General features: G+C 61.1%; 54 protein-coding genes and 1 tRNA gene (1 of these 55 cut by a window edge). 29 read left to right on the top strand and 26 right to left on the bottom strand.

What is annotated here, in order from left to right; translation table 11 throughout:
- The first annotated feature begins 230 nt into the window (after nt 1-230).
- Entirely contained in the window at nt 231-917 is a 687-nt protein-coding gene (locus tag BW978_RS20330) for a TetR/AcrR family transcriptional regulator (protein ID WP_076397644.1), read from the top strand.
- Nucleotides 918-940: 23 nt separating this feature from the next.
- A complete protein-coding gene (gene ilvC / locus BW978_RS20325) occupies nt 941-1,960 on the top strand; it encodes a ketol-acid reductoisomerase (RefSeq protein ID WP_054151077.1) in 1,020 nt (339 codons plus the stop codon).
- Nucleotides 1,961-2,036: 76 nt separating this feature from the next.
- On the opposite strand, the gene BW978_RS20320 is transcribed toward ilvC, so the two are convergent.
- Entirely contained in the window at nt 2,037-3,224 is a 1,188-nt protein-coding gene (locus BW978_RS20320; protein WP_076397643.1) for a GGDEF domain-containing protein, read from the bottom strand.
- Between the two features lie 201 nt (nt 3,225-3,425).
- On the opposite strand from BW978_RS20320, the gene BW978_RS20315 reads away from it, so the two are divergent.
- The 5 genes from BW978_RS20315 to BW978_RS20295 all read left to right on the top strand — a co-directional run bounded on the left by BW978_RS20315 (nt 3,426) and on the right by BW978_RS20295 (nt 7,811).
- Entirely contained in the window at nt 3,426-4,649 is a 1,224-nt protein-coding gene (locus BW978_RS20315; RefSeq protein ID WP_076397642.1) for an aminotransferase-like domain-containing protein, read from the top strand.
- Nucleotides 4,650-4,748: 99 nt separating this feature from the next.
- Complete coding sequence (locus BW978_RS20310) at nt 4,749-5,858, top strand: endonuclease/exonuclease/phosphatase family protein (RefSeq protein WP_076397665.1); 1,110 nt, start codon at nt 4,749-4,751, stop codon at nt 5,856-5,858.
- Between the two features lie 8 nt (nt 5,859-5,866).
- Nucleotides 5,867-6,589, top strand: coding sequence for an NUDIX hydrolase (locus BW978_RS20305; protein WP_348529169.1), 723 nt, complete (start codon nt 5,867-5,869; stop codon nt 6,587-6,589).
- 79 nt (nt 6,590-6,668) lie between these two features.
- Entirely contained in the window at nt 6,669-7,586 is a 918-nt protein-coding gene (locus BW978_RS20300) for a PhzF family phenazine biosynthesis protein (protein WP_076397640.1), read from the top strand.
- 149 nt (nt 7,587-7,735) lie between these two features.
- A tRNA-Lys gene (locus BW978_RS20295) sits at nt 7,736-7,811 on the top strand.
- A gap of 320 nt (nt 7,812-8,131) precedes the next feature.
- Here BW978_RS20295 and BW978_RS20290 read toward each other — a convergent pair.
- The 3 genes from BW978_RS20290 to BW978_RS20280 are packed head-to-tail and all read right to left on the bottom strand — an operon-like array spanning nt 8,132 to nt 10,892.
- Entirely contained in the window at nt 8,132-8,923 is a 792-nt protein-coding gene (locus tag BW978_RS20290) for a heme ABC transporter ATP-binding protein (protein WP_076397639.1), read from the bottom strand.
- Nucleotides 8,923-10,011 carry a FecCD family ABC transporter permease gene (locus BW978_RS20285; protein ID WP_076397638.1) on the bottom strand — a complete coding sequence of 363 codons (1,089 nt, stop codon included), beginning with the start codon at nt 10,009-10,011 and terminating at the stop codon, nt 8,923-8,925. Before BW978_RS20285 ends, BW978_RS20290 begins: the two co-directional genes overlap by 1 nt.
- Before the next feature lie 2 nt (nt 10,012-10,013).
- On the bottom strand, nt 10,014-10,892 hold the full coding sequence (locus BW978_RS20280) for a heme/hemin ABC transporter substrate-binding protein (RefSeq protein ID WP_076397637.1): 879 nt from the start codon (nt 10,890-10,892) through the stop codon (nt 10,014-10,016).
- 249 nt (nt 10,893-11,141) lie between these two features.
- Between BW978_RS20280 and BW978_RS20275 the strand changes: the two genes are divergently transcribed.
- From BW978_RS20275 to BW978_RS20240, 8 genes are all read left to right on the top strand, one after another.
- A complete protein-coding gene (locus tag BW978_RS20275) occupies nt 11,142-11,486 on the top strand; it encodes a heme-degrading protein HmuQ (RefSeq protein WP_054151069.1) in 345 nt (114 codons plus the stop codon).
- 7 nt (nt 11,487-11,493) lie between these two features.
- On the top strand, nt 11,494-12,012 hold the full coding sequence (gene hutX, locus BW978_RS20270) for a heme utilization cystosolic carrier protein HutX (RefSeq protein ID WP_076397636.1): 519 nt from the start codon (nt 11,494-11,496) through the stop codon (nt 12,010-12,012).
- A 120-nt stretch (nt 12,013-12,132) separates the two neighbouring features.
- Nucleotides 12,133-14,721, top strand: a complete 2,589-nt coding sequence (locus tag BW978_RS20265) for a mechanosensitive ion channel family protein (RefSeq protein WP_076397635.1) — start codon at nt 12,133-12,135, stop codon at nt 14,719-14,721.
- A 110-nt stretch (nt 14,722-14,831) separates the two neighbouring features.
- Nucleotides 14,832-15,104, top strand: coding sequence for a hypothetical protein (locus tag BW978_RS20260; RefSeq protein ID WP_076397634.1), 273 nt, complete (start codon nt 14,832-14,834; stop codon nt 15,102-15,104).
- Nucleotides 15,105-15,255: 151 nt separating this feature from the next.
- On the top strand, nt 15,256-16,080 hold the full coding sequence (locus BW978_RS20255; protein ID WP_076397633.1) for a response regulator: 825 nt from the start codon (nt 15,256-15,258) through the stop codon (nt 16,078-16,080).
- An 85-nt stretch (nt 16,081-16,165) separates the two neighbouring features.
- On the top strand, nt 16,166-17,488 hold the full coding sequence (locus BW978_RS20250) for a response regulator (protein WP_076397632.1): 1,323 nt from the start codon (nt 16,166-16,168) through the stop codon (nt 17,486-17,488).
- A 78-nt stretch (nt 17,489-17,566) separates the two neighbouring features.
- The gene (locus BW978_RS20245; RefSeq protein WP_076397631.1) at nt 17,567-18,493 is read left to right on the top strand and encodes an ABC transporter ATP-binding protein; all 927 of its coding nucleotides are present in this window, start codon (nt 17,567-17,569) and stop codon (nt 18,491-18,493) included.
- Nucleotides 18,490-19,251, top strand: a complete 762-nt coding sequence (locus BW978_RS20240) for an ABC transporter permease (RefSeq protein ID WP_076397630.1) — start codon at nt 18,490-18,492, stop codon at nt 19,249-19,251. Before BW978_RS20245 ends, BW978_RS20240 begins: the two co-directional genes overlap by 4 nt.
- A gap of 10 nt (nt 19,252-19,261) precedes the next feature.
- Here the strand turns inward: BW978_RS20240 and BW978_RS20235 are convergent, their stop codons facing one another.
- Genes BW978_RS20235 through BW978_RS20225 form a run of 3 tightly spaced genes read right to left on the bottom strand, consistent with a single transcriptional unit; the run spans nt 19,262 to nt 21,002 of the window.
- Nucleotides 19,262-19,963, bottom strand: coding sequence for a TIGR02281 family clan AA aspartic protease (locus tag BW978_RS20235; protein WP_076397629.1), 702 nt, complete (start codon nt 19,961-19,963; stop codon nt 19,262-19,264).
- The gene (locus BW978_RS20230; protein ID WP_076397628.1) at nt 19,960-20,181 is read right to left on the bottom strand and encodes a DUF1289 domain-containing protein; all 222 of its coding nucleotides are present in this window, start codon (nt 20,179-20,181) and stop codon (nt 19,960-19,962) included. The genes BW978_RS20235 and BW978_RS20230 overlap by 4 nt, the downstream gene beginning before the upstream one ends.
- A gap of 35 nt (nt 20,182-20,216) precedes the next feature.
- Nucleotides 20,217-21,002, bottom strand: a complete 786-nt coding sequence (locus BW978_RS20225; protein WP_076397627.1) for an adenosylcobinamide-GDP ribazoletransferase — start codon at nt 21,000-21,002, stop codon at nt 20,217-20,219.
- Nucleotides 21,003-21,126: 124 nt separating this feature from the next.
- Between BW978_RS20225 and cobT the strand changes: the two genes are divergently transcribed.
- Together cobT and BW978_RS20215 are read left to right on the top strand one after the other, a co-directional pair.
- Entirely contained in the window at nt 21,127-22,149 is a 1,023-nt protein-coding gene (gene cobT, locus BW978_RS20220; protein ID WP_069041187.1) for a nicotinate-nucleotide--dimethylbenzimidazole phosphoribosyltransferase, read from the top strand.
- The gene (locus BW978_RS20215; RefSeq protein WP_076397626.1) at nt 22,142-22,564 is read left to right on the top strand and encodes a diacylglycerol kinase; all 423 of its coding nucleotides are present in this window, start codon (nt 22,142-22,144) and stop codon (nt 22,562-22,564) included. Before cobT ends, BW978_RS20215 begins: the two co-directional genes overlap by 8 nt.
- Here BW978_RS20215 and BW978_RS20210 read toward each other — a convergent pair whose 3' ends face one another.
- On the bottom strand, nt 22,565-24,100 hold the full coding sequence (locus BW978_RS20210) for a sensor histidine kinase (RefSeq protein WP_076397625.1): 1,536 nt from the start codon (nt 24,098-24,100) through the stop codon (nt 22,565-22,567).
- Nucleotides 24,101-24,221: 121 nt separating this feature from the next.
- Here BW978_RS20210 and BW978_RS20205 point away from each other — a divergent pair, with 121 nt between their 5' ends.
- From BW978_RS20205 to BW978_RS20195, 3 genes are all read left to right on the top strand, one after another.
- A complete protein-coding gene (locus BW978_RS20205) occupies nt 24,222-24,785 on the top strand; it encodes a thermonuclease family protein (RefSeq protein ID WP_076397624.1) in 564 nt (187 codons plus the stop codon).
- Nucleotides 24,786-24,829: 44 nt separating this feature from the next.
- The gene (locus BW978_RS20200) at nt 24,830-25,474 is read left to right on the top strand and encodes a uracil-DNA glycosylase family protein (RefSeq protein WP_076397664.1); all 645 of its coding nucleotides are present in this window, start codon (nt 24,830-24,832) and stop codon (nt 25,472-25,474) included.
- 66 nt (nt 25,475-25,540) lie between these two features.
- Nucleotides 25,541-26,029: an Lrp/AsnC family transcriptional regulator gene (locus BW978_RS20195; protein ID WP_054151055.1), complete on the top strand. Its 489-nt coding sequence runs from the start codon at nt 25,541-25,543 to the stop codon at nt 26,027-26,029.
- A gap of 13 nt (nt 26,030-26,042) precedes the next feature.
- On the opposite strand, the gene BW978_RS20190 is transcribed toward BW978_RS20195, so the two are convergent.
- From BW978_RS20190 to BW978_RS20175, 4 genes are all read right to left on the bottom strand, one after another.
- On the bottom strand, nt 26,043-26,729 hold the full coding sequence (locus BW978_RS20190) for a DNA alkylation repair protein (protein ID WP_076397623.1): 687 nt from the start codon (nt 26,727-26,729) through the stop codon (nt 26,043-26,045).
- Nucleotides 26,726-27,598, bottom strand: a complete 873-nt coding sequence (locus tag BW978_RS20185; protein WP_076397622.1) for an NAD(P)-dependent oxidoreductase — start codon at nt 27,596-27,598, stop codon at nt 26,726-26,728. Before BW978_RS20185 ends, BW978_RS20190 begins: the two co-directional genes overlap by 4 nt.
- Nucleotides 27,599-27,669: 71 nt before the next feature.
- Entirely contained in the window at nt 27,670-29,235 is a 1,566-nt protein-coding gene (locus tag BW978_RS20180) for a hypothetical protein (RefSeq protein ID WP_076397621.1), read from the bottom strand.
- Nucleotides 29,236-29,327: 92 nt separating this feature from the next.
- The gene (locus BW978_RS20175; RefSeq protein ID WP_076397620.1) at nt 29,328-30,146 is read right to left on the bottom strand and encodes a class I SAM-dependent methyltransferase; all 819 of its coding nucleotides are present in this window, start codon (nt 30,144-30,146) and stop codon (nt 29,328-29,330) included.
- Nucleotides 30,147-30,377: 231 nt separating this feature from the next.
- On the opposite strand from BW978_RS20175, the gene BW978_RS20170 reads away from it, so the two are divergent.
- Nucleotides 30,378-31,010 carry a DUF2270 domain-containing protein gene (locus BW978_RS20170; RefSeq protein WP_244552019.1) on the top strand — a complete coding sequence of 211 codons (633 nt, stop codon included), beginning with the start codon at nt 30,378-30,380 and terminating at the stop codon, nt 31,008-31,010.
- Nucleotides 31,011-31,012: 2 nt separating this feature from the next.
- Here the strand turns inward: BW978_RS20170 and BW978_RS20165 are convergent, their stop codons facing one another.
- From BW978_RS20165 to BW978_RS20150, 4 genes are all read right to left on the bottom strand, one after another.
- On the bottom strand, nt 31,013-31,279 hold the full coding sequence (locus tag BW978_RS20165; protein ID WP_006726048.1) for an usg protein: 267 nt from the start codon (nt 31,277-31,279) through the stop codon (nt 31,013-31,015).
- Between the two features lie 174 nt (nt 31,280-31,453).
- Complete coding sequence (locus BW978_RS20160) at nt 31,454-32,284, bottom strand: ABC transporter permease (protein ID WP_076397618.1); 831 nt, start codon at nt 32,282-32,284, stop codon at nt 31,454-31,456.
- Nucleotides 32,281-33,084, bottom strand: a complete 804-nt coding sequence (locus BW978_RS20155; protein WP_076397617.1) for an ABC transporter permease — start codon at nt 33,082-33,084, stop codon at nt 32,281-32,283. Before BW978_RS20155 ends, BW978_RS20160 begins: the two co-directional genes overlap by 4 nt.
- Before the next feature lie 111 nt (nt 33,085-33,195).
- Nucleotides 33,196-33,969: an ABC transporter substrate-binding protein gene (locus BW978_RS20150; protein ID WP_076397616.1), complete on the bottom strand. Its 774-nt coding sequence runs from the start codon at nt 33,967-33,969 to the stop codon at nt 33,196-33,198.
- A 360-nt stretch (nt 33,970-34,329) separates the two neighbouring features.
- Between BW978_RS20150 and BW978_RS20145 the strand changes: the two genes are divergently transcribed.
- Complete coding sequence (locus tag BW978_RS20145; RefSeq protein WP_076397615.1) at nt 34,330-36,720, top strand: OmpA family protein; 2,391 nt, start codon at nt 34,330-34,332, stop codon at nt 36,718-36,720.
- A gap of 66 nt (nt 36,721-36,786) precedes the next feature.
- Here the strand turns inward: BW978_RS20145 and mobB are convergent, their stop codons facing one another.
- Genes mobB through BW978_RS20125 form a run of 4 tightly spaced genes read right to left on the bottom strand, consistent with a single transcriptional unit; the run spans nt 36,787 to nt 40,082 of the window.
- Nucleotides 36,787-37,308 (bottom strand): molybdopterin-guanine dinucleotide biosynthesis protein B, encoded by a 522-nt coding sequence (mobB, locus tag BW978_RS20140; protein ID WP_076397614.1) that lies wholly within the window; start codon nt 37,306-37,308, stop codon nt 36,787-36,789.
- Between the two features lie 2 nt (nt 37,309-37,310).
- A complete protein-coding gene (gene mobA / locus BW978_RS20135) occupies nt 37,311-37,937 on the bottom strand; it encodes a molybdenum cofactor guanylyltransferase MobA (RefSeq protein ID WP_076397613.1) in 627 nt (208 codons plus the stop codon).
- 4 nt (nt 37,938-37,941) lie between these two features.
- Nucleotides 37,942-39,147, bottom strand: a complete 1,206-nt coding sequence (locus BW978_RS20130; protein WP_076397612.1) for a multidrug effflux MFS transporter — start codon at nt 39,145-39,147, stop codon at nt 37,942-37,944.
- Between the two features lie 29 nt (nt 39,148-39,176).
- On the bottom strand, nt 39,177-40,082 hold the full coding sequence (locus tag BW978_RS20125) for a DMT family transporter (protein ID WP_076397611.1): 906 nt from the start codon (nt 40,080-40,082) through the stop codon (nt 39,177-39,179).
- 229 nt (nt 40,083-40,311) lie between these two features.
- Here BW978_RS20125 and BW978_RS20120 point away from each other — a divergent pair, with 229 nt between their 5' ends.
- Nucleotides 40,312-42,846 (top strand): methyl-accepting chemotaxis protein, encoded by a 2,535-nt coding sequence (locus tag BW978_RS20120; protein WP_076397663.1) that lies wholly within the window; start codon nt 40,312-40,314, stop codon nt 42,844-42,846.
- 24 nt (nt 42,847-42,870) lie between these two features.
- Here BW978_RS20120 and moaA read toward each other — a convergent pair whose 3' ends face one another.
- Nucleotides 42,871-43,857, bottom strand: a complete 987-nt coding sequence (gene moaA / locus BW978_RS20115) for a GTP 3',8-cyclase MoaA (protein WP_244552018.1) — start codon at nt 43,855-43,857, stop codon at nt 42,871-42,873.
- Between the two features lie 205 nt (nt 43,858-44,062).
- Here moaA and BW978_RS20110 point away from each other — a divergent pair, with 205 nt between their 5' ends.
- Complete coding sequence (locus BW978_RS20110; protein WP_076397609.1) at nt 44,063-44,425, top strand: gamma-butyrobetaine hydroxylase family protein; 363 nt, start codon at nt 44,063-44,065, stop codon at nt 44,423-44,425.
- Here the strand turns inward: BW978_RS20110 and BW978_RS20105 are convergent.
- Nucleotides 44,406-44,897: a MarR family winged helix-turn-helix transcriptional regulator gene (locus BW978_RS20105; RefSeq protein ID WP_076397608.1), complete on the bottom strand. Its 492-nt coding sequence runs from the start codon at nt 44,895-44,897 to the stop codon at nt 44,406-44,408. The genes BW978_RS20110 and BW978_RS20105 overlap by 20 nt on opposite strands.
- A 48-nt stretch (nt 44,898-44,945) precedes the next feature.
- On the opposite strand from BW978_RS20105, the gene BW978_RS20100 reads away from it, so the two are divergent.
- Nucleotides 44,946-45,872, top strand: coding sequence for an alpha/beta hydrolase (locus BW978_RS20100; RefSeq protein ID WP_083697659.1), 927 nt, complete (start codon nt 44,946-44,948; stop codon nt 45,870-45,872).
- A gap of 67 nt (nt 45,873-45,939) precedes the next feature.
- Nucleotides 45,940-46,548, top strand: a complete 609-nt coding sequence (locus tag BW978_RS20095; protein ID WP_076397607.1) for a pyridoxamine 5'-phosphate oxidase family protein — start codon at nt 45,940-45,942, stop codon at nt 46,546-46,548.
- 13 nt (nt 46,549-46,561) lie between these two features.
- Here BW978_RS20095 and BW978_RS20090 read toward each other — a convergent pair whose 3' ends face one another.
- Nucleotides 46,562-47,626: a GGDEF domain-containing protein gene (locus BW978_RS20090; protein WP_076397606.1), complete on the bottom strand. Its 1,065-nt coding sequence runs from the start codon at nt 47,624-47,626 to the stop codon at nt 46,562-46,564.
- A gap of 217 nt (nt 47,627-47,843) precedes the next feature.
- The gene (locus BW978_RS20085) at nt 47,844-49,451 is read right to left on the bottom strand and encodes a fumarate hydratase (protein WP_076397605.1); all 1,608 of its coding nucleotides are present in this window, start codon (nt 49,449-49,451) and stop codon (nt 47,844-47,846) included.
- 167 nt (nt 49,452-49,618) lie between these two features.
- Between BW978_RS20085 and BW978_RS20080 the strand changes: the two genes are divergently transcribed.
- The gene (locus BW978_RS20080; RefSeq protein WP_175616921.1) at nt 49,619-50,491 is read left to right on the top strand and encodes a GGDEF domain-containing protein; all 873 of its coding nucleotides are present in this window, start codon (nt 49,619-49,621) and stop codon (nt 50,489-50,491) included.
- A 50-nt stretch (nt 50,492-50,541) separates the two neighbouring features.
- On the opposite strand, the gene fumC is transcribed toward BW978_RS20080, so the two are convergent.
- The gene (fumC, locus tag BW978_RS20075) at nt 50,542-51,930 is read right to left on the bottom strand and encodes a class II fumarate hydratase (protein WP_076397603.1); all 1,389 of its coding nucleotides are present in this window, start codon (nt 51,928-51,930) and stop codon (nt 50,542-50,544) included.
- 448 nt (nt 51,931-52,378) lie between these two features.
- Between fumC and BW978_RS20070 the strand changes: the two genes are divergently transcribed.
- The gene (locus tag BW978_RS20070) at nt 52,379-54,250 is read left to right on the top strand and encodes a L,D-transpeptidase family protein (RefSeq protein ID WP_076397602.1); all 1,872 of its coding nucleotides are present in this window, start codon (nt 52,379-52,381) and stop codon (nt 54,248-54,250) included.
- 67 nt (nt 54,251-54,317) lie between these two features.
- On the opposite strand, the gene BW978_RS20065 is transcribed toward BW978_RS20070, so the two are convergent.
- Entirely contained in the window at nt 54,318-54,989 is a 672-nt protein-coding gene (locus tag BW978_RS20065) for an HAD family hydrolase (protein ID WP_076397601.1), read from the bottom strand.
- 146 nt (nt 54,990-55,135) lie between these two features.
- Here BW978_RS20065 and rpiA point away from each other — a divergent pair, with 146 nt between their 5' ends.
- Nucleotides 55,136-55,405: the beginning of a ribose-5-phosphate isomerase RpiA gene (rpiA, locus tag BW978_RS20060; RefSeq protein ID WP_076397600.1), read on the top strand. Its footprint extends 432 nt past the window's final position; 270 of the gene's 702 nt are visible here — the first part of the coding sequence; it begins with the start codon at nt 55,136-55,138; the stop codon falls past the right edge of the window.

Genomic DNA, 55,405 nt, shown 5'->3' with positions numbered 1-55,405 from the left:
GGTTAGTCTGGAAATACACCGTCATTTAACTATGACATACAACGATTATTTTTTGTCATCATCACCCTTTTGTGACAGTTTTGTGGGGTGAAAGGTGAGGGAGTGATGCTCAAAACAAGATCTCCTTCCCCAGGCATCTGCATTCTTTTTTCGCAAATTCATTCTTGACCTGCGCACTCCCTCAGGACATAAAGCCTGCGAACCGTACCGTACGGTACCAGGAGGCGCCTATGTCCATCGACAATCAGACATCGGAATTCACGCCGCGTCAGAACGCCGTTCTGGCGGAGGCGCTGCGTCTTCTCGTCGAGGGCGGCGACAAGGCGGTCACCACGGCCGGTCTGGCGCGGGCTGCCAACTGTTCGAAGGAAAGCCTCTACAAGTGGTTCGGCGACCGTGACGGTCTTCTGTCGGCGATGATTTCTTATCAGGCGAGCAAGGTTCGCACATTTGAGCGACCGGGCGAGCGCCTGACGGTCGCGACCCTGACCGATCATCTCGAGGTCTTTGCTCGCGATCTGCTCGAGGTTCTCGCCGGCGATGTTTCCCTCGCCCTCAACCGGCTCGCCATCGGCCAGTCGAGCCGTGACGGTTCGAAGCTCGGTACGTTGCTTCTGGAGCGTGGTCGGCGCCAGATCGATCGCCGGGCACGGGCGCTGCTCGATGCCGGCCAGCGCGACGGCCTGTTGCGTTTCGGCGATGGTGAGGACGCGTACCGTACCCTTTACGGCCTGATCGTCAGCGATCTGCATGTACGCATGCTGCTCGGCGAAGCACCGCAGACCCACAAATTTGGCGCCCGGGCGACGAAGGCGGTTGCCGCCTTTCTCGCTCTCTACGGCACCGACCGCGTACTGGCGGGCCTGGATGGGGCATCCCGTTCCGGCTCGCCGATTAACAACATCCACCACAACTGAAAAGCATAGGGAAGGACACTACAATGCGCGTCTATTACGATCGTGATGCCGACTTGAACCTGATCAAGTCGAAGAAGGTTGCCATCATCGGCTACGGTTCGCAGGGCCGCGCCCATGCGCTGAACCTGAAGGATTCCGGCGCCCAGAACCTGGTTGTTGCCCTGAAGGCCGGTTCTCCGACCATCAAGAAGGCAGAGGCCGATGGCCTGAAGGTCATGACGGTTGCCGAAGCTGCCGCCTGGGCCGATCTGATGATGATGGCGACCCCGGACGAACTCCAGGCCGACATCTACAAGGCCGACATCGCACCGAACATCCGTGACGGCGCTGCGATCGCATTCGCCCACGGCCTGAACGTGCATTTCGGCCTGATCGAGCCGAAGTCGACCGTTGACGTCGTCATGATCGCTCCGAAGGGCCCCGGCCACACGGTTCGTGGCGAATATCAGAAGGGCGGCGGCGTTCCCTGCCTCGTTGCCATCCACCACAACGGTTCTGGCAACGCCCTTGAACTCGCTCTCTCCTACGCCTGTGGCGTTGGTGGCGGCCGTTCGGGCATCATTGAAACCTCGTTCAAGGAAGAGTGCGAAACCGACCTCTTCGGCGAACAGGTCGTTCTCTGCGGCGGTCTGGTCGAACTGATCCGCGCCGGCTTCGAGACGCTAGTCGAAGGCGGCTATGCGCCTGAAATGGCCTATTTCGAGTGCCTGCACGAAGTGAAGCTGATCGTCGACCTGATCTATGAAGGCGGCATCGCCAACATGAACTACTCGATCTCGAACACGGCCGAGTGGGGCGAATACGTCACGGGCCCGCGCATCATCACCGCTGAAACCAAGGCTGAAATGAAGCGCGTCCTGCACGACATCCAGACCGGCAAGTTCACCTCGGACTGGATGCAGGAATACCGTGCCGGTGCTGCCCGCTTCAAGGGCATCCGCCGCATGAACGACAGCCACCAGATCGAAGAAGTCGGCGCGAAGCTGCGTGGCATGATGCCGTGGATCGCCAAGAACCAGCTGGTCGACAAGGCCCGCAACTGATCTTCATCTCCAGGGATGAACAACAGGCCGGAGAGGGAAACTTCTCCGGCTTTTTCTTGTCCGTGTGGCGCTGGGGTCAGGCGGAACTGACCAGCCGTTTCGCGTGATCGGTGTCGCAGACCCGGTCTCGCCCGAGGCCCTTGGCAGCGTAGAGCCTGCGATCGGCAAGGGCGATCAGGCTGCGCTCATCGTCTTCAGGGCCCGCTTTTGCCACGCCGATGCTGACAGTCAGGTTTGCCGATCCACCATCGGCCGTCGGCAGGAACACGGAAGCGACGCGTTTGCGTAGATCCTCCGCGAAGACAGCCGGCTGCAGGGCACGATTGCCCTGCAGAACCATGGCGAATTCTTCGCCGCCATAGCGTGCAGCCGTGCCATCAACGTCCCGCATGCATGCAGCGATCACTTCCGCCACCACCTGGAGCGCTGCATCCCCGGCCTGGTGGCCATGGGTGTCGTTGAAGAGCTTGAAGTGGTCGATGTCGATCAGGAGCAGCGCCAGAGGTTCGCGGTCATTGCGGTATCGACCGAGACGATGGCTTAACTGCGCGTCAAAGCCACGCCTGTTGCCAAGGCCCGTCAGCGCGTCGGTCTCGGCATGACGGCGCAATTGCTCGTTGGCATCAGTGAGTTTCTCGTTGCTTTCGGCCAGGGCGGCCACCAGCGTTCGGGTCTTCGTCTCTGCCGCCAGGCGTCTCTCGTCCATGGCGATCAGCCGGATCATGTAGCTGGCGAGAAAGCCGACATAGGCGAGGCAGATCGGAACCATGATCCAGTTGCCCTCACGCACCGCGACTAGGTTGACCGAGGCCGTCATCACGACGATGACCAGGAGGGTGGAGCGAGGCGCCATATAGGCGCGTGCCGCACTCGACTGGAGGATGCCGCAGCCAACAGCGAGGATCACCACCTGCGCGTCAGGGCTGCCGCCGCTGTAGAGGATGGCAAGCGACGCACCCCAAGCGACCCCTGAGAGGACAGATACGAGCGTGAAGCGCTTCAGCCATTGCTGTGCCGTGTCAGTTGCCCCCCGCCGACGGAAACGGAAGTCCGCGACACCGCGCATGATCACCTGCAGCGACAGGATCGCCATCACGATCAGTACCTCAACCGTCCGCCCCTCCATATAGGGAAGGATGGCGGCGGACAGGATCGCGATGGCTGCGACGATGTGGGGGAAGATGTGGAAGAGAGTGCTCAGATGCTCCCAGGGCGGATCCGCTTCATTGTCGACGCCGACCATCGGCAGGGTGAGCTTTCGCATCGGCAAGTGGCGGGTCCTTTCACTGTTACCGAGACTATAGAGCGAATCGTCTTGCGTTTTAGGTTTGCCTGAACAAACAGCGACAACATGGTTGCCAAACGGTAAAACGCACAAGTTCGCCTCGATAGGTCAGTATTGTTGACCTATCGAGATTTTCATGGTCTGCTGCCTAAGATAACAACAAGACTTGAGGAAACGCCGATGCTGAACTGGGATCATGTCTTTGCCACGCGGTCGTCGCGCATGCGCGCGTCTGAAATTCGGGAGCTCCTGAAGCTCCTCGACAAGCCTGACATCATCTCGTTTGCGGGCGGTATTCCCGATTCGGCGCTGTTTCCCGAAAAGGAGTTTGCCGAGGCTTACGCCGGCCTGTTTGCCGATGGGAAAGCTGGCGGCGCGCTGCAGTATTCGGTCTCGGAGGGGTATCTGCCGCTGCGTGCCTGGTTGAAGGAGGAAATGGGGCGGCTCGGCATTGCCTGCGAGCTCGACAACATCTTCATCACGTCAGGCTCGCAACAGGCGCTCGACTATCTAGGCAAGCTCTTTCTGTCGCCCGGCGACACGGCGCTTGTGACCTGGCCGACCTATCTCGGCGCGTTGCAGGCCTTCAATGCCTATGAGCCTGCCTATGATCAGCTGTCGATCGGAAACCGGACGCCCGAGAGCTACAGGGCGGAGGTAGCGACGCAGGGGCGTGCCGTGAAGTTTGCCTATCTCTCAACCGATTTCGCCAATCCGACGGGTCAGACCGTGAGCCTTGAGGAACGGCACCAGATCCTGGCATTGGCCGACGAGCTCGACATTCCGGTGATCGAAGACGCGGCCTATCAGCATCTGCGCTATGACGGCGAGGCCATTGCGCCGATCCTTTCGCTCGACATTGCCCGCAGTGGCGGCATCGACGCCTGCCGGACTATCTATTGCGGCAGCTTTTCCAAGACGCTGGCACCCGGTCTGCGCGTCGGCTATGTCGTGGCGGCCAAGCCGGTCATCCGCAAGCTCGTGTTGATGAAACAGGCCGCAGATCTGCATTCCTCGACGATCAACCAGATGGTCGTGGCCGAGGTGGCCGCACAGCATTTTCCGGCACAGATTGCCAAGATCCGGGCAGCCTATGCGGCGCGGCGCGATGCCATGCTGGCGGCGCTGGAAAGATACATGCCTGATGGAACCGAATGGACACGTCCGGAGGGCGGGATGTTTGTCTGGGTCACGCTACCGGAGGGTATGGACGGCGCGGAGTTGCTGGCGCGATCCGTCGAGACGGAAAAGGTGGCTTTCGTGCCGGGCCAAGCCTTCTTTGCCGATCGTTCCGGTGCCAATACGATCCGGCTTTCCTATTCCTGCGCCAACGAGGCGATGATTGAGGAAGGCATCCGTCGCCTCGGCAGGCTCGTCGGGCATGCGCTGGCCCAGGCGGCCTGACAGCTTTAGGCACGCCTGCTTTGGGTTGCGGATACGGAAGGGGCGTGGTTGAGTGCAGTCGATCCGCCGCCTTCGCAACCGATCCCCCGTCAGGTGTTCATGTCCATTCGCATCGCGACCTTCAACATCGAAAACCTGATCGCGCGCTTCGATTTCACCGGTTATCGCAACCAGCTGAAATCCGACCGGGTGTTGAAGCTGTTCGACATCAAGTCGGAAGCCGACTACGAGCGGCTCGAGGCGGCGCGGGTCGTATCTTCCACCGACGACACCCGACAGCTCTCGGGGCTGGCGATTGCCGACACCAATGCCGATATCCTGTGCCTGCAGGAGGTCGACAACATGGAGGCGCTCAAGGCATTCGAATACGGCTATCTCTTCCGCATGATCGGCTCGGGCTATCGGCAGAAATATCTGGTCGAGGGTAATGACAGCCGCGGCATCGACGTTGCCGTGCTGATGCGAGAGAAGACCCGCGACGGTCAGCCGATCGAGCTGCGCGACGTCACCAGCCATGCAGCGCTCACCTATCACGATCTTGGCCTCTATCATCCGGGGCTCGGGGAGCGGATCCGGCCGGATGACCGGATCTTCAAACGCGACTGCCTGGAACTCGACCTGCGCGTCGGAGGTCGGCCACTGACGGTCTACGTGGTGCATTTCAAGTCGATGACCAATGGCCGTGATGGAATGGACGGGCGTACCTCGACCATGCCGATCCGCGAGGCCGAGGCAAAGGCGGTACGGCACATCATCGAGAATCGTTTCGGGCCAGAGAATGCTTCGCGGCGCAACTTCGTGATCTGCGGCGACATGAACGACTATCAGGAGCGCATCGACGTGATCGGCGATCGGCGCTCGGGCTATGACTACGTCCACCGGCCGGATCTGCCGAGTGCCCTTGATGCGTTCTCACATGACGGTTTTGCCGAAAACCCCATGCTTAGGCGAGACCCGCTCGATCGCTGGACGCTCTATCATGCGCGCGGTCCCGAAGAACAGCATTTGTGTCAGCTCGACTATATCTGGCTTTCCAAAGGGCTCGCACAGGCCAATCCTCAGACGTTACCAGAGGTCATCCGCAACGGTCAGCCATTCCGCACCCCCTTTCCGCCGGGGCAGGAGGTCGAGCGCTATCCGCGTACCGGATGGGACCGGCCCAAGGCATCGGACCACTGCCCGATTGCCATCACCTTGCATCTGCCATGAGCGATCTCTTGACTGACGAGGTTGGCCTGCCGACCGATGGTAGCCTGCATCCGGTTCGCTCGCTAGCGCTGAGGGTGGCAGCCGATCCGCATCCGCTGGACCTTGCTCAGAGCACTGCCATCTCTGCCAACTGGGAGCGTGAGGTGACGGCGAACCCGGCCCTCTTCAACGGCCGGATGATCCTGCAGCGTCAGATCCGCTATCGCGATGGGCATCTTGAGGCACTCGGCCATGTGTCGAACTTTGCCACCTTCCTCTGGTGGCGGCGCCAGCCGGAGCTTGCCGGTGCCTGTCACCTGTTCGGCTATCCCGTCATCGTCTCATCCGACGGGGCGCTGGTCGCGGTCGAGATGGCGCCGCACACCGCCAATCCAGGACAGGTCTATTTTGCGGCGGGTTCGCTCGACTTGTCCGACGTCGTGGATGGGGCTTGTGACATTGAGGGCAACATGCGGCGCGAGGTGATGGAGGAGACAGGGCTTGATCTCAACCTGGCGCATGCCGATCCTGTGCTTTACGCCAGCTATCGCTCGCGACGTCTGACCTTGGCACGAATCTTCACCTTCTCGGAGACGGCGGAGGCTCTTGCCGCTCGGATCGACGCCTTTGCCCGCGATTGTCTGGAGCCGGAAATCTCCAGGGCGGTCGTGATCCGCTCTGGGGATCCGGCAGCGCAGCGTTACGGGGCCGCGATGCTGCCGATTCTCGGCTGGTATTTTCAGGGTCGATGATGATCGGGGCTCGGCTTGCCTTGCCGTTTCGCCTCGGGCAGTGTGTGCCGCGAGCGTGACCTTCAACGGAGATAGGCCCGTGGCGAGACAGTATGCCATCTATGACGTGTTCACCGACCGCAAACTGGCGGGCAATCCGCTCGCTGTCATCTTCGACGGCGCCGGCCTGTCCGACGCGATGATGCAAACGATTGCCGGAGAGATGAACCTCTCGGAGACCGTTTTCGTCCAGCCCGCCGATCACGCATCGCACACCGCCCGGATCCGGATCTTTACCCCTGGCCGAGAACTGCCCTTTGCCGGGCACCCGACGGTGGGTACTGCGGTTGCGCTGGCAGAGCGCGCCTACAGTGGAGAGACCGCCAACATGGATCTCGTTTCCGTGCTGGAGGAGACGATTGGTCCGGTGCGCTGTGCCGTCCGGGTCAGGCCGGGGGAGGCGAGCTTCGCCGAATTCGACCTGCCGCGGCTGTCGAGCCGCCATGAGTTGCAACTGGATCGCCAAGGGCTTGCCGATGCACTGTCCGTCAAGGCCAGCGCCATAGGGTTTGAAAACCATATGCCGACGGTGTGGAGTGCCGGCGTCCCGTTTCTTCTCGTGCCTCTGCACGATGTGGCGACGATCGAGAGCGTCGAATTCGAGCCACAACTGTGGGAACGCGTGGCGCCGATGAGCGAAGGACGGCTGACGTCGGCTTACCTCTATTGTCGCGGCGGTGTTCATCATGCCGCAAAGTTCCATGCGCGGATGTTTTCGCCCGATATGGGCATTCACGAGGATCCCGCGACTGGGTCTGCGGTGGCAGCGCTTTCAGGCGCCATCCATCATTTCGACGCGCTGCCGGACGGTCATCACCCGATGATGATCGAGCAGGGGGTTGAGATGGGCCGCCCTTCCTACATTCACCTGCATGTCGATGTGAAAGACGGCGCCGTCTCGCGTGCGCGGATCGGCGGTCAGGCCGTCCGCCTGGCCACGGGAATGCTGGATCTCTGAAAACATTGGGCATTTCCAGGTTTTTGAAATTTTTTTGACCAAACGGCCAAGAATTTTTGCAGCGGCGCTAGACAAGGTCGCAGATCCTGTTTATACGCCCGGTCACGCCACCAGAAACGGGGCGGACGAGACCGGAAACGGTGTCAGGCGGGTGATTAGCTCAGTTGGTAGAGCAGCTGACTCTTAATCAGCGGGTCGTAGGTTCGAGCCCTACATCACCCACCATTTTCTTATTCAAAACAATATGGTGGCTTTTGGCGCAGTGCTGCGCACCTTGGGTTGGTCGGTGTGTTCAGGTCGTACCTGGATGGCGATAATCGACCCCATTGGTCGTTCGGCAAGCCCTTCCTGACCGAGGCACAAATCGGCTTAGCCGGCTATCAAAATGTCGCTGGAAGAAGTGGGCGGATATCTGTCGCTCTGGTCGCCGATGTTCGCTAGGCGTTCTCAAGTCTGGTCGCGTGTGTTCCTGGTTCGTTGCGGATTTTTGTGCGCGTTCGTTGGTTTTGCCCTGTGGATAACTGTGGACAACTGAGGTAGCCGGCTCAGCGTGTTGCGCTGAACCGGGCCTGGGGCAAGACATAGGGTATCGCCGCGCTCGGCAGCCGTCCGACACTGCCAGCAATGCCGTAGACATGCGCAATGGTCCCATCGTCGATGGTTTCCTTTGGATGCCCTTCACGGATCAGTTTGCCGTGGTGAAGGACGGCCAAATGATCTGCAAACTCGGCGGCGAGGTTAAGGTCGTGCAAGATGGCCAGGACGACACCGCCGCGTCGGGCAAAGTCACGGGCGAGCTCAAGAACCGAGATCTGGTGACCGATATCGAGGCTTGCCGTCGGCTCGTCGAGGAAGATCGCGCGGGGACGACCGTCAAGAACAGGCTCGGGCATCTGTGCCAGAACACGGGCTAGCTGCACGCGCTGTTGCTCGCCGCCTGATAGCGCGTTGTAGCTGCGCCCCTCAAAGCCACTCAGCCCCACACGGACGAGCGCCTGGCGGCCCGCAAGATTCGGATCGCGGCTGCCATGCGCAACGGCGCCCATGCGCACCACCTCAAGCGCCGTGAAGGGGAAGGAGAGTGCTGTGGATTGTGGCAGCACTGCCCGCTCTTGGGCGAGTTCTACGGGGCTCAGCGAGGCGATACGCCGGTCCTGGTAAAGGACGTCGCCGTGGTCGGGGCGCATCTCGCCCGAAAGGGTCTTCAAGAGGGTGGACTTGCCCGCCCCGTTGGGGCCGATGATCACGGTGACCTTGCCCGCTTCCAGATGGAGGCTGACCTTGTCGACGAGAACGCGTCCACCGCGGCTGATCGTGATGTCGTGTGCGCGGATCATTACAGGCCCTCCATGGCCTGGCGGCCCTGTTTGCCGAGTAGAAGCATCAGGAAGACGGGCGCGCCGAGGATCGCGGTGATGATGCCGATCGGCAGTTCTGCCGGTGCGGCGATGGTGCGGGCGACCGTATCAGCGAGAAGCAGCAAGGCTGCCCCGCCGAGCGCTGAAGCCGGCAGCAGGAAGCGATGTGACGGACCGATCGCGAGACGCAGCAGATGGGGCACGACGATGCCGATGAAGCCAATCGAGCCGGCAGCCGCAACCGTGGCACCACAGGCGGCTGCCACGGCGAGGATCGTCATGCGCTTCAGCCGCTGCACGGGTACGCCCATATGAAAGGCTGCGGCGTCACCGAGGATCAGTGCGTCCAAGCCGCGTGCGACGAAGGGGATGATCGCCAGCACAAAGACAACGAAGGGCAGGATGGCGATGATCTTGTCCGTCGTCGCGCCGCTCAATGAGCCGAGAGACCAGAAAGTGATGTCGCGCAGCGCCCGGTCATCGGCGATGAAGATCAGGAGGCCGGTGGCAGCGCCGGTCATGGCGGCAATCGCAATCCCCGAGAGGATCAGGGCTGTCGTCGATGTCTGGCCGTTGCGGGTGGCGATGACGTAGAGCAGGAAAGTGTTGCCGAGGCCACCGAGGAAGGCCATCAGCGGCAGAAACTGTTCGCCGAATACGAACTGCAACGGAAAGAGCAGTGTGGGCCCAAGCACGATGGCGATGACGGCGGCAAGTGCTGCCCCGGAGGTGACCCCGACGATGCCGGGGTCGGCCAGCGGGTTGCGGAAGAGGCCCTGCATCATCGCGCCGGAGACACCCAATGCTGCACCGATCAGAAGGCCCATGCCGGTGCGTGGCAGACGCACGGCTTCCAGGATGATCAGGTTCTGCTGGTCCATGCTCGCATGATCGCCGGTCAGATAGGCGATCAGATGCGGCAGGCCGACGCCGGTTGGACCGATCACGATCGAAATGAAGACCGCGATCGCCAGCAACACAGCGAGCAGGGCAAGAACGATAAACCCGAGAGCGGCGCGATCTCCGTCACGCCTGCCGAGGGTCGACATCAGGGCCAGCGTGTTCACGGTTACTGCCCTTCCGGATAGAGCATGGCGTTCAGGTCACGGGCGGCGTCGGCAGCACGCGGTCCAAGACCGAGGAGATAGAGGCCGTCCATGGTGAGGAAGGCCTTGTTCGCGCCGGCCGGGGTTGCTGCAAGGGCGGGGAGCTCAAATGCCTTTTCTGCCGTCAGATGCTGGGCGCCGCCGCTCATCACCAGGATGACGTCGGGAGCAGAAGCGATTACCGCTTCATCGGTCAGTGGCTTGTAGCCGGAGATCGTCGATACGGCGTTTTCGCCACCGGCGAGGCGGATCATCGCATCGGCAGAGCTGTCGCTACCGGCGGCCATGACGCGTCCATTGGCAAGAGAGAGAGCGAACAGCACCTTCTTTTTCGGGCCTGTTGCGGCCTTCACCTTGTCTTCAACGGCTTTCAGGCTTGCCTCGACTGTTTTCGCCAGTTCTTCTGCCTTTTCCGCCCGTCCGATCGCTTGGCCGACAGCGCGGATCTTTTCCGGAATTGCCGATGTGTCGGGCGGCGAGGGGATGCTGGCGAAGCTGAGGCCGCTGGCCTTCAGGATGTTGATGGAGTCGACCGGTCCTGCACCGGCTTCCGCGATAATCAGATCGGGTCTCTGCGAGAGAACGCCTTCTGCGGAGATCTGGCGGACATAGCCGATATCAGGCTTGGAGCTTGCCTCCGGCGGATATAGGCTCGTCGTGTCGACAGCGACCACCCTGTCACCCTCGCCGAGCGCATAGATGATCTCCGTCACGGTGCCGCCGATCGCCACGATCCGCTCGGCATCCTTTGCCCCTGCCGTCTGAGGCAGAACGAGCGGCAAGGAAAGGGCGAAGGCGAGAGTGGAGAGGAGCTTGCGGCGGGATGGGCGAAGGGACAACATTGATGTGCTCGAACCTATGATCCGGGCGTCCGGATGTAGGCACAAAGCCGTCTCCGGATCGCCGATAAATGAGAATGTGCATGTGCGGGAAGCCCCCGACATTTAACTTGACTGTGCTACACAAGTTTAAATAGGAAGGCAACAGAGCGCGGTCGTTCCAGAACGCAGGTTTTCGAGGTAAACTCGCCAGCCGAGCGCATGCCCAACCGCGACGATCAGATCTTGTCTTGCAAAGAGGGAAGCAGACCCATGTACATCGCCATGAACCGTTTTCGCGTCGTCCCGGGCTTCGAGGAAGCCTTCGAGAACCAGTGGAAGGCCCGCGAAGGCCGACTGGCCGAAATGCCGGGTTACATCGAATTCCACATGCTGAAGGGTCCGAAGGCGGAAGACCACACGCTGTATGCCTCGCACACGGTGTGGGAGACCCATGGCCATTTCGTCGCCTGGACCAAGTCTGAGCAGTTCCGCGCCGCCCATGCACGCGCCGGCGAAAGCAAGGTTCAGTATCTCTCGGGCCCGCATTTCGAGGGCTTCGACGTCATCATCCACGAAGACCGCTCGGGCAAGCGCTCGGCTTCGGAAGCCGCGTGAGGCTTAGATGGACACGTTGACGCAAAGCCACGGCGAAAGACGCGAGCGGGCGCTGGCGGCGCTCGCCGAAAAGCCTGACGGTGTGATCGAACAGATCGCCGCCAAGGCCGAAGTCACGCCTGCCGACGTGCTGGCCATCCTCCCGGAAGGGGCCGCTGTGTTGGTGCCCTCCGAGAAGTGGGAGCCGATCTGGAAGGACCTTACATCCTGGGGCGAGATCCTGATGATCGTCCACACCGAAGACATCGTGCTCGAAGTCGAGGGCAGTCTGCCCGAAGGCAGCGAGGGGCATGGCTGGTTCAACATCCATGGCGATAGTCCGATCGGCGGTCACATCCGGAAGGAACGTTGTGTCTCGATCGCTTTCGTCGATCGCGGCTTCCATGGGCGCCGGTCTTGTTCCGTCTGGTTCATGAATGCCGACGGAAAGGCCATGTTCAAGGTCTTCGTCCGTCGCGACAAGGAGCGCAATCTCCTGGAAGATCAGGTCGCGCGCTTCGAAGCTTTGCGACAGGCCGCCGTCTGACGCATGAATTTTGCCCGCCGGTCCATCAGGGGCGGCGGGTTCTTCCATTAAGCCCTTCTTTCTTTTGCCTTTAACTGGATCTATTGTCCTGCGGCTTTCATCCACGCACTGGACCACGTTTTGATCCGATTCCGTTCGATTTCTTTCGCCCTCGCGCTCAGCCTGCTGGCGGCGGGTTTTTCTTTCCTGCTTACGCCAAGCGTTAGCCTGGCACAGGACACCGATGCCACCCCGGCGGTGACTGAGCCGGCCCCGTCCGAAGCGCCCGAGGGGCCGCAGCTGCAACCGGAGACAGTGGCCCCGGCTGGGGCCCCGGTCGCGCCGCCGCCGCAACGTGACGAGCAGATCGTCGCCGCCGAGAAGCGCGTCGAGGAAGCGCGCACGCGCCTGACCGGGCTGCGCGATCAGGTCGAGCAAAACCTCCAGGAAGACGGCGTTCTTGCTGACCTCAAGGTGCAGTCCGATGCTCTCGGGCGGGAAGCACTGGCGATTACCGTCGATTTGCGTCCGCGAATCGATGCCATTCAGGGACGGTTGACGGAACTGGGCGAGCCGCCCGCCGAGGGACTGCCGCCCGAAAGCGCGAGCGTCGCTGAGGAGAGGTCGCGGCTCAATGCCGCGCGGGCGGAAGTCAATGCGCTGACCGGCCAAGCTGAGGATCTGTCGATTGAGGCGAAGACGCTGTCCGATCGGATCTCCGACACGCGTCGATCATTGTTTACCAGCCGGTTGCTCGAGCATACCGATATCAATGGAAGTGTCCTCGAGGAGGCGCTCCAGTCTTTCTCTGCCGATGCGGCGAGGGTTCAGCGCAGCATCACGAGCTGGTTGAGCTTCGTTTTCAAGTTCAAGGCCTTGCAGTTGGCCATTGCAGTGTTCCTGTCGATGGCCCTCGCGTCGCTGATCCTTTTTCTGGAGTACCGTCTCTTCGGACGGATCAACAGGCGCGATCTGACGATCGAAGCCCCCTCCTATCTCAGCCGCTTCTCGGTCGCCTTCTTCTCCACGATCCTGCCATCTCTGGCGCTCAGCTTCTTTCTGGCCTCCACGTATTTCCTGCTCGCCACGTTCAATGTGCTGAGAACCGACATTGCTCCGATCGTTGCGTCGGTCTTCACATTGATCGGTCTCGTCTTCTTCGTCATGGCGATTTCGAGAGCGGTGCTTGCGCCCGCGGCGCCCCATTGGCGATTGGTCAAACTTTCTAACAAGGGAGCGCGAGACCTCAGCATCGCGATCTTCCTGATGGCGCTCGTCAACGGCCTCGACTACGTCGTTTCGGTCATGAATGAGACTTACAGCTCGCCTGTGGTGCTGACCGTGATGCGTAGCTTTGCCTCCTCGGTTGTCATCGGCCTGTTGCTCTTCCTCATGTCTTTCCTGCGCCCGGTGCTCGCCGAGTCGGGCGATCCTTCGGTGCGTGGCCGCCCCTGGCCACGGGCGGTATCGATCACGCTTCGGATCGTCGGTGCCGTCCTGATCCTCGCTGCGGCCATCGGCTATGTCGGGCTCGCCCGCTTCCTCGCGACCCAGATCGTTCTCACGGGCGCGGTTCTGGCGACGATGTATATCGGCATCCTGACCGGCAAGGCGATTTCCGCTCCCAATCAGTTCGGGGAAACCAGGGTCGGTCGGTTCATCGGCCGCCGTTTCCGTCTCTCGGCTGTTGGCCTCGACCAGAGCGGCATCGGCGCCGGTCTGGTCATTTACGCCTTCGCGCTGGTGACCGGCATTCCGCTCATCCTGATGTCCTGGGGGTTCCAGCCGCGCGATCTGCAGCTCTGGCTCTTCAACCTCTTTACCGAGATCAATGTCGGCACGATCCGCATCTCGATCTTCGGCATTCTCGGCGGTATCCTTCTGTTCGCTGCCGGCCTTTTCGTGACGCGCTGGTTCCAGAAGTGGCTGGACGGCAATGTCATGGCGCGCAGCCATATCGACGGTGGCGTGCGCAATTCGGTGAAGACCGGTGTCGGTTATCTCGGCACCGGCATTGCCGGCATCATCGGCATTTCCGCAGCCGGTATCGATCTCTCGAGCCTGGCGCTCGTGGCCGGTGCGCTCTCTCTCGGTATCGGCTTTGGCCTGCAGAACATCGTTTCAAACTTCGTTTCCGGGTTGATCCTGCTGGTCGAACGGCCCTTCAAGGTCGGCGACCACGTGATCACCGGGGTCAATGAAGGCATCGTCAAGCGGATCTCGGTCCGCGCGACCGAGATCGAAACCTTCCGGCGCCAGTCGATCATCGTGCCGAATTCCGAGCTTATCAATGCGCCGCTCGGCAACTGGACCCATCGAAACCGCATGCAGCGCTCCGAGGTGCCGGTCAGCGTGGCCTATGATGCCGATCCGCAGGAGGTGATCGATGTGCTCCTGGCTGTGGTGAACGAGCGGTCCGACGTCCTGCGCAATCCTGAGCCGCATGTGGAATTCCTCCGTTTCGGTGCATCCTCGCTCGATTTCGAACTTCGCTTTCATCTCGCTGATATTGCTGACGGTCTGCGGGTGCGCAATGAAGTCCGTATCGAGATCCTCAGGCGTTTCCGTGCCCGCGACATCGTCATGCCTTACCCGCATCAGGACGTCATGCTGCACCTTCAGGAGCATGACCGGCAAGCTCTCATACGGCGCAAGGCACGAGCGGATGATCGTTCACACATCCCGGAGGAATTGTCTCCGGACCCGGATGATGACAAACTCCTGCCATGAACGCCGCATTCAGCCGCCATTCAGGCGAAATGGGGCACAAGAGGGGCAGGAGCGGTCGGGAGTGTACCGAGCGCGGTTGAGAGGACGGAGCCTTTGGCTCCGCTATCGGCATGAAGCAGTTCTATGCGCAGCTGGTTGTCTTGGTGGTTAGCAGCCTGTTGGCGGGGCCGACCTTGGCCGCCTCGGTGCTGAATACCGGCAGCTCCGTCGAGGTTATCGTCGTGGTCGAGGAAGGCACTCGAACCGAAATTTCGCTGGATGTCGGGGGCTCCGACACGATCTGTGCATCCGGTTGTTTTCTGACCTTGCCCAACGGGGACCGCATCGGGCTTGCCGGCGATGAAACCGTCGAAATCAAGGATGGTGTCGCCACCATCAAGTGAGCGGTTCTGACATCGCTCGCCAGGATACCTGGATATTCTTTAATGCTTAACTATGCGGAATTGTTGATGCCGGCCAGGGGCCTGAGTTAACGCTTCCGCAAAGGGCCTTTGTTAGATGTCTTACAAATAAACAAGACAGTGAAGGCTGGTCATGGCAGTTCTCGGTATTTCTGGAATGCAGTATTCGGGAGAAAACTTTCCCGATGTTCGGATCGTTCTCGGAGAGGACTCCAATGTCTTCACCCAGATGATCAGTCAGCGCCTCAAGGAGCTGATGGGCGTCGACATCGAGATCTGCCGAACCTTCGAAGATCTGCAAATGGCCAATGAGCTGTCGGATGAACCGGTGAAGCTCGCGATCTCGAACATCAACCTGCCCGGTGCCGAAAACGGCGAAGCGCTCGAATATCTGATCGACTGCAACATCCCGACCGTGGTCTTCACGGGGACCTTCCAGGACGAGATGCGCGAGAAGCTTCTCGCCAAGGACATCGTCGACTATATCCTCAAGGACAATGTCTTTGCCGTCGAAATGCTGGCGGAATCGGTCTACCGCTTCCTGACCAACCACCGTCATCACGTTCTGATCGTCGACGACAGCCCGACCGCACGCGCCCTTCTGTCGAGCCGCCTGCGCCGCTACAATTTCCGCGTCAGCCTCGCGGAGAGTGGCGCAAAGGCGATCGAGATCCTGAAGGCCAATTCCGATATCGGCCTCGTGGTCACCGACTACAACATGCCCGATATCGATGGTTTCGAGCTGACGCGACGCATCCGTTCGGTGCGCGGGTCGCATGAACTGCGAATCATCGGCGTCTCGTCGTCGACCAACCGACTGCTGTCGGCGCGCTTCCTGAAGGTTGGCGGAAACGACTTCATGCTGCGTCCGTTCATCGACGAAGAGTTCTACTGCCGCGTGAATCAGAACCTCGACACGCTCGTTCAGATTAAAGCTGCGCAAGCCCGCAAAAAATAGGTGCGACTTATAATTAAGGTCGCTAGTGTTCTGCCGAGGGAGGAGGTCGCTTTTTGAGCGACTTCGGGAATGCGGCGGATATTTTATGTATTTTTCTGATCAGATTGACACCAAGCAGACTGTCGTGGGTTCAAAACGCGCGGAGCAGGGCCGAGTCCTGATCATCGAGGATTCCCGCGCGGTCTCCCAGGTGATGCGTCACCGATTGGAAAACGACTTCTTCTGCCAGGTGACCCAATGCGCCTCGGCAGACGTCTTCCGTAACGTGATGCGCGGCGGCGATACGTTCGACGTCGCGGTTGTCGATCTCAATCTGCCCGGCGCATCGGATGGCGAAATCCTTGATGCCGTGATCGCTCAAGGAATTCCGGCGGTCGTGTTCACTGCCGACTTCAATCGTGACCTGCGCGAGCGCCTGCTGCAAAAGGGCGTGGCCGATTACCACGTCAAGAACAATGAAGGCGCGATCGACCTCGTCGTATCGTCTGTCCTGCGCCTCCTTGGCAATCGACAGGTCGGCGTGCTCGTCGTCGATGACCTGCCTTCGGCCCGGGCCATGCTGGCCGATCTCCTGCGAGTGCAGAAATTCCAGGTCTACGAGGCGGCGACCGGATATCAGGCCATGGATATCCTGACGCGCCAGCCGCATATCGAGCTCGTGATCACCGATTACAACATGCCCGACATGGATGGCTACGAACTGACGCGACGAATCCGTCGCGATCACAACAGCGACCGTCTCCGGATCATCGGCATTTCCTCGTCCGCCGACCGCCTTCTGTCGGCAAGCTTCCTCAAGGCAGGTGCGAACGACTTCGTCTATCGACCTTATGTGATCGAGGAGCTGCAGTGCCGTATCCAGCACAATATCGAAACGCTTGCGCAACTCCGGCAGCTCCGCGTGGCCGCGTTCAGCGATTATCTGACAGGTCTTCCCAATCGTCGCTACTTTTTCGACGAGGGGCCGGCGCAAGTGGCAGGACGTCTTGAGCGGGACGAGCCATGCTGCATCGCCATGCTCGACATTGACCATTTTAAGAAGCTCAACGACACCTATGGCCATGAAATCGGCGATCGGGTTCTGCAGGCGGTCGGTGCCAAGCTCGCACGTCGGCTCGACGGCAGCGGCCACCTTCTGGCCCGGCTCGGCGGCGAGGAATTCAGCGTCTTAATGCTGGGTCTCGATGTCGAAAAGGGATCAGCGCTCTGCGAGACATTGCGGCGCGAGATCGAGAGCCTGCGGGTGGCACTCGACGACCAGGATATCAACGTAACCATCTCGATCGGGCTTGCGGAAATCGCCGGACGGGAGAGTTTCAGCAATTATCTCGCAGCGGCCGACCAGTTGCTTTACCTCGCGAAGAGCTACGGCCGGAACCGTGTCTATTCCGAGACCATGCTTTCCTGACCTGAATTCCTTTGCGCTCTGGTCGTGCCGGCGGCGCGGGCCTATATGTGTGCGACCTTCCGCAGCCCGGAGTGTCAAATGGCTCCCATTATTTCCATCAATTCTCTCTCCAAGACCTATTCCAACGGTTTCAAGGCGCTCGACAGCGTCAGTTTCGACATCGAAGAAGGCGAGATCCTCGCGCTTCTCGGTCCCAATGGCGCCGGCAAGACGACGCTGATCTCGATCATCTGCGGCATGACCAATCCCAGCGGCGGGCAGGTGACCGTGTCGGGGCATGACGTGGTGAAGGACTTTCGCAAGACCCGGGCCGAGATCGGGCTGGTGCCGCAGGAACTGACGACCGACATGTTCGAGACGGTGTTCAACACCGTCAGTTTTTCGCGGGGCCTGCACGGCAAGAAGCCCGATCCCGCCTATATCGACCAGATCCTTAGGGATCTCAGCCTCTACGATAAACGCAACAATGCGCTTCGCGAATTGTCGGGTGGCATGAAGCGGCGGGTGTTGATCGCCAAGGCGCTGTCGCATCAGCCGCGCATCCTCTTCCTCGACGAGCCCACTGCCGGCGTGGACGTGGCGCTGCGCAAGGACATGTGGCAGCTCGTCGAACGCCTTCGCAAGACGGGCGTGACCATCATCCTCACCACTCACTACATCGAGGAGGCGCAGGGCATTGCCGACCGAGTGGGCGTCATCAACCGTGGCAAGCTGCTGCTGGTCGAGGAGAAGACTGCGCTTATGCGTAAGCTTGGGCGCAAGCAACTGACGATCGTGCTCACCGAGCCAATCCAGGCGATACCGGCAGCGCTTGCCGGCTATTCTCTGGCACTCGGAGAAGACGGCCGCGAACTTGTCTATGATTACGAACTTGGTAGCGAAGACGGTGAAATTGCCCGGCTTCTGGCTGCGATTGATGCCGCCGGCCTGAAATTTAGCGATGTCTCCACACGCCAGACGTCTCTGGAAGACATTTTTGTCTCGTTGATCGGAGAGGCTGCATGAACATCGAAGCGATCAAGTCCATCTATGTCTACGAGATGGCACGGATGCGCCGCACACTGCTGCAGAGCGTGATCTCGCCCGTCCTGTCCACAGCGCTTTACTTCATCGTCTTCGGAGCAGCGGTTGGCTCGCGCATGGAAGAGATCGGCGGCGTCTCCTATGGCGCTTTCATCACGCCTGGCCTGATCATGCTGGCGCTGATCACCCAATGCGTGTCGAACGGTTCGGCGGGCATCTATTTCCCGAAATTCACCGGGACGATCTATGAAATCCTGTCGGCGCCGGTGGCGATGACGGAAATCCTGATCGGCTATGTCGGGGCTGCCGCCACGAAGGGCATGATGATCGGCCTCATCATCCTGGCGACGGCGATGTTCTTCGTCGATCTCGAAATCGCCCATCCAGCGCTCATGCTGTTTTTCATGGTACTGACATCGATCACATTCAGCCTCGCCGGCTTCATCATCGGTATTCTGGCGAAGAATTTCGAGCAGTTGAGCCTCGTGCCGTCGCTGGTCGTGCCGCCTCTCACCTTCCTGGGCGGAACCTTCTACTCGATCGACATGCTGCCGCCCTTCTGGCAGGCCGTCAGCCATCTCAATCCGGTGCTCTATCTGGTGAGCGGCTTCCGCTGGAGCTTCTTCGAGGTGTCGGATGTGCATCCGCTCATCAGCCTGGGCATGATCGGCATCTTCCTCGCCGCCTGCCTCGGTTTCCTCGCCTACATCTTCAAGACGGGCTACAAGCTCCGGCCCTGATCGGCTTCCGTCAGTCGCGCAGCCTGAGTTCGTCGGTTTGCATCTGCATCGAACTCAGCGTCGAGAGGAAACTCATGCCGAGAAGGCTCTGGTCGAGCAGGCCTTCTTCGAGCACGACGGCATCGACGTTTGTTCGGACGATGGGGCCTAGTCGCATTTCGGGAATGCGCAAGGCGGCTGCGGAGGCGCGACCGTTGGCGGTAAGCACTGTGCGGGTGAAGCTGAGCTCGCCAGGATCAATGCCCATCAACATGGCGTCTTCGTAGCGCAGGGCGACGGAACTCGCTCCGGTGTCGATCAGCACGGGCACGGCGACGGCACCAATCTCGACCGTGGTCTCGAAATGCCCACCGAGCGCCTTATGCACGATCACTTCGGCGGAACCATCGGGTGTCGTGACCGTAATGGCCCGACCCGGGATCAGGCCTGCGAGAACACGCTCGCCAACGCTCTGAAAATCGCCGCGATAGAGATAGCCGGTGACGAGGACGAGAGCGATCAGCACCCAGATCGCCATCTGGCGCAGGCTCTGGCCCATATTGCGCCGGCCGACCAGAATGCCGGCCGAGATCATCAGCAGGATTGGTAACGCCACGACCAGACGGCCGAAGGCTTCGTTGTCCAAGCCAAAGCTCTGGCCGCTGTCATGGTTCATCACGAGAATGACGAGGCCGATCGCGAGAATGGCGATGCCGACAACAAACCGCATCAGCCGCCCTCGCGTTCACGTACCAGGCGCGTGCGGCGTGTCTCGCGGCGGGGCTTGCGCTCGACGTTTTCGAGGCGCGTCGGCAGTTCAGCCATGATCGATCGCCGCTCGAGGCTGGTATAGCTCGTCCACGAGCCGATCTCGTCGCGTGTACGACCGCAGCCGAAGCAGTAGCCGGTCTTGTCATCGATCGAACAGATGAGAATGCAGGGAGATTCCATCGCGAGCCCTTTGGTTTCGCTCCTATATCGGTCGCTCAGAGAATGATGGCAAGGGTCACGAGGAAGCCGATCTCGCAGAGTTGTTGACTGGCGCCGATCGTGTCGCCGGTGTGTCCGTCGATGCGCTTGCGGCAGTGGCGCGTGAAGGTCGCCACGATACCAGCCGCAACCAGGCCGGCGGCAAACCACGCGTGGAACGGCAGAGTAAGAAGGCCGATGCCTGCTGTCAGCACGCTGCCGAGAACCAGGGCCATACGCGTCGCCTCCGGATTCGGGGCGCCGGCCGATCCAGCCACGCCGTCAGGCCTCGCCGAGGGTAGGGCGGACCAGTGCCAAACCATCAGGCTTCGGCTGAGGTTTGCTGCAGCCAGCCAGGCAAGGGCCATGGCAAGCGGTGGTAGGGTTTCGATCAGGATCGCGAGCGCCGCGACACGGAGCGCGATCGACAGGATGAGCGCCAGCGCACCATAGGTGCCAATGCGGCTATCCTTCATGATCGCCAGCGCCTTCTCGCGGCTGCGACCACCTCCCAGCCCGTCCGCCGTGTCTGACAGGCCGTCCTCGTGCAGGGCGCCGGTCAGCACGACCTGCAGCCCGATACCCATCAGAGCCACAAGCACCGGGTCGACACCGGAGGCCGACAGGAGTGCCATGATCAAGGCTGCGGGCAGGGCGATGATCAGGCCAGCCAGCGGGAATCCGGCGACCGTCCGGCTGAGGCTTCCGTCATGCCCTGCAAAGAAGCGATCCGGTACCGGCAGGCGGCTCAGGAAGGAAATGGCACGCGCCGTTTCCGTGACGAGGTTCTCGACGACCTGCATGGTTCCTTTCCGTTTTGTCCTCGACCGACTGCGTCGCTTTTTTGAGTTGAGCAGCGCGGGTCCGGTCTCTATGAGAGAGGCCACAAAGCCTGATTTGCTGGAAGAATACAAGGAAGCCAGACCCATGAGCGTTACCGGCCTGCCATTCGACGATTTCCGCACGCTCTTGCGTGACCTGCCGGGACCCAGCACTGCGGCGCTCGTGGCGGCGCGCGAACGCGACAAGCAGCTAACCAAGCCGCCGGGCGCGCTCGGACGGCTCGAAGAGATTGCCATGTGGCTTGCCGCCTGGAGCGGTCGCGCGCCCGCGGTAAACCGTCCACTGGTCGCGATCTTTGCCGGCAATCATGGTGTCACCAAGCATGGCATCACGCCGTTCCCGCCGTCAGTTACCCAGCAGATGGTCGAGAATTTTGCAGCCGGTGGCGCTGCCATCAACCAGATCTGCGTGACGCATGATCTTGGCCTGAAGATCTTTGACCTCGCGCTCGACTATCCGACGGGTGATATCACCTGCGAAGCGGCACTGTCGGAGCGCGACTGCGCCGCAACGATGGCCTTCGGCATGGAGGCGATTGCCGGCGGAACCGATCTTCTTTGCATCGGTGAGATGGGTATCGGCAACACGACGATCGCGGCCGCGATCAACCTGGCGCTCTATGGCGGCGAGGCAGAGGACTGGGTCGGTCCGGGCACTGGCTCGGAGGGCGACGTGCTGGCGCGCAAGGTGGCGGCCGTCAAGCAGGCGGTCGAATTCCACCGCGAACATCTGTCCGATCCGCTCGAAGTGCTGCGGCGTCTCGGCGGTCGCGAAATCGCGGCAATGGCCGGTGCGATCCTCGCAGCTCGTATGGAGAAGATCCCGGTCCTGATCGACGGCTATGTGGCAACCGCCGCTGCTTCGATCCTGAAGGCGGCCAATCCTTCCGCGCTCGATCACTGCCTGATCGGCCACGTCTCGGGCGAGCCTGGGCATCTGCGCGCAATCGAACGCCTCGGCAAGACGCCGCTTCTGGCGCTTGGTATGCGACTGGGTGAGGGCACCGGTGCGGCACTCGCTGCCGGTATCGTGAAGGCAGCGGCGGCCTGCCATTCCGGCATGGCAACCTTCGAACAGGCTGGGGTATCCAACAAGTCGCATGAGTGATCGCACATCAAAGTCCGGCGATGCGGAGCCGCTCGCCTCTCAGGTCATCAAGAAGAAGACCGGTATCGCGCATCTCTTTGCCGCCGGTCAGTATTCGGCTCAGGGATTTCGACGTCTGATCCAGGAAGCGGCCTTCCGGCACGAGCTTCTGGCGTTCGTCGGCGGTCTGGTCGTGTTCGGTCTCGTCGGTGCGAGCCTCTTTGAATTCCTTGGCTTCGTCGTTCTGATGATGCTGATGTTTTCGGTGGAGGCGCTCAACACCGCGATCGAGGAACTGGTCGACCGCATCTCGCCGGAGATCTCGACAGTCGGCCGCAATGCCAAGGATCTCGGATCCTTTGCCGTCTTCTGCCTGATCATGGCCAACGGTGCCTTTGCTGCTTACGTCGTCATCAGCCGGCTGTTTCTCGTCTGATCAGGCGAACTGCCGGCGGCGCGGTTCGATGGCTTTGACTTCCGAGACTGCCGGCAGGCTTTCGAGCACCCGGCTCGATGGCAGGATGGCTATGACTTCCGTGCCTTCCCGGAGCTTCGACTTCAGCTTGAATTCGCCACCATGCTTGGCGAGGATCGCCTGGACGATCGGCAGGCCGAGCCCCGTGCCCTGTTCGGCGCTCTTGATCGCGATCGAGCCCTGACCGAAGGCGGAGAGGACGACGGGGATTTCGTTTTCCGGAATGCCCGGGCCATTGTCCTTGATCGAGATGTATTGTCCGCCGCCGGCAGTCCAGCCGGCCTTGACCATGATCTCGCCGCCCTGAGGCGTGAATTTAACCGCATTGGACAAGAGGTTCAGGATCACCTGGCGCAGAGCCTTTTCGTCAGCCCAGAGTGACGGCAGTGCCTTTTCGAACTGCTGGTCGATGCGGATGTTCTTCGACTTGGCGCGCAGCTGGATCATGCCGATGCAGTCTTCGGCGACCTCCAGGAGAGACACGCTTTCCTCGCTCAGTTCATACTTGCCGGCCTCGATCCGCGACAGGTCGAGGATCTCGTTGATCAGTTCGAGCAGATGGCTTCCCGAGCGGTGGATGTCGCCAGCATATTCCTTGTAGAGCGGGTTGTTCAGCGGCCCGAGCACTTCCGTTGCCATGACTTCGGAAAAGCCGAGGATGGCGTTGAGCGGGGTGCGCAGTTCGTGGGACATGGAGGCGAGGAAGCGCGACTTTGCCATATTGGCCTCTTCGGCCCGACGCCTTGCCTCATCGGACAGGGACTTGGCGACTTCCAGTTCGGCGATCAGGTCGTCCTTTTCCGTCTGGAAGGACAGAAGTTTGAGATTGGCCTGATGCAGTCGGTTGGTGATGTAGATGAAGAAGATCAGCGCTGTGGTGAAAACCGCCGTCAAGCCGATGTCGAGGATATTCCGGCCGGTGATCGACACGAAGGTCAGCGCAACCACCGTGGGCAGGAAGCCGAACAGCACGGCCTGACGCAAAAGCATGCTGGCCATGGCCGTAATGGAAAGGGCCACCAGCAGCACGGCACCCTTGTAGAAAGTGAAGGCGGTCGGATTGCAGGTCGCGCAGTCCTGCAGGACGAAGATCGCCCAGGACAGTCCCATGGCAGCCTGCGCGGCCAGCAGGATGCGACGCCATCTGATCTGGTTTTCCGGCGAGATTTCGGTCTTGGATGCGCGCCTGACGATCAGGATGCCGATCGCATGCATCGTGAGCGCAAAGAGGCCCCAGATGAGAAAATGCGGCTGCGTCGTGAAATAGGCGCCGGAGGCGGCGATCATCAGGATCGTGACCGGGATGACGGCCGCGCCCTGCAGGCAGGCGCCGACATGCATTGCGAGGATCTCTGCATCGAAGGCGGGGGAGGTGCCCGGACCCGTCTGGAGACGTTCGCGGGTGGTTCGGACGGCGCGAGTCGTTGCCCTGTTGCGATTGTGTCGCGTCAGGTCGAGAACGTTTTTGTCCGCCGATGTGTCTACGCCGTTACTCATTGCGTTGCAGTCTTCCGCGCCTTGGTAAACCCTAGCGGCGAAATCTTAAGAAGATCCTGTCTTGGAAGGTTTTGTTTGCCATGTGTAAAAACGATCTGTTGTTGAAGTGGGTGGAAATGTGATGAGACACGTTCGGCGCCTGCGTGACCTGGTTCTAGGGCTCGCCATCCTGGCGCTCGCATTGCTTGTTATCGCCAAGCTCGAGAACGAACAGGCGCTGCGCTTTTCCGGCTCGTTCTCGGTGATCGATGGCGACACGCTCAGCGCAGACGGCGAACGGCTGCGGATCGAGGGGATCGACGCACCCGAACTTTCTCAGATTTGCAAGGCGGCGGATGGGTCACCCTATGCCTGCGGCGAGGACGCCCGCCGTGCCCTGACTGCGCTCGTGTCCGGGCGAGGCTTCGAGTGCAGCGGCACGCGCCGTGATCGTTACGGCCGGTTGCTCGTGGTCTGCAAGCGGGGCCTCGACGATCTCGGCGATCTGCTGGTGAGGGCCGGGTCTGTCGTTGCCGATGGACGTTACCTTGCGAGTGAGACTGAGGCCCGACGGGCAGGCGAGGGGATCTGGCGGGGGGAATTCGAGCGCCCGGCGGACTGGCGGCGGCAACGACAGATCGAGGAAGCGGAACTCACGGGTTGGGTCGAGGCGTTACTGTCACGATGGCTGACGCATTGGTTTTGAGGACGAAAGAGAGAATGGCCGCTGACATTCCTTCGCCGCCGGGCATGCCCCGCAGTGACTTGCCACCGACGATCGAGGCCTTGTCGAGCGCAATCGCCCGCTGTCGCATTTGTCGTGATTGTCCGGCCGGTGGCCCCGAGCGGCGTATGCCGCATGAACCGAGACCTGTCGCCTGGCTTTCGGCGACGGCACGGGTGCTGATTGCCGGGCAGGCGCCGGGGCTTCGGGTGCATGAGACGGGTATTCCGTTCAACGACGCGTCGGGTGACCGGCTCCGGCAATGGCTAGGCGTTGATCGCGACACCTTCTACGATCGCAGCAAACTGGCGATCGCGCCGATGGGCTTCTGTTTTCCCGGCTACGACGAGAACGGACACGATCTGCCGCCGCGCCGGGAATGTGCGCCGCATTGGCGGCAGACGGTGATGGATGCCATGCCGCAGGTCGAGCTCATCCTCGCCATTGGGCAATATGCGCAGGCCTGGCATCTGGGACGGCTGCGCCGCAAGACGATGACCGAGACGGTGACCCATTGGCGGGACTTCCTTCTCGCCAATCGCGATGGGCCACGCGTCTTGCCCCTTCCCCATCCCAGTTGGCGGAATACGGCCTGGCTGAAACGTCACCCCTGGTTCGAGGCCGAGGTGCTGCCGGTGCTGCGACGAGAGGTTTCCTTGTTGATAGCTTGAAATGATTTTCCATAATTTTTATTAAATCGGCTATATCAAGAAAAATCAGTTTTTATAGGGTTTGCCATGGACCGCCTCGATCGCAAAATTCTCCGTATTCTTCAGGAAGATTCGACGCTGGCCGTTGCCGATCTCGCCAAAAAGGTCGGGTTGTCCACGACGCCTTGCTGGCGCCGCATCCAGAAGATGGAAGAGGACGGTGTCATCCGTCGGCGCGTGGCATTGCTTGATCCGGCCAAGGTCAACACTAAGGTGACGGTGTTCGTCTCGATCCGCACGTCCAGTCACTCGATCGAATGGCTGAAGCGGTTCTCCGAGGTCGTGTCCGAGTTCCCGGAAGTGGTCGAGTTCTACCGCATGAGCGGCGATGTCGATTATCTGCTGCGCGTCGTCGTGCCGGATATCGCGGCCTATGATGCCTTCTACAAGCGGATGATCGCCAAGATCGAGATCCGTGACGTGTCTTCGGCCTTTGCCATGGAGCGGATCAAATACACGACCGAGCTGCCGCTCGACTACATGGTTCTCGACAATAACAAAGCCGGCGAAGAATAGACCGCGCTCGCGATTACCTGAGCTTCGCGATCCGCTTGGGATCGCGCAGTTCCCGCAAGGCATCCTTGCCGATCCAGCGGGCTGTGGCATCGCTCATTCCCGCCAGTTTTTCAGCTAGAAGGACCGCGCCCGTGTGGCAGGCGCGGCTGCGCTTGCCCGTGTTGCGCAAGGCCCAGTTCACCGCCTTCTTGACGAAGTTGCGAGGATCGGTGGCGTGCCTCTCAATCAATGGCATCCATTCGAAGAACGTCGCATCCGGCTCATTCCGGTTGTGAACAGTCGCGCCTGCGATCATGGCGAAGGCGCTTCTGCGGATGAACTCCCGGTCGTCGGCGGCGAAGTCTTCAACCAGTTTGCGCCAGCCGGGCGTCTCGGTTAGCAGGTCGGCCGCCGCGTCGACGATTTCCCAGGAGTTGAAATCGTCGGCAAGCCGCCAGATGTCTTCCGGTGAGAGCAGCTTCGGAACGAAAGTCCAGATCGCCAACAGGCGGGCTTCCCGTATGCCGGATCCCCAGAGGTCTTTCGCCCGCGCCTGGTCCGGGCCGATCACCTTGGCGATCTGCCGGATAGTGGGATTGCCGATGCCAAGGGCATCCTCGGTAACAATCCCGTAGCGCGCCATGCCGGCTATGTTCTCCTCCGACCGCATTGAACGCAGATATGCGATGATCTCGGCTGCGGTGGAGGAGGGGCCGATCATTTTGTTTCGAGCCGGGCCAGCAGGGACGAGGTGTCCCAGCGGTTGCCGCCGAGTTTCTGCACCTCACCGTAGAACTGATCGACCAACGCCGTGACCGGCAGGTTCGCACCGTTGCGGCGCGCTTCCGAGAGTACGATGTCGAGGTCCTTGCGCATCCAGTCGACGGCAAAACCGAAGTCGTATTTGCTTTGGTTCATGGTCTTGTGGCGGTTTTCCATCTGCCAGGAGCCGGCAGCCCCCTTCGAGATGACCTCGATCACCTTTTCGATGTCGAGGCCGGCCTTCTTGCCAAAATGCACGCCCTCGGCCAGGCCCTGGACGAGGCCTGCAATGCAGATCTGGTTGACCATCTTGGTCAACTGGCCAGCGCCGGCGGGGCCCATCAGACCGACCATGCGGGCAAAGGAGTCAATCACGGGTTTTGCGCGTTCGAAGGTTTCCGGTTCGCCGCCGCACATCACGGTGAGCACACCGTTTTCAGCACCTGCCTGGCCGCCCGAGACCGGAGCGTCGATAAAGCTGCTGCCTTTGGCCGCCGTGGCTTCGGCGAGTTCGCGTGCGACCTCGGCGGAAGCGGTCGTGTTGTCGATCAGGATCGCGCCCGGTTTCATGGCGGCGATCACGCCGTTTTCGCCCGTGGTGACCGAACGCAGGTCGTCGTCATTGCCAACGCAGGTGAAGACGAAATCTGCGCCCTCTGCGGCCTCAGCCGGGGTCAAGCCATGGCTGCCGCCGAACTTCGCCACCCAGGCCTCGGCCTTGGCCGTCGTGCGGTTATAGACCTTCACCTCGTGGCCACCCTTGACCTTGAGGTGTCCTGCCATGGGAAAACCCATCACGCCCAAACCGATGAATGCGACCTTTGCCATTTCGTCTCTCCTGCCTTGCGGTATGAGACATGCATAGTCGAAGCTCCCCGGGCTTGAAAGGCCTGCGATTGTTATTCGGCAGGGTCGGGGGCAGCCGTTTTCCTGCCGATTTCATTATCCGGGGTGAGTTCCAGGCTCATCTGTCCCAGACGGCTCGAAATCTCGTTCCACAACCGCCGCAGACGGCGAACATGGAGGTCGTCGCCGATCCAGTCCATCAGATGCTCGATAGCGCGCGAGGACATCTCCGGCGTTTCACTGATGGTTGTCAGTGCCCAGATGCTGAATTCCCGCGCATCGACTTCCTTGATCTGTCCGTCTGCACCCGGGATGAGAAATTTCGCCGTACTCTTTTCCTGGACGTGCTTCATCGGTCCGGTCGGAGCGAGCAGGACGGCGGCATAGATCCGGTCAAAGGCGTCGATGGCTTTGTCGTCCGTTGTGGTGTCGGTGTCACGGTTCTGTTTCAGGGCCCGTTCCAGATCGAAGATCGTGCGGACGTTGAACTGGCGCAACAGCAGAAAACGATCGAGACCGACGACGCAGCACAGTTGGGCTTGGGCGATCCAGTCGACCGTCTGGTAGATGCCGAAGGGTGTTTCGATGTGCAGCATGATCGGATTGTAGGTGGCGAGTGATTGCACATCTGAGATGCCGCATTCTTCCAACCGGAAGCGCGTGAGGAAATCGATGCCGTCGATCGCATCGAGCGGCACGACCCGTGTCCACTCGATGAAGCGGTTGTCGGATTGCTTGATCCAGTTGATCTGGCTTCCCACCTTGACGAGGATGAACTGGAGCACGCTGCCGGGCAGCAGGCCGAAGGCCAAGGCGAGGAGGATCCAGAGGGATGACAGCTCGGCGACGGGCGCGGTTCTCTCGATGCTGATCACCTCCTGGACCGCGCTGAGGTCCGGCAAGGCGCGATAGAGTGCCGCTGAGGCCAGAACCGAAATGACGATCATCGCCGCTTGTCGGATCATCGTGTAGCCGTTCAGATCGAAGACCGCGAGCGCCTGGACGAGATAGCGCAGAGACGACAGGTAGGCGCCGACGAATGTGATCGCTGCGACGGTCAGGACGTTTTCTGCTAGTTGCCTGAGGTCGGTTGCGGCGGTATCGGCCGCAAATTTCATTCCTCCAACGGTCAGCAGGTTGAAGGTCGGCATGCTTGGGCAGTCCCCGGTCGGTGCAAGACATCCAAAGCCTGAAAGGGTTAGTGTGAACCCAGCGAACACTATCAGCGAATAGGGAAGAGCCGCGACGAGCAATCTCATGTCACCGCGATTGAGGAAAAACCGCGTCTGGGAGATCGTCTCATTGATCTCGGTGATGATGTCTTCCGGAGATCGTCCCGTCTGATCCGGGCTCGCGTGATCCTGCTCGCCTTTGCCTCTCACATCGGCGGCATATTTGGTTCGGACAAACTCAAAGGACGGACTTGTCGCTTCGTCTGTCTGATCGACGACCGGAAAGGTCTTTACGTAGTCCCTGATGAGGCGCAGGCGCCGGAGCCTGATCTCGTAGCGTCCGAATATCAAGGCAAAGACAGTGATCAGAGATATGGAGAACGCGCCAACGAGCGTCCAGGTGAAGAATGGCGCTCCGACAAGCGCTGTGGCAACTTCTGTTTGCATGGCTTCCCCCTTTTGTCAGGGGAAGCCTAGAGGTCGGGCGCTTCTTGGCTACTAATCTGATGCAGCCCTGGGTAGAAAATGCACCCTCAGGTTTAGTCTTTGGCTTTTTTCGCCACGACGAGATGCCCGGGCGACGGGTTTCCGTCCTGCATGCGCACGTTGATGTCGGTGATCTCGACCACTTCGAAGCCTGTCGCGGCCAGCCTTTCGCGCACATATGTCTCAGCATGGACGAAGCGCTGGTGCGGGCCGACGATGAAGGACCGACCCGCCATGACGTCTTCCGACATCGTTTCGGACGAGAAGACGAAGATCCCGCCGTCGCTCATGTTCTCGGCGGCACCAAAGAACAGTGGTTCGAGGGCGCCGAGATAGGGCAGCACGTCGGTTGCGGTCACGAGGTCGAAGGGTTCGTCGTCATTGTCCTCGAGGAAATCCTCGAGTTCGGCCACATAGAGGGTCTCGTAGAGATCCTTTTCATGGGCGATCTCGACCATCTTTTCGGAGATATCGATACCGGTCATGTCGTCCACCACGTCGCGCAGCGCACCGCCGGTGAGGCCGGTGCCGCAGCCAAGGTCGAGCAGACGCTTGAACGGGCCGAGACCGAGCGACTGCAGGCGCTGGCGGACCATCATCGGCACGGTGTAGCCGAGCTGTTCGACGAGGATATCCTCGAAGGCTTCGGCGTGCTGGTCGAAGAGCGTTTCGACATAGGCGTCGGGCGCTTTCGGCGGAGCCTCGCCGCGGCCAAGTGCTGCAATACGGACCGATGCGCCGCCGTGGTCATCGGGGTCGATCGCCAGCACTTCCTCATAAGCCTTGACGGCAGCGTCGATATCGCCTGCCTTTTCGAGGGTGAGTGCGCGGTTATAGGCTTCTGCCAGGGCTTCTTCGTCGATCTTGGCCATTTGAGGCTCCTGTTCTGTCGGCCGCTCATCAGGCCTTTGCCGGTCGTCTAGCGGGTCGGGCCGGGCTTGGCAATGAAAAGGGAACCGGTCGGCGGTTCCTGGTGTTTTCGTGATATGGAGCCAAGCATGGAACAAACCGCACAAGACAAAGCCGGCATACTGCCGCTAGAGAGCGCAGAGCCCGCGCGCCTCGCACCGGCCCTGCCGGCGAGTTCGGCCGAGAAGGCCAACATGATCATCCACTATTATCGCGGTGAGATCGGTCGGATGACGAGCTGGCGCGACCGGATAGACCGGACCACAAACTGGTCAATGACGGTGGTGGCGGGCCTGTTGTCCGTTTCGCTGTCGACGCCGTCGTCTCATCATGGCGTGGTGCTGTTCGCCATGCTTCTGGTGTCGGTCTTCCTTGTCATCGAGGCACGGCGCTACCGCTTCTTCGATGTCTACCGGGCACGGGTGCGCCAGCTTGAGCGGCACTATTTCTCCCAGGCGCTCTGCCCGCAGGCAGAATTGAAGCCCGATTGGGCGGAAGCGATCGCGGCCAGCCTTCGACGGCCCGTCTTCCTGATGGCCTATCGCGAAGCGCTCTTTCGTCGTATCCGGCGCAACTACATCTGGATGTATCTTATCCTGCTTCTCGCCTGGGCGCTGAAAATCTCCAGCCCGAAGCTGCAGCAGAACGAGGCGCCCGCCGAATTTGTCAGCAGCCTCTCCCAGATCGTCCAGAACGCCCATCTTGGACCGCTGCATGGCGGCATCGTGCTGGCGCTGGTTGGCGCCTTCTATATCGCGCTGCTCTTCTCCATCCTATATCGGGAGCCGAAGGATGGGGAAATTGCCCATGGCGAGGTGCATGTCTGACCTCAGTGCAGAATGAACTCGCCCTTCAGTGAACGCCATTCGCTGGCCGCGATCATTTTCTTGTGGACATAAGTCACCGAATGGAGCGGGCCTTCGATCTTATCCTGCCAGAAGCGCAGGAAGCCGCGCATTTCCGGAAAGTCAGGAGCCAGATCGTAATGCTGCCAGATATAGGTCTGCAGCAGGGAAGGATGATCAGGCAGGCGGTAGAGGATCTGGGCGGTTGTCAGCCCGTAACCCTTCAGCATCAGTTCCATTTCGCTGTTCATGTGCCGACGTTCCCCCTGTTCTCGTGGAAGACGGATCGACGCGGGCGGTGTCATCGCTTCCGCGACCGACCGGGGCCGCGACCGACGCGGGCCCTGACGTGATGGAAACACCTGTTGGTAAAGGAACTGCTAATCAAGACGGACGGCGACCCAAAACGGGTCGCCAACCCATGGTCAGCGTTTCAAGTGACGGGTCAGCCGTGCCTCGATCGCACCCCATGTGTGGCGCAGCGCCTCGACGATGGCGAGATAGAAGATCGCCGCCCAGAGATAGGTCTGGTAGTCGAATGTGCGCGAGAAGGCATAACGCGTCTGGCCCATCAGATCGAGGACGGTGACGACCGCGACGACGGCCGAGCCCTTGATCATAAATATGATCTCGTTGCCATAGGGACGAAGAGCGACGATCAGAGCCTGCGGCAGGATGATCTTCCATAAGGTAATCGACCTGGGCAGGCCGAGGGATTTAGCGCCTTCCGTCTGGCCACGCGGGACACTTTTGATCGCACCGCGCAGGATCTCCGCCTGATAGGCTGCCGTGTTCAGTGTCATGGCAAACAGCGCGCAATACCAAGCCTCGCGGAAGAACCACCAGAGGCCGATCGCTTCGATCTGCGGACGGAAAGAGCCGAGGCCATAATAGATCAGGAAGATCTGCAACAGCATCGGCGTGCTGCGGAAGACATAGACATAGGCATAGGCGACCGTGTTCAGGATCGGGTTCGGTGCCATGCGGGCGAAGGTGACGGGGACGGAAAGGAGCGCGCCGAGCGTGATCGACCCGAAGGTCAGCATCAGGGTGGTGGCGAGGCCGTCCAGGTACCGCCAGCCATAGCGTTCGATCTTTGCCGGATCCCAGCTCGATGCGAGGTACCAGACGAGTGCGAGCCCGAGAAGAACCCAGAGAGTGAGGATGCCATAGCCAGCGACGCGGGCCAGGTTGATTCGGCTTGCCTTTACCGGTGGCGCGGGGCGGGCGGGTATCATTTCCAATGCGTGGGTCATCGGCTCGCCTCCGCGCGGTTGGCCCAGCGTGCGATGGCGTTCAGGCCGATCGAGGAGACGGTGGCGAGCACCAGATAGAGAAGGCAGGCAATCCCGTAGAACATGAAGGCCTCCTTGGTGACGCGCGCCGCCACGCCGGTCTGCCGCACGATGTCGGCAAGACCGATGACCGAGACGAGGGCCGTGTCCTTGAGGAGCACCAGCCAGAGATTGCTAAGGCCCGGCAGGGCGATGCGGATCAACTGGGGCACGATGATCAGCCACATGGTCTTGCGCTTCGACAGACCGACGGCGCTACCGGCCTCGTACTGACCGCGCGGGATGGCCTGGAACGCCGACAGCAGAACTTCCGAGGCATAGGACGAAAAGACGACGGAGAGTGCGATCATGCCGGCCACGAAGGCATTGATCTCGACGCGTTGGTCGATGCCGAGCCAGGACAGGACGGACTGGACGAGTATCTGGAAGCCGAAATAGACGATAAAGAGCGTCAGGAGTTCGGGCAGCCCGCGAAAGATGGTCGTGTAGACGCCGGTCGCTGCCCGCAGGCTCCATTCACCCGACTGGCGCGCCAGCGCAATCAGGAAGCCGAGGGCAAGGCCCACGGGCAGTGTCGCAAGTGCCAGCGAGATCGTCACCTTGACGCCGAAAGCGATCTCGTCGCCCCAGCCGGTGTCGCCGCAGCTCACAAGCGTATCGGTCGCCAACAGCCGGAAGAGCCCGACGGGACCACAGAGCGGATCAAACGTGTAACTGATCCAGTCCCAGATCGAGCCGAGCGCGGAAGACAATCCGCCCATGCCATTCCCCCTTGGCGGTTTTTCCCGCCTTTTTGATGTCGTTGCCGTTCAAATGCAAAATGGCGGAAGTGTTCGACTTCCGCCACTTGGTTTTATCGGTCTATCCCAGGATCACTCGCCGTAAACGTCGAAATCGAAATACTTCTTGTTGATTTCTTCGTACTTGCCGTTGGCACGGATGCCGGCGATCGCTGCGGTGAACTTGTCAGCAAGCTCGGTTTCGCCCTTACGGACGGCAATACCTGCACCATCACCGTTGATTTCGACATCGACCGGGAGCGGCGTCAGGATCTTGCAGCAGGCGCCGGCATCCGACTTCAGCCATTCCGAGAGAACGACGATATCGTCGACGACGGCGTCAACGCGGCCGCCTTCGAGGTCGAGCTTGTATTCGTCAGCGGTCGGGTAAAGCTTCAGCTCGCTGTCCGCCATATGCTTTTCCGCATAGTTGGCATGCGTAGTCGAAGACTGGGCGCCGATCGTCTTGCCTGCGAGGCCAGCCACGTCGGTGATCGCCGAATCCTTCGGCACGGCAACGGCCGGCGGCGTGTTGTAGTACTTCTTGGAGAAGTCGACCTTCTCCAGGCGTTCCGGGGTGATCGACATGGATGCGATGATGGCGTCGAACTTCTTGGCCTGAAGGGCCGGAATGATGCCGTCCCAATCCTGGGTGACGAATTCGCAGGTGACCTTCATCTCCTCGCAAAGCGCCTTGGCGATGTCGATGTCGAAACCAGACAGCGAGCCGTCGGCTTCAAGGTTGTTGAAGGGCGGATAGGCGCCTTCGGTGCCGATGATCAGCTTTTCCTGCGCCATGGCCGAACCGGCAAAGAGCGAAAGGGCAGCGATCGATGCTGCGGCCAGAAAACGTGTCGGAATACGCATGAGATCCTCTCTGTTGGGTGGACGCCGTTTGTTCTTTTGAGGCGGCTGTCCGTGATCGTGTGGTATGGTCGACCACACTTGGGCCCAATATTCGTCTGGTTTCCCAGCCGAAATCAACAACAAACCGCGTGATCGACAAAATTTGCCCCCTTAAATCCGCCAGGGGCCACTGAAGACATTTTTTTGTTCCATCCGGTGTTGTCTGTTGGAGCAAAAGCCGCTCCAACTCGTTCAGCCACGGTTAATTATGAGAAATCTAGTTTGGCCACAGCTTCGGTTCGCGCAATCGAGCACGCATTCAACAGCACGGACCCGGACGACACTGTCGCCGGCCTGTGCGTAGGGAAGGAAACGCAAGGTATGTTCAACAAGAGATTGCTCAACACGGTGGCAATCCCGGTCCTGTCTGTCGCGGTACTGGCAAAACCGGTCGCGGCGGCTGTTACCGGACATCCAGAACGCCAGACGCAGACGCGCCAGGCAGAAGAACAGCTGATCCAGCTGGCCCAGGCCGTCACCTGCACCGATGGCTCGGAAGCGCCTGATGCCGAGACGTGCGCTGCTCGAGACGCCCAGGCGGCCGCCGAGGAAGAAGCGCGCCGTCAGGCCGAAGCCGAAGCTCAGGCTGCCGCCGAGGCAGAAGCTCAGGCCGCTGCCGAGGCAGAGGCGCAGCGTCAGGCTGAAGCAGAGGCTCAGGCCGCCGCCGAAGCTGAAGCTCAGCGTCAGGCTGAAGCTGAAGCCCAGGCTGCCGCCGAGGCAGAGGCCCAGCGTCAGGCCGAAGCAGAAGCTCAGGCTGCCGCTGAAGCAGAGGCACAGGCCGCCGCCGAAGCTGAAGCTCAGGCCGCTGCCGAAGCAGAGGCCCAGCGTCAGGCTGAGGCAGAAGCTCAGGCCGCTGCCGAGGCAGAGGCACAGGCAGCCGCTGAAGCGGAAGCACAGGCCGCTGCAGAAGCGGAAGCTCAGCGTCAGGCGGAAGCCGAAGCTCAGGCCGCCGCAGAGGCCGAAGCCCAGCAGCAGGCTGAAGAAGCGCAACCTGTTGAGGAACCGCAGGCCGTGACCTGTGCCGATGGTTCGCAGGCAGCCTCCGAAGCTGAATGCCCGGCTCCGGCAACTGAGCCGACCGAGGAGCAGCAGCCAGCCGAAGAGCAGCCTGGTGAAGAGCAGCCAGCTGAAGAACAGCCGGCCCAAGAGCAGCCGCCGACCGAGGACGAAGCGGCTCCCCAGCAGGCCGACGACCAGGCTCCTGCTGCCGAAGAAGAGCTGCGTCCCGGTCAGGACGCTGCCGGCGAACAGCCCACGACCGAAGGCGAAGTGCCTGCCGATCAGGCTGAACAGCCGGCCGACCAGCAGCCCGTGGAAGAGCAGGCGACCGGTGAAGAAGCGCCCGCTGAAGCCCAGCCGGAAGGTGAGCAGGTTCTCGTTCCCGCCGTAGAGCCGCCGGCCGATCAGCCGGTGCAGGAGATCACCGACACCCGCACGACCGAAGAGAAGGAAGCCATCGCCGAGGATCCGTCCCAGACGTCCGAGACGGTCGTTCTGCCGGTCGAAAACGGTGCAGCCGTCCTAGACAGCGACAAGGATGCCGACAACACGGGTGGCGAGGGCGTGCGTGAGCAGCGCAACGAATTGCGTGCCCAGGAAGATGTCGCCCCCCCGCCGGAAACCGATGCTGAAGCTCAAGTCGAAACGACGGCTGCCGACCAGCAGACGATGCAGGCGACGATTGCTGAGCAGGGCACGACGCTTGATGCTGCGCCGACCTTCGAAGTGCCGACGTCCGTCACCAACAACGTGTCGAACAGCACGGTGACCAACAATGTCACGAACAATGTGACCAATAACGTCACCAACAACACGATCGTGCAGAACAACGTGGTCAATCAGGTCACGGAAATCCGTGTCGTCGAGCAGATCGACAACCGCACGGTCATCAATGTCGGCAACCAGATCGTTGTCCGCGGCGATGACCGTCAGCGTCTGCGCTACGATGCGGAACAGACCTATTACGAGCAGCTGCCGCGTGGCCGCACGCGTGAGACGATCGAACGTGCAGATGGCAGCAAGCTGGTGACGGTCTACAACCGTTATGGCGACATCATCATCCGTTCGCGCATTTCTCCGCGCGGTCGTGAATATGTCCTGATGTATTCGCCGGAAGCTGACGGCGAACGTCCGACCATGTATGTCGACGTCGGTCTGTCTCTGCCGCCGATGCGTCTGACCATTCCGGTCGACGACTACATCGTCAGCACGACGCGGTCGCCGGATCGTGACTACTACGACTTCCTCGCACGCCCGCCGGTCGAGCGTGTAGAGCGCGTCTATTCGATCGACGAAGTTAAGTCGTCGGCCCGTATCCGCGACAAGGTCCGTCGTATCGACCTCGATACGATCACCTTCCCGTCGGGTTCTGCCGAGGTGCCGCTGGAGCAGGCTCGTACCCTGCGCAAGGTTGCCCAGGCGATGGAGCAGCTGCTCGAAAATGATCCGGGCGAAGTCTTCCTGATCGAAGGCCATACGGATGCCGTTGGTTCGGATCGTTCGAACCTCGTCCTTTCCGACCAGCGTGCAGAAACCGTCGCCAACCTGCTCACCGAAGTCTACGGCATCCCGCCGGAAAACATGTCGGTCCAGGGTTACGGCGAGCGCTTCCTGAAGATCCGCACGGAAGCCGCCGAACAGCAGAACCGCCGCGTCGCGATCCGCCGCGTGACCACGCTGGTCCGCCCGGCCGGTGTGTCGAGCAACGATTGATCGACCAACTGACGAAATGAAGAAGTCCGCCGGAGCGATCCGGCGGCCTTTTCTTTTGGCGGAGTATCAGGACCGGTCTGGCAGACCGGTGACCGAGCCGATGAAGTCGGCAATCGCCATGGTGTCGTCGAGGTCGAAGACCGGCAGATCGGTGTCCTCGACGCGGTGATCGGCCGCGATCGCGCGGATGTGCGGATCCGTTGGTGCCAGAGGTTCGCGGTTGGCGGATGCCTCCCGACGCGCTTCGATCTTCGGCACGGGCTCACGCTTGTAGCCTTCGATCAGCACGAGATCGCAGGGGCCGATGCGGGCGAGGATTTCCTCGAAACTCGGTTCGGGAGCGCCACGCAGTTCATGCATGATCGCATAACGGGTTCCGGACACGATGACGACCTCATGGGCGCCGGCCTCACGGTGCCGGTAGCTGTCGGCACCGACCTTGTCGATGTCGAAGTCATGATGGGCGTGTTTGATGGTCGAAATCCTGAAGCCGCGCCGGGTGAATTCCTCGACGAGACGCACGGCAAGACCGGTTTTTCCCGAATTCTTCCAACCGGCAATGCCGAAGATGCGCGGGGCATTGGTCATCTTCATCTTGAACCCTGATCGATAATGGCCTCGGCGATTGCGAGGTCGTCGGGCGTATTGATGTTGAAGAAGGGGTCGACTGGACCAAAGGGCCCTTCGAAAGGGGTGAAGTCCACGATCTCCACCGGGTGGCGGGCGACGAAGTCGAAGACGCGACGATGATTCGGGTCATCAAGCCAATGTTCCAGATCCTCTGCCAAAGTGACCGGCCAGAGTGCCGTGATCGGATGGCTTCGGCCGTTGCTGGCTGCCAGCACGATCGCTTCGCTTCTCGCGAGTTCTCCCAGGCGCATCACCAGATCGCGGGGCAGGAAGGGTGTGTCACAGGGGGTGGTCAGGACATGCGTCGGCGCGTCAGGTAATTCGGTAAATCGCTTCAAGCCTGCCAGCACTCCAGCGAGAGGACCGGGCCGGTCGGGACGCGTGTCCGGTATCAGCGGGAGATGCGCTGCGAGCGGGTGTCCTTCCGAAGCGTTGAGGTAGACTGCAGACACCTGCGGCTGCAACCGTTCGGCAACCCTGAGGGCGAGCGGTGTCGCGCGCAGTTTCAGTTCCGCCTTGTCTGCGCCCATTCGGCGCGACAGGCCGCCAGCGAGAATGACGGCGGGCGGTCGGAACTCGTGCGTCATGGGCTCACCGCTCTTCCCCTGGCGCAAAGCGCAGGAAAACGACTGCGACGAGGGCAAGGATGCAGCAGGCGAGCATGACGAGCAGCAAGGGCATTGCGCCGGTTTCGACCGACAGTATGCGGGATGCAAGCCAGGAGACGAAGGCGCCGCCGCCCATGGTGATCGCGCCACCGAGCCCGGAAGCCGAGCCCGCGAGTTCCGGCCGGACGCTGACGATGCCGGCATTGGTGCTCGGCAGGGAGAGGCCATTGCCGAAGCCGACGACGACCTGCGGGGCGAAGAAGGCCAGATAGGAGACATATCCCTGGGCAAGCAGGATGATCGGAATGGCGGCGCCGACCAGCGCGACCACGCCACCGACCAGCATCATTATGTCGATGCCTGCGCGGCGAGCGAAACGACCGGACAGATAGTTGCCGGCAATATAGCCGGCTGCGATGAACATGAACTGCAGGCCGAGCATGCTGGGCGTCAGGCCCATCAGTGTGCCGCCGACGAAGGGTGCACCGCCGAGAAAGGCGAAGAAGGCGCCAGACGTGAAGGTGCCGGCCATGGTGTAGCCCCAGAAGCGGGGGGATGCGAGAAGCCGCGGCCAGGCCCGGAACTGTTCGGAAAAACTGCCACTCTTCTGGCGGTTGGTCTCGCCGAGATCGCGGTAGACAAGCAGCAGGACGGCAAGTGCTGCAATCAGGATGGCTGCGAAATTCGAGCGCCAGCCGAAATTGTCGCTGAGCACGCCGCCGAGCGTCGGGCCGATCATCGGGATGAGCGTCATGCCCATGGTCACATAACCGATCATCGAGGCCGCTTCGTCCATGGGGACCATGTCGCGGATGATGGCGCGGGATAGAACGAGACCCGCGACCACAGCCGTCTGGATCATCCGGGCGAATGTCAGGACCTCGATCGAGCTTGCCAGCAGGCAGACCAGTGAGGAGACGATCAGGATCAGCAGTGCGCCGATCATCACCGGTCGCCGGCCGTAGCGATCCGACAGAGGGCCGATGACCAGCTGCACCAGGGCGGTCATCGCAATATAGCCGGAGACCAGGACCTGCACCCGGTCGTAGTCGACGCGCAAATCCAGCGCCATGGCCGGCAGCGCCGGCAGAAAAATGTTCATCGTCAGGGCCGACAATCCGGCAATCGCCACGAGACTGACGATATGCGGGGCCGTGGCCCTGTCGAGAAAGCGAGACTGCTGCTGCACGCTCAAATGTCCTTGCACTGCAATCGAGATCAGCCCGGGGAGGCCGGATCGGCGCGGCGGGCGAGGGCCGCCTTTCGCTTGCTCTCGCGATAGAATGTGTAGAGGCCGGAGCCGATGACAATGGTAGCGCCGACGATCATCCAGACATCCGGCACTTCACCGAAGAAGAGCATGCCGAGCAGAACCGCCCAGAGCAGGCTTGTGTAGCGGAAGGGCGCGATGAAGGAGATCTCGCCGGTACGCATGGCCATGATGATCGCCTGATAGCCGGCAAACAGGAAGATCGAGGCAAAGGCGAGCTTGCCGAGCGCGCTGCCGGACATCGGTTGCCAGCCGCCGAAGACGGGAATGAGCAGCAGGCCGGCAAAGGAGATGGAGGCTGCGGTGAAAAGGGTGACCGAGAGCGACGAGATGCTTGGATCTATCCGGCGCGTGACGAGATCACGGCCGGCTGCGGTGATCACGCAGAAGACGATGTAGAGCGAGGCGAGCGTAAAGCCCTCCGGGCCTGGCTGGATGATGACGAGCACGCCGATGAAGCCGAGACCGATCGCCGTCCATCGACGCCAGCCCACGGGCTCCTTGTAGAACAAGGCGGCGCCAAGGGTCACGGCCAAAGGCAGAGACTGCAGGATTGCCGAGGCATTGGCGAGCGGCACCTGGCCGAGCGCTGCGAGGAAGGCGACGGCTGCGACCGTCTCGAAGGCGATGCGCAGCAGGATCAGGGGCTGCAGGATGTTCTTGATGTGGTCGAGCGCACCCATGCGGCGCGCTACGATATAGACCAGCACGGCGGTGAAGGCGCCGCGCACGAACATGATCTGCGCCACGGTCAGTTCCGAGGTAACCGATTTCGTCAGAGCGTCGTTGAAGGTGAAGCCCGCCATCGAGATCGCCATCAGAAGGGCGCCTCGGGTGTTCTCGGATAATGCCATGCTCGATTCCCGTGCGTACCCGCTGGTTCTAGACCAAGGAGCACGCGCGAGAAACCTTATTCCCGCTGTTGTGGCCCTGAAACGATGCTGCAGTGCCAAAAACGCGGTGGCCGGTTAACCTTTGCTCAAACTCCCAAGGACAAGCTCGCCGATGGAACTGCATGAGGCGGCTCCTTTCCTTCGATCCTGCGCGATGAGCTCGCGGGATTTCGGCCTTTCCGAGGGTCTCATGAGTTTTATTGATCGCCTCCTGCAAAGTCGCAGGATCGTCACCAAGGTTTTGCTTTTTGTTGTTCCTCTCGTTCTGCTCATGGCCGGTGTCGGCCTCCTGGGCTATTGGACTGCCACCACCCTCAACGGGCATATGACCGTCACGCGTGCCACAATCGGCAATATCAGCGATCTGGAGAAGCTGCAGCAGGGCCTGCAGGAGTTCAGCCTCGATCCGACAGAGGAGAGCAGGGCAGCTCTTCTTTCGGCCATCGACAGTCAGGACAGGGGGCTCGGTGTGCTGAACGGCGTGCTCGCCAAGCAGGCTCAGACCGTCGACCTGTCGGCACTGACGCAGTTGCCGGCGCAGATGCGAGTTCAGACTTCGACCCTGTGGGACAACAAGACCGCGCGCGAGGAACTGGATTCCGGCCTGAACGCGGCCGTTGCCGCCTTGCAGGCGGAGGGCCAGCAGATCGTCAAGCAAGTCGATTTCGTCCGCGACGATCTTGCCGGCAAGGAGCGCTTCGCCAAGGAACTGCTGTTCGACGCCTCCGCCTTCAAGACGCTGCTCGACCGTCTCGGCAAATTGCGTGTCGGCGTGCAGATGGCCTTCACTCCGGAAGAACAGCTCGACGAAGCCAAACTCTATCTCGCTCCGATGCAGAAGGATCTGGCCAAGGCAAACGAGATCGCGTCCGAAAAGGGCAAGGTTCTCGTTGGTGAAGTTGGTGCCGCAATCGCCAAGATTGAGACGATCCTTGGCCAATCTGGCCCGGTCGAGGACAGTGCGCGGGAACTCGGCCTTGTGCTGTCCGAACTCGTCGAGATCGAGCAGAAGATCACATTGCAGGCCGCCAAGAACGGCGATGTCGCCGCCGATCGCTTCGTCAGCCTCGACAGACTCGTTGCCGAGCAGAAGGAGCTGATGGCCCTGGTCGATACAGCAGCACTTGGTGTTGCAACCATCGAATTGCGGGTGCAGCAGATGCTGGGTTCGCTGGACGACGAGCGCCGCGTCGTTGTCATCCGCGAAATGGAAGCGCTTCAGTCTGTCGCCGGGCGCATCTCCGAGCTCGGTGCCAAGAACAGTGCGCTTCGCGACTTCCCGCAGAAGATTGCGCCGCATCTGCTCGCGATCACCGAAAAGTCGCAAGCGATGCTGGACGCAGGGCGCAATTGGCAGAACGAACGGCTGGCCGCCAATGCGGCGGTTTCTGCTGCGATGGAATCGCTGCGCAATTTCGTCGCCCAAGCCCAGGAAATCGGCCGCGAGGACAGCGAACGGTCAGCGACGATTTCCGTCATCACCATGGTCGTCGGCACCCTGCTTGCGATCATCGGCGGTCTGATGCTGGTCGAGACACTGCGTGCGCCGCTCAAGCGGATCACCGGCGTGATGTCGCGACTGGCGAGCGGCGACCTGTCCGTCGCGATCGAGGGCCGCAATCGCGGCGACGAAATCGGCGATATGGTACGTTCGGTCACCGTTTTCCGTGATGCGGCGCTCGAAAACAGACGCCTGGAAGAAGAAGCTGAAGCTGCGCGCACCCGCTCGGAGCGGGAAAGCGCGCAGCGTGCCCAGGACCGCGCCCGTGTCGAGGCCGACCAGCGGTCTGCGCTCGAAGCCCTGTCCTCGGTGCTTGAGGCACTTGCCAACGGCCAGCTCAACGTCTCCATGCGTGACGACCTGCCGGCCGATTTCGTCGCCATGGCCTCGACATACAATCAGGCGGTGGAAGCCCTGCGTGCGACGCTCGAAGAGGTTCGTGCGGCCAGCGTCGACATCAATGCCGGCACCGAGAACCTTGCTGTCTCTGCCGATGATCTTGCACGCCGGACCGAGCAGCAGGCCGCGGCGCTTGAGGAAAGCGTAAGGGCGCTCTCGCATCTGAGCGATGTCGTACGCTCGACGGCCGACGGGGCAGGGCGCACCGCCCAGTCCGTCCAGTCGGCCCGCGATCACGCTCGCCAGTCCGGCGTGGTGGTCAAGAAGGCGGTTGAGGCGATGGCTGAAATCAGCCGTTCCTCTGAGAAGATCTCGACCATCATCGGCGTTATCGACGAGATCGCCTTCCAGACGAATCTGCTGGCACTGAACGCGGGTGTCGAAGCGGCTCGAGCCGGCGAGGCGGGCCGTGGCTTTGCTGTCGTCGCACAGGAAGTGCGTGACCTTGCACAGCGCTGCGCCAATGCAGCTAAGGAGATCAAGACGCTGATCTCCGTCAGCGGTAATCAGGTCAAGTCGGGTGTCGAACTGGTCGAGAATACCGGTGTCGCGCTGCAGTCGATCATCGATCAGGTCGAAGAGGTGCAGTCGCTGGTGGAACGCATTTCGGCTGCGACCCGCGAGCAGTCGACCGGCATCAGCGAGGTGACGTCTGCCGTGCGAGATGTCGAGCTGATTACCCAGCAGAACGCCGCCATGGTCGAGGAGAACAATGCTGAGATCCAGGGCCTGCGCCAGCGCGTCGATATCCTGATGCACAAGATCTCGCGCTTCCGCACCGATACTGAGCGCGGTGCGCCACAGGCCTATCGCCGGTCGGCGTAACTGTGAAGACCAAGCCGGCGGCGCTCAGCCGCCGGTGACGCTCATGTGGCGGGCCACCGCTGGTTTGCGGTGGTTGCGATCAATGATGAAGTCGTGGCCCTTGGGCTTGCGCGAAATCGCTTCGTCGATCGCGGCAGAAAGATAGGCATCGTCGTCGGAGGCGCGCAGTGCGGTACGCAGGTCAGCGGCATCATCCTGACCGAGACACATGTAGAGCGTGCCTGTGCAGGTCAGGCGGACACGGTTGCAGCTTTCGCAGAAATTGTGGGTGAGCGGCGTGATGAAGCCGAGACGCCCGCCGGTTTCCTTCACCTCGACATAACGGGCGGGGCCGCCGGTGCGGTAGGGAATTTCGTCGAGGGTAAACTGTTCTTCGAGCCTCTTACGCACGAGGGAAAGCGGCAGATACTGGTCTGTCCGATCCTCGCTGGTCTCGCCCATGGGCATGGTCTCGATCAGCGTCAGATCCATGCCTTCGCCATGGGCAAAGCGCAAAAGCTCCGGGATCTCGTGTTCATTGAAATCCTTCAAAGCGACAGCGTTGAGCTTGATGCCGATGCCGGCGGCCTGGGCCGCGCGGATGCCTTCAAGCACCTTGTCGAGTTCACCCCAGCGGGTGATTTCCTTGAATTTTGCAGGATCGAGCGTGTCGATGGATACGTTGATGCGGCGCACGCCGCAATCGGCAAGCTCTGCGGCATGGCGGGCGAGCTGCGAGCCGTTGGTTGTGAGGGTGAGTTCGTCCAGACCGCTGCCGAGATGGCGAGAGAGGCCGCGTACGAGATGCATGATGTTCTTGCGCACCAGCGGTTCGCCGCCGGTGAGGCGCAGCTTACGCACGCCCTTGGCGATGAAGGCGGAACAGAGCCGGTCGAGCTCTTCCAGTGTCAGGAGATCCTTCTTCGGCAGGAAGGTCATGTTTTCCGCCATGCAATAGGTGCAGCGGAAATCGCATCGATCCGTGACGGAGACGCGCAGGTAAGTAACCGACCGGCCAAAGGGGTCAATCATCGGGCTTGCTCGGTCAACGAGCGGTTCTGCATGGCGCCAATAGGCGGGGCTATGATCCAAAAAACTCTCCCGGGTGTTTGACGCAATGTGGTGCCAAGCCTTGCAGGCGTCAAGTTGACACCGGCCCGTTGCATCAATTCGGATTGCAAACGGCGCGGGATCGACCTAGGTCTGCGCCAACTGCCTGAAGCACAGCGAGAACTGCATGACCGAGATCTGGCCGACCGAACTGAAGGTGTCCAAGGACAGGCGCCTGCTGACCGTGAGCTTCAATGACGGCGTCGCAGCCGTGCTTCCTGCCGAGATGTTACGAGTGCTGTCGCCCTCGGCAGAAGTCCAGGGCCATGGTCCAGGCCAGAAAGTCACCGTGCCGGGCAAGCGCAATGTTGGGATCCGGCAGATGGTGCCGACCGGCAATTATGCCGTCCGCATCGCCTTTGACGACGGCCACGATACCGGCATCTTCACCTGGAACTATCTGCGCGAACTCGGTGAGAGCGGCGGCGAAAAATTCGCTGCCTACGAACAGGAATTGGCGGAGAAGAAACTCAGCCGCGATCCTCGCTGAGGTCAGGATCGACCAGTCCGTCGGCCGAAAGCATGCGCTGGATCAGGAGGTCCATCGTCTCGGCGAGGCGTTGGCAGTCGTCGAGCGGCGTTGCAGACAGTGTCCGCTCGATGAGCTCCGTCTGGATCTGCATCGCCTTCTCGCTCAGGCTCCGGCCCTCTTCCGTCAGGAAAAGTCTCAGTACCCGCTTGTCCCGCTGGTCGGCCCTGCGCTCGAGAAGCCCGCGCTTTTCCATCTGCGGCAACAGCATACTCATATTGGAGCGACCAACCAGCAGCTTGCGGGCGAGTTCCTGCTGGGAAATCCCTTCGAACCGGTAGAGATTGACCAGGATGTCGAGGTGCGGTGGCTTGATGTCGAGCGGAGCGAGCGCGCGTGCGAGTGCCTGCTGCATCAGCTGACAGGCGCGCGCTACCGATATCCAACTGCGAAAACGAGGATGGTCCCAGGGGAAGGCTTGCTTTTCGTTCATTCTTGTACTTTATTGTTCAGCATTGAACATTATGATGGGATTCCGACTATGCCATCCTTTCCTCTCAAGGTCACCCGCCTGGCTTTCGCGCAGCTGGAGAAGGTTTCACCCAGCGTTGCAGGCCGGATTGCCTTCGAGCTTTTCTGTCGAACCCCGAGCCGTCGGCCGAAAGGCGAAAAGGCACGGCAGGTCTTCATCGCCGGACGCAGTCGGCTGCGCCAGGCCTCGACCGTTCGTCTGGCGCTGACGCGCGGCATGGCCGCCGCTCATCACCTCAGCTCCGGACCGGAAGGCCGCAACGGGGCTCGGTTTCTCGTCGTTCACGGTTGGGGCTCGCGTGCGGAATATCTCTCTGACATGGCGCTGGGATTGCGTGAAACGGGTGCCGAAGTGGTGGCCCTTGACCTGCCGGGGCATGGTGCGTCCAGCGGCCGCCGACTTGACCTCAAGATTGCGGCCGAAGCCATCGTTGCCGCCGAGCGCCATTTCGGGCGGTTCGATGGCGTCGTCGGCCACTCTTTCGGTGGTGCCGCCGTCATGATGGCGGCAGGGCGCGTCTTTCCGGAACTGCAGCCGCTGAATGCGCCGAGAATCGCGCTGATCGGCTCACCTTCCAGCATGGGCGAGGTATTCAACGGCTTTGCTTCCATGGTGGGGCTCGGGCGTGGAAGCGTCGGCGCGATGCGCAATCGGGCCGTGGATCTCGTCGGCGCGCAGGTCGAAGACCTGGATGGTGTCGCGGTGGCGCGGCGTATCGACCGGCCGCTGCTTGTGGTGCATGCCGAGGACGACAAAGAGGTCAATGTCGGCCATGCGCAGCGCTATATCGGCGTGTCCCCGCATGTCCGCCATCTCTGGGCCAATGGCCACGGACATCGCCGAATCGTCAGCGCGCCGGAGGTGATCACTGCCGTGGCATCCTTCTTGGCCGGCGCGGAGGGCGTGTCGAGGGCCGGGGACCGCAAGGTGTCATAGAACCGTCATTGCTCTTGCCTAACCCGGGGCTGCCGCTAGGCTCGGCGGTCGGAGTGAGGAGTTCGGCATGACAGTGATAACGACGGTTGAGGATTTGAAGGCGATCTATGGTGAGGCAAGTGAGGCCTCGACCGCAAAGGTGACGGCCTCGTTGACCCCGGCTTACAGGACGATGATCGAGCACTCGCCCTTCGTGTCGCTCGCGACGGTCGGTCCGGAGGGCCTTGATTGCTCGCCCCGCGGTGATCGCGGCGCGGTGGTGCGGATCGAAGACGACCGGACGCTCGCGCTGCCGGACTGGCGCGGCAATAATCGCGTGGATTCGCTTCTGAACATCGTGCGGGACCCTCGCGTTGCACTGATGTTTCTCATTCCCGGCTCGAACAGTGTCATGCGGATCAACGGCCGGGCGGTGGTTTCGGTCGCGCCCGAACTTCTCGAAAGCTTCGAGATGGATGGACGCCATCCGCGAAGCGTCGTCGTGGTGACGATCGAGGAGGCATACTTCCAGTGTGCGCGGGCCGTGATGCGGGCGGAATTGTGGAATGTCGAAAGGCAGGTCGCGGCGAACGACCTGCCGACGCCTGGTGACATGCTGAAGGCTGCAAAGCAGGACTTCGATCGGGAAACCTATGATCGCGAATGGCCTGAGCGGGCTGCCAAGACCATGTGGTGACTTCCGGAGAGGGTCACCGCTTGTAGAGCAGCCAGCTCTTGGTGAAGTCCTTCTTCATCCCGTCTTCATAAGGCTTCGTCCGGTTCCTGCCGGCATTCTTGGCGCAATAGAGGGCGATGTCGGACTTCGCGTAGAGTTCGCCGGCATCTTCCGCATCGGCAGCCATGGCGAACCCGAGCGATATGGTGATCGGGCCGTAATTGACGCCGGTCTTGGAGTTCTTGAACGGCGTCGTTTCAAGCGCAATGCGGACTCGTTCGCAGGTCTGGAAGATTTCCTCTGCGGTGTTCCCCTCGATGATGATCGCGAATTCTTCGCCACCCGTGCGGGCGACGAAGCAGTCCTTGCGGACGTTGCTGCGGATTACGGTGGCAACTGTTGCGAGGATCTTGTCGCCGACCGGATGGCCGTAGGCGTCGTTGACCTTCTTGAAGTTATCGATATCGGCGAGCACGAGAGCCGCCAGCGGTCTGGCATCGCTCGTGTAGACGGCGGCCAGCTTTTCGTCGAAGGCGCGACGATTGGCAATGCGCGTCAGGGAATCGGTGTTGGCAATCCGCTTGTATTCATCGAGTTCACGACGGACTTCGTCCATCTCCTTCGACCGTTCGGACATCTGCACGACGGTTTGTTCGCCATGCGCCATGGTCGAGCCCGTGGCTTCCGTCAAGATACTGATGGCGCTGCGCAGGATGTCGGCGCTGTTCGTGCTCTTAGAGTTGATCCGGTGATAGGTCTCGCCGAGGAGCCGATTATAGCTTTGCAGTGAGGTCTGTTCTTGCTGCAAAAGGCGCAGCAATCCATCCAGTTCGCCGATCAGCTTGGAATGGGCGTTCTCGATGGTGCGGCCCTGATGGTTGGCGAAATACTGCTCTCCGAGCGCGTCGAGTTCGTCCTGCGTGGCACGGCTACCGAGTGCTGCCAGCTCGCGGGTGAGAGACGGATTGGAGCCGATATAGGCTTCGTAAAACAGCTCGTAATTGCGCGGGATCGGGGCTACCCCCATCGAGCGCATTGCGTATGTGATCTGTGCCGCAACGTCAGGTATCTGCGTCTTTGGCGGTGTTGCCGTGCTCATTCGGCCAACTCCAATGGTGGTCACTCGAGACATTCAAGGGTCCAAAGATTCAATTAGCGGCAAATGATTGGAAAATGTTTAATCTTGTCGCCACGAGAAGTGACGGGCGCAAAATGAGCATTCAGCGCTCACTTGCGCAACCTCTTGTAAAACAAGCGGTAATTTGCCGTTGCGGAGGTTTCCCTCCGCAACGTGCAAGCATTATTTTCGACGAGTTTCAGCCGAGATTGAATTCCTGGAAGAAATCATTGCCCTTGTCGTCGGTGACGATGAAGGCCGGGAAGTCTTCGACTTCGATCTTCCAGACGGCTTCCATGCCGAGTTCAGGATACTCCAGAACCTCGACCTTCTTGATGCAGTCCTGCGCGAGGCGTGCTGCCGGGCCGCCGATCGAACCGAGATAGAAGCCGCCATGGGTCTTGCAGGCCTCGCGCACGGCGCGCGAGCGGTTGCCCTTGGCCAGCATGACCATCGAGCCGCCGAAAGACTGGAACTGGTCGACATAACTGTCCATACGGCCGGCGGTGGTCGGTCCGAAGGAGCCTGAGGCATAACCCGTTGGTGTCTTGGCCGGACCGGCGTAGTAGACCGGATGGTTCTTCATGTAATCCGGCATGCCTTCGCCCTTTTCCAGGCGGTCGCGGATCTTCGAATGGGCGAGGTCACGGGCAACGATGATCGTGCCGGTCAGCGACAGGCGGGTCTTGACCGGATGTTTGGTGAGCTCGGCCAGAATGCCGCTCATCGGCTGGTTGAGGTCGATCTTGACGACCGAGGAGGAGAGCGCGGTGTCGTCGATCTCGGGCATGTATTTCGACGGATCGGTCTCAAGCTGCTCGATGTAGATGCCGTCGCGGGTGATCTTGCCCTTGGCCTGGCGGTCGGCGGAACAGCTGACACCGAGGCCGATCGGCAGCGATGCGCCGTGGCGCGGCAGGCGGATGACACGAACGTCATGACAGAAATACTTGCCGCCGAACTGCGCGCCCACGCCCAGAGATTGGGTGAGCTTGTGGATTTCCTTTTCCATCTCCAGATCGCGGAAGGCGTGGCCGCTCTCCGAGCCTTCGGTCGGCAGGTCGTCGAGATAGCGCGCCGAGGCGAGTTTGACGGTCTTCAGCGTCATCTCAGCGGAGAGGCCGCCGATGACGATCGCCAGATGGTAGGGGGGACAGGCTGCCGTACCCAGCGTCAGGATCTTCTCCTTAAGGAAGTCGATCATCCGATCATGGGTCAGAAGCGACGGTGTTCCCTGATACAGGAAGGTCTTGTTGGCCGAGCCGCCGCCCTTCGCCATAAATAAGAACTTGTAGGCATCCTCGCCCTCTTCATAAAGGTCGATCTGGGCGGGAAGGTTGGTCTTGGTGTTCTTTTCCTCGAACATCTTGATCGGTGCGAGCTGCGAGTAACGCAGATTGCGGCGCTCATAGGCGTCGCGCACGCCTTCTGCCAGTGCGGCATAGTCCTGCCCGTCCGTCCAGACGCGGCGGCCCTTCTTTCCCATGACGATCGCGGTCCCTGTATCCTGGCACATCGGCAGGATACCGCCTGCGGCAATGTTGGCGTTCTTCAGGAGGTCGAATGCGACAAAGCGATCATTGTCGGTCGCCTCGGGGTCTTCGAGGATCGAGGCGAGCTGTTTCAGGTGGCCGGGACGCAGCAGGTGGTTGATGTCCGAAAGCGCCGTCTCCGCGAGCAGGCGCAGACCCTCTGGCTCGACGGTCAGGATTTCCTGACCCTTGAAGGTTTCGACCGACACGAAGTCGGACGTGATCTTGCGGTAGGGGGTTATGTCTTCGCCAATTGGGAACAGATCGTCTGCCATCACAGGGCCTTTCGTGGCATCAGCTTGGAGTTTGCCGTGGTTTAAGCGTTAGCCCTTAAGATTTCAATGCGGCGAAAGCCGAAGGCTCAAGCGTTGACAGGGCGGCCGCGTATCTGAAAAACCCCGGCCCGGACACGCGTTGCGTGCGATGGATTCGGAGGTGCATGATGAGCTTGAGTGTGGCGAAGGGAACGAACTGGCGCCGATCGATCGTCGTCAAGATTTTTTTGGTCTGCTTCGTCTGCATCCATATCCCGCTGATCGCCTTGCTGCTGAACTTCGGTACGGGAGCCAGTTCGAACCCGCTGTCCGTCGGTCTTGTCGTTCTGGTGGCAACGCTGATCGGTACGGTAGCCTGTCTTGCGACGATGTGGTGGCTGACGCTCCCCTTGCGCAACCTCGCAAAGGCCATCAGCCAGTACCGTGCCGGGGGCGCCTTCAGCGAGGACCAATTGAGCAAATACGGCGAAGACGAAATTGCGGTGGTTACGCGCGCCGTCTGCGGGATGGTCGGGGAGATTTCGGCGCTTGCGGAACGGGTGAACGAAGAGCCAGGACTTGATCCGCTCACCGGTCTCATGAACGCCAGTGCCGTCTATGGCGTGCCGTTGCCGCGGCTTCCCGCACAAGTCGAGGGCGGCATCGACATCATCGTTGCCATCTTCGAGCTGGAAGCTATCGAGGCCGTGAGTGCCAAGCATGGACGCGAGGTGGCCGATCTGGCGCTCGTCGCCGTCGGTGATCTGGTGCGCTTACACTTCGCGCCCCGGCAGATTGCAGCACGCATGTCCGCAACGACCTTCATGCTGCTTTTCGCCGATGACGCGCCTCACGTCGTCCATGACTGCTGCGAGGCCATTCGGCGAAATGTAGAGCAGCTCGAAGTCGGCCCTCTCGTTCAGGGAAGCCTTCGGCTGACCTTCGGGCTCGCACCGCGCCGGGGTGATGAAGCGATGGCCGACCTCCTGCACAGGGCCGACATGGCGCTTTTCAGGGCCAAGGATACGCTTCGCACCGGGTTGGAGATGTTGAAGCCATGACGCGAGGGGGGGCTCGCACCCCTTGCGTCATGCAGAGCGGATAACAGACGTCACTGCGGTCCGATCATCAGTTCCGGCCGGACATACTGGTCGAATTCCTCGTTGGTGAGATAGCCGCCGCCGACGGCTTCCTCGCGCAGAGTGGTACCGTTCTTGTGGGCGGTCTTGGCGATCTTGGCGCAGAGGTCGTAACCGAGCTTGCCGTTGAGCGCTGTCACCAGCATCAGCGAATTCTCGACGCCCTTGCGGATGTTGTCTTCGCGGGCCTCGATACCGACGACGCAATTGTCGGTGAAGGAGACGGCGGCATCGCCCAGAAGCTGGACTGACTGCAGGAAATTATAGGCCATCATCGGATTGTAGACATTGAGCTCGAAATGGCCCTGACTGCCGGCGAAGGTGATGGCCGCCTGGTTGCCGAAGATATGCGCGCAGACCTGGGTCAGTGCCTCCGATTGGGTCGGGTTGACCTTGCCCGGCATAATCGACGAGCCTGGCTCGTTTTCCGGCAGTGCCAGTTCACCAAGGCCGGCCCGCGGGCCCGAACCGAGGAAGCGGATGTCATTGGCGATCTTGAAGAGAGCGGCTGCTGCCGCATTGATGGCGCCGTGGGCAAAGACCATGGCGTCATGGGCGGCGAGCGCCTCGAACTTGTTCGGCGCGGTGACAAAGGGCAGGCCGGTGATCTCGGCGATTTCCTCGGCCACCTTCTCGGCAAAGCCGACAGGGGCATTGAGTCCGGTGCCTACGGCCGTACCGCCCTGGGCGAGTTCGTAGAGGCCGGGCAGGGTGAGTTCGATGCGTTTGATCGATGAGGCGACCTGGGCGGCATAACCGCCGAACTCCTGACCGAGTGTCAGCGGCGTCGCATCCTGCGTGTGCGTGCGGCCGATCTTGATGATGTGCGCAAAGGCTTTCGCCTTGGCATCCAGCGCGGAATGCAGATGCTTCAATGCGGGTAGCAGATGATGGACGACATGCTCTGACGCCGCGATGTGCATGGCCGTCGGGTAGGTGTCGTTCGACGACTGGCTCATGTTGACGTGGTCGTTGGGATGGACGGGCTTTTTCGAGCCCATCTCGCCGCCCAGCATCTCGATGGCGCGGTTCGAGATGACCTCATTGGCATTCATGTTCGATTGCGTGCCGGAGCCCGTCTGCCAGACCACGAGGGGAAAGTGGTCGTTGAGCTTGCCGTCGATCACCTCCTGGGCCGCCTTGATGATCGCGTCGCCGAGTGCCGGGTCGAGCTTGCCGAGCGCCATATTGGCGCGTGCGGCCGCCTGCTTGACGATCCCCAGCGCTCGCACCACCGGCAGCGGCTGCTTTTCCCAGCCGATCTTGAAGTTGCCGAGCGAACGCTCAGCCTGTGCGCCCCAATAGCGGTCGGAGGCGACCTCGATCGGGCCGAAAGTGTCGGTTTCTGTGCGATGGGCCATGGTTTTTCCTACCTGTGCAATGGTGGGTCTGGCTGGTAACGGAGCGGTGCTTTGCATTTAGGGAGCAACGCATGCGATGCAAGCCGATGAACATAAGTCGATGAAATTTGTCAAGTATTCTGTGCCGCCGTTGACGCCCGCCTTGTGTCGGGAGCCTGTGTCCTTTCCGGCACGTCTCACGACTAATTGTCCGCCAGTTGAAAGGGTTCATCCGTCGACCCTGTGTAGGATTTGTTAACGTCAATCAAAATTTAACGAATATTTCCATTTAGTTTGCGCGGAGGCGATGGCGGAAATCGCTGGTCGGGTCACGCAAAGTTGAGGCCGACGGGTGAGCCCGCGTGACATTGTCCAACTTTTCAATGAAATGCCGATCCGCTAGTGATCCGCGCATGACCAAACGTGCTTCGAGTCCGTTTGTGACTCGGACCGGGAAATGGAACAAAGAATGACGAGAAACAGGAAATTCGTAGTCACCGCGCTCCTCGCTGCGACGACTGCGGTCGGAACTCTTCCGGGCGATGCTGCCGCCACGACGCTTCTCGATCTTCTCCGAGGTGGACCAGGACGCCAGGCAAAACAGCAGGCAGCTCCCGCCTCGCTGGAAAGCCAGGCCCAGGGCGGCCTCGAAATGGGCGATCCCGAGCCGCTGCCGAAAATCGCCGGCCCGCGTTACTATACCTACAAGCCCGAGGCGCAGCGCGCGATCAAGATCAAGCTGCCGGTGACGGAAGCCGTAGCCGGATCGACTGAAGCACCTTCCGCAGAAGTGCTTGGCGCCCGCCGTTTTCTGTCCGATGTCTCCGTCCGTGCTACGGATGAGGTCGCCAAGACCGTTGAGGCCTATTACGGCAACCCCAACAAGCCGCTGATCTGGACAGGCGAAGACGGCATTTCCGAGCGCGGTCGCGCCATGATGTCCGCGCTTGCAAGAGCCGACACGGTCGGTCTGTCGCCGGACGATTACCTTGTGGCGATGCCGGCTGAGACCGCTGACCCGACGGACCCGGAAAAACGCCAGCGCGAACTGATGGCCTTCGAGGTTGCTCTGTCCGCCAAGGTCCTCACTTACGTTCAGGACACGGCGCGTGGCCGCATCGATCCGAACAAGATCTCCGGCTACTACGATTTCAAGCGCAAGGGCGTGAACGTTTCGCCCGTGCTCGACATGCTGCGCATGAGCCCTGATGTTGCGGCCTATCTGCGTAACCGCGATCCGAAGAGCCCGCAATTCGTGGCACTGCGCGACGAGCTCGCACGGCTGAAGGCTGAGGATGCCGAGGCCGAAACGCAGACCATCACCATTGCGCCCGGCACGCTTTTGAAGCCCGGCCAGAGCAAGCAGGAGACGGCGCATGTCATCGGCGCGCTGAAGCAAGTCGCATCGGACGCGGTTCTCACGCAGCATGCCGCGACGCTGACAGCCTATACCGGCACGCCGGAATACACCCCTGAACTCGTTGCCCTGGTCGAACAATTCCAAGAAGAGAAGGGCTTGAAGCCGGACGGCGTCGTTGGTCCTGCAACGATCCGGGCAATGACCGGTCACACCAATGCGGAGAAGATCGCCAAGCTGCAGGTCGCCATGGAGGCGATCCGTTGGCTGCCGGCCGATCTCGGTTCGCGTCACGTCTTCATCAACGCACCGGCCTTCGAGGCGACCTATGTCAACGAGGGCAAGGAGCAGCTGTCGATGCGGGTGGTCGTCGGTTCGAAGGCGAACCAGACCTATTTCTTCCAGGACCAGATCCAGACTGTCGAATTCAACCCCTATTGGGGCGTGCCGAAGTCGATCATCGTCAACGAGATGCTGCCGAAGCTCCGGGCCGATCCGTCCTATCTCGATCGTCTCGGCTATGAGGTTTCCTATGGTGGCCGGAAGGTGGCCTCAAGCCAGGTCGATTGGAACACCACCCATGCCGTCGACGTGCGCCAGCCGCCGGGTGGTGACAATGCGCTGGGCGAACTCAAGATCCTCTTCCCGAACAAACATGCCATCTACATGCATGACACGCCGTCGAAGAGCTACTTCAACAGGGACATGCGCGCGCTGAGCCATGGTTGTGTGCGTCTCTCGGAGCCGCGAGTGATGGCAGCAGCGGTCATGGGCACGACCGTCGAGGAGATTGGCAAGCAGATCGCATCGGGTCAGAACCGCGCCGTGCAGGTGCCGGAGAAGATCCCGGTCTACGTCTCATACTTCACGGCCTGGCCGAACAAGGATGGCGTGATCGAATACTTCGATGACGTCTATAGCCGCGACGACCATACGGCCAAGGCATTCAAGGCGACGACCGACGCGCGTGCGCCGCGCGTCTGAGTTTGCGATCGGATTTGTGGCATGACGGATGGCGGACCCTCGGTCCGCCATTTGCATTTTGGCCGTGTCAGCCAACCAGCTGTTCGACGAGTTCAACCGTCAGTTCGTCGAAATGGCCGATGATGCGCGAGGCGCCGAGTTCTTCCACCGGCACGTCTGAATACCCGAAGGGCACCGCGATCGAGGGGATGTTGCCATTGCGGGCGGCCATGATGTCGTTGATGCTGTCACCGATCATCAGAACCTTGTCTGCCTTGCCACCGGCACGCTCGACGGTCGCGAGGATATGCGCCGGATCCGGCTTGCGAAAGGCGAAGGTATCACCGCCGGTGATCGTGGCGAAATAGCCGGTCAATTGCAGGCGTTCGAGCAGCGGGAGCGCCAACCGCTCCATCTTGTTGGTGCAAACAGCAAGAATGTATCCAGCAGCCTTCAGCCGCTCGAGCGCTTCGATCAGCCCGGGATAGGGATGGCTCTTGCCCGGCATGCCGGCTTCATAGTGGGTGATGAAGCGGTCGAGCAGGGCAGGGACATCCTCTTCCGCAAGCGGTGCGCCGCGCAAGGCAAAGGCGCGCTGGATCATGACACGCGCGCCCTGGCCGACCAGATGCGTCAGGTCTTCGTAGCTCACGGGTGCGAGATCGCGGGCTGCGATCGTGTGGTTCAGGCTTTCGACGAGATCGGGTGCGGTGGCGATCAGGGTGCCGTCGAGGTCGAAAACGATGGTCGTGGTGGTCAAGCCGGCTCTCCCGAGACAATTCCAATGTGCTGGCGGGTTATGGGAAATCCTCTGAAAAGGCAATGTCGCATGGCGATGCAGGGCTTTCACTCGGTCGAGGAGGCGTGTAAACAGCTTCCAACGAAACGGACGGGAGCTTTCGGCGCATGGACGCCCGCGAAATGAAGATCAAGGCCGCAGCCGCGGCGCTGGAGCATGTTGAAGACGGCATGCGTCTTGGGATCGGAACCGGTTCAACGGCCGAAGAATTCGTCCGGCTGCTGGCCGAGAAGGTTGCCGGCGGACTGAAGGTGCAGGGCGTGCCCACCTCTGAGCGTACGGCGCGTCTCTGCGTCGAACTCGGCGTTCCCCTGAAGTCGCTGGACGAATTGCCCGAGCTCGATCTGACCATCGATGGCGCTGATGAAATCGATCCG

The organism is Rhizobium sp. RU33A (genome assembly GCF_900156055.1).
GTDB lineage: Bacteria > Pseudomonadota > Alphaproteobacteria > Rhizobiales > Rhizobiaceae > Allorhizobium.
The sequence above is the reverse complement of the archived record's forward strand: the minus strand, read 5'-3'. Positions and strand labels throughout refer to the sequence as shown.

Coding starts and splice junctions, on each gene's coding strand:
- BW978_RS20330 (WP_076397644.1), top strand. CDS start 231: ATGTCCATCGACAATCAGACATCGGAATTCACGCCGCGTCAGAACGCC.
- ilvC (WP_054151077.1), top strand. CDS start 941: ATGCGCGTCTATTACGATCGTGATGCCGACTTGAACCTGATCAAGTCG.
- BW978_RS20320 (WP_076397643.1), bottom strand. CDS start 3,224: ATGCGAAAGCTCACCCTGCCGATGGTCGGCGTCGACAATGAAGCGGAT.
- BW978_RS20315 (WP_076397642.1), top strand. CDS start 3,426: ATGCTGAACTGGGATCATGTCTTTGCCACGCGGTCGTCGCGCATGCGC.
- BW978_RS20310 (WP_076397665.1), top strand. CDS start 4,749: ATGTCCATTCGCATCGCGACCTTCAACATCGAAAACCTGATCGCGCGC.
- BW978_RS20290 (WP_076397639.1), bottom strand. CDS start 8,923: ATGATCCGCGCACACGACATCACGATCAGCCGCGGTGGACGCGTTCTC.
- BW978_RS20280 (WP_076397637.1), bottom strand. CDS start 10,892: ATGTTGTCCCTTCGCCCATCCCGCCGCAAGCTCCTCTCCACTCTCGCC.
- BW978_RS20275 (WP_054151069.1), top strand. CDS start 11,142: ATGTACATCGCCATGAACCGTTTTCGCGTCGTCCCGGGCTTCGAGGAA.
- hutX (WP_076397636.1), top strand. CDS start 11,494: ATGGACACGTTGACGCAAAGCCACGGCGAAAGACGCGAGCGGGCGCTG.
- BW978_RS20260 (WP_076397634.1), top strand. CDS start 14,832: ATGAAGCAGTTCTATGCGCAGCTGGTTGTCTTGGTGGTTAGCAGCCTG.
- BW978_RS20255 (WP_076397633.1), top strand. CDS start 15,256: ATGGCAGTTCTCGGTATTTCTGGAATGCAGTATTCGGGAGAAAACTTT.
- BW978_RS20250 (WP_076397632.1), top strand. CDS start 16,166: ATGTATTTTTCTGATCAGATTGACACCAAGCAGACTGTCGTGGGTTCA.
- BW978_RS20245 (WP_076397631.1), top strand. CDS start 17,567: ATGGCTCCCATTATTTCCATCAATTCTCTCTCCAAGACCTATTCCAAC.
- BW978_RS20240 (WP_076397630.1), top strand. CDS start 18,490: ATGAACATCGAAGCGATCAAGTCCATCTATGTCTACGAGATGGCACGG.
- BW978_RS20230 (WP_076397628.1), bottom strand. CDS start 20,181: ATGGAATCTCCCTGCATTCTCATCTGTTCGATCGATGACAAGACCGGC.
- BW978_RS20225 (WP_076397627.1), bottom strand. CDS start 21,002: ATGCAGGTCGTCGAGAACCTCGTCACGGAAACGGCGCGTGCCATTTCC.
- cobT (WP_069041187.1), top strand. CDS start 21,127: ATGAGCGTTACCGGCCTGCCATTCGACGATTTCCGCACGCTCTTGCGT.
- BW978_RS20215 (WP_076397626.1), top strand. CDS start 22,142: ATGAGTGATCGCACATCAAAGTCCGGCGATGCGGAGCCGCTCGCCTCT.
- BW978_RS20210 (WP_076397625.1), bottom strand. CDS start 24,100: ATGAGTAACGGCGTAGACACATCGGCGGACAAAAACGTTCTCGACCTG.
- BW978_RS20205 (WP_076397624.1), top strand. CDS start 24,222: ATGAGACACGTTCGGCGCCTGCGTGACCTGGTTCTAGGGCTCGCCATC.
- BW978_RS20200 (WP_076397664.1), top strand. CDS start 24,830: ATGCCCCGCAGTGACTTGCCACCGACGATCGAGGCCTTGTCGAGCGCA.
- BW978_RS20195 (WP_054151055.1), top strand. CDS start 25,541: ATGGACCGCCTCGATCGCAAAATTCTCCGTATTCTTCAGGAAGATTCG.
- BW978_RS20190 (WP_076397623.1), bottom strand. CDS start 26,729: ATGATCGGCCCCTCCTCCACCGCAGCCGAGATCATCGCATATCTGCGT.
- BW978_RS20185 (WP_076397622.1), bottom strand. CDS start 27,598: ATGGCAAAGGTCGCATTCATCGGTTTGGGCGTGATGGGTTTTCCCATG.
- BW978_RS20180 (WP_076397621.1), bottom strand. CDS start 29,235: ATGCAAACAGAAGTTGCCACAGCGCTTGTCGGAGCGCCATTCTTCACC.
- BW978_RS20175 (WP_076397620.1), bottom strand. CDS start 30,146: ATGGCCAAGATCGACGAAGAAGCCCTGGCAGAAGCCTATAACCGCGCA.
- BW978_RS20170 (WP_244552019.1), top strand. CDS start 30,378: ATGATCATCCACTATTATCGCGGTGAGATCGGTCGGATGACGAGCTGG.
- BW978_RS20165 (WP_006726048.1), bottom strand. CDS start 31,279: ATGAACAGCGAAATGGAACTGATGCTGAAGGGTTACGGGCTGACAACC.
- BW978_RS20160 (WP_076397618.1), bottom strand. CDS start 32,284: ATGACCCACGCATTGGAAATGATACCCGCCCGCCCCGCGCCACCGGTA.
- BW978_RS20155 (WP_076397617.1), bottom strand. CDS start 33,084: ATGGGCGGATTGTCTTCCGCGCTCGGCTCGATCTGGGACTGGATCAGT.
- BW978_RS20150 (WP_076397616.1), bottom strand. CDS start 33,969: ATGCGTATTCCGACACGTTTTCTGGCCGCAGCATCGATCGCTGCCCTT.
- BW978_RS20145 (WP_076397615.1), top strand. CDS start 34,330: ATGTTCAACAAGAGATTGCTCAACACGGTGGCAATCCCGGTCCTGTCT.
- mobB (WP_076397614.1), bottom strand. CDS start 37,308: ATGACCAATGCCCCGCGCATCTTCGGCATTGCCGGTTGGAAGAATTCG.
- mobA (WP_076397613.1), bottom strand. CDS start 37,937: ATGACGCACGAGTTCCGACCGCCCGCCGTCATTCTCGCTGGCGGCCTG.
- BW978_RS20125 (WP_076397611.1), bottom strand. CDS start 40,082: ATGGCATTATCCGAGAACACCCGAGGCGCCCTTCTGATGGCGATCTCG.
- BW978_RS20120 (WP_076397663.1), top strand. CDS start 40,312: ATGAGTTTTATTGATCGCCTCCTGCAAAGTCGCAGGATCGTCACCAAG.
- moaA (WP_244552018.1), bottom strand. CDS start 43,857: ATGATTGACCCCTTTGGCCGGTCGGTTACTTACCTGCGCGTCTCCGTC.
- BW978_RS20110 (WP_076397609.1), top strand. CDS start 44,063: ATGACCGAGATCTGGCCGACCGAACTGAAGGTGTCCAAGGACAGGCGC.
- BW978_RS20105 (WP_076397608.1), bottom strand. CDS start 44,897: ATGAACGAAAAGCAAGCCTTCCCCTGGGACCATCCTCGTTTTCGCAGT.
- BW978_RS20100 (WP_083697659.1), top strand. CDS start 44,946: ATGCCATCCTTTCCTCTCAAGGTCACCCGCCTGGCTTTCGCGCAGCTG.
- BW978_RS20095 (WP_076397607.1), top strand. CDS start 45,940: ATGACAGTGATAACGACGGTTGAGGATTTGAAGGCGATCTATGGTGAG.
- BW978_RS20090 (WP_076397606.1), bottom strand. CDS start 47,626: ATGAGCACGGCAACACCGCCAAAGACGCAGATACCTGACGTTGCGGCA.
- BW978_RS20085 (WP_076397605.1), bottom strand. CDS start 49,451: ATGGCAGACGATCTGTTCCCAATTGGCGAAGACATAACCCCCTACCGC.
- BW978_RS20080 (WP_175616921.1), top strand. CDS start 49,619: ATGAGCTTGAGTGTGGCGAAGGGAACGAACTGGCGCCGATCGATCGTC.
- fumC (WP_076397603.1), bottom strand. CDS start 51,930: ATGGCCCATCGCACAGAAACCGACACTTTCGGCCCGATCGAGGTCGCC.
- BW978_RS20070 (WP_076397602.1), top strand. CDS start 52,379: ATGACGAGAAACAGGAAATTCGTAGTCACCGCGCTCCTCGCTGCGACG.